Raw genomic sequence first — 55,906 nt, 5'->3', positions numbered from 1 at the left:
GCCGGCATGCTCACCGCGCTGGGCGCGACCCCGCTCGACGCCACGGGTGCGGCGCTGCCGTACGGCGGGGCGGCGTTGGCCCTGGTCGACGCCCTCGACGGCGCTCCCCGGCTGCGCGGCGCCCGGCTCGTCGCCGCCACCGACGTGGACAACCCGCTGCTCGGCCTGCACGGCGCGAGCAACGTGTTCGGCCCGCAGAAGGGCGCCGACCGCGCCGACGTCCTGCTGCTCGACGCGGCCCTGGAGCGTTTCGCTGCGGTGCTGGAGCGGGACCTTCCCGGCTGCCCGCCGGGGCTCGGCGCGCTGCCCGGCGGTGGGGCCGCCGGCGGCCTCGGCGCGGCCATCCTCGCGCTCGGCGGCGCCTGCGAGTCTGGCATCGGCCTGGTCACCCGGGCCACCCGGCTGGACGCCGCGCTCGACACCGCCGACCTGGTGATCACCGGGGAGGGGTCCTTCGACCACCAGTCGTTGCGCGGCAAGGTCGTCGCCGGGGTGGCCGGGGCCGCCCGGGACCGTGGGGTGCCCTGCGTGGTGGTGGCCGGCCAGGTCAGCACCGGCCGGCGGGAGGCCGCCTCGGCGGGGGTGACCGACGCGTACAGCCTGGTCGAGCACTTCGGTGGGGAGCAGGCCGGCGGGCTCGACGCCGCGCTGAGCCGTCCCGCCGACGGGCTGCGCGAGCTGGGCGCCCGACTGGCCCGGCAGTGGAGCCGCTGAGCGCTCGGCCCACCCGGTCCAGGCCGTCTCGTCCGGGCCGACCTGGGGCGCTGGTCCCGCCACGCGGGTACGTCCGGCCGGGGCGGCGTACGATCGGAACTGGACCACAACCGGGAATCACTGGACGGCGCGCGGCGTTGGCCAGTGCGTCCGGACCCAAAACCGCGCAGGGAGACTTCCACGTGACCACGCCAGCGCAGACCGAGTCGACCGAGGCCCAGGCCCCTACTTCCGTCGTCCTCACCGACGTCGCGGCGCAGAAGGTCAAGGCCCTGATCGAGCAGGAGGGCCGCGACGACCTGCGGCTCCGCGTCGCGGTGCAGCCGGGTGGCTGCTCCGGCCTGCGGTACCAGCTCTTCTTCGACGAGCGTTCGCTCGACGGTGACGTCGTCAGCGACTTCGGTGGCGTCGAGGTCGTCGTCGACCGGATGAGCGCCCCCTACCTGTCCGGCGCGACGATCGACTTCGCCGACCGGATCGACGCCCAGGGCTTCACCATCGACAACCCCAACGCGGGCAACTCCTGCGCCTGCGGCGACTCGTTCAACTAAGTCGCGCACCACGCACCACCGACGACGGGGCCGTCCTGCGGGACGGCCCCGTCGTCGTGTCGGGGTGACGGTGGGAGCGGTCCCGGGTGACCCCCGGCGGACGGGTGGACGGGCGGTTGCCGTTGCCCGACCGACCGGACACGTCCGGGTTGCCGGGCCGGTAGGCTGACCGCGCCCTGCTCCCGACCCTGAGGGTTGACATGAAGATCGCCGTGACCGGCTCGATCGCCACCGATCACCTGATGAGCTTCCCGGGTCGCTTCGCCGACCAGCTCATCGCCGATCAGCTGCACAAGATTTCCCTCTCCTTCCTGGTGGACGACCTGGTTCTCCGCCGTGGCGGGGTCGCGGCGAACATCTCCTTCGGCATGGGGCAGCTCGGGATGCGCCCGGTGCTGCTCGGGGCGGTGGGCGCGGACTTCGCCGACTACCGCTCCTGGCTGGAGCGGCACGGCGTGGACTGTGACTCCGTGCACATCAGTGAGGTGGCGCACACGGCGCGGTTCGTCTGCACCACCGACACCGACATGTGCCAGATCGCGTCGTTCTACGCGGGTGCGATGAGCGAGGCGCGCAACATCGAACTGGCCCCCGTCGCCGACCGGCTCGGCGGGCTGGACCTGGTGCTGGTCAGCGCGAACGACCCGGAGGCGATGCTGCGGCACTCGGCCGAGTGCCGCAGCCGTGGGTACGCCTTCGCCGCCGACCCCTCGCAGCAGCTCGCCCGGATGCCCGGCGAGGACGTGGTGGCGCTGATCGAGGGCGCCGAGTTCCTGATGACCAACGACTACGAGAAGTCGCTGCTGCAGAGCAAGGCTCAGCTGACCGACGACCAACTGCTGGACCTGGTCAAGGTGCGGGTCACCACGCTGGGCAAGGACGGCGTGGAGATCGCCGGCCGCGGCATCGACCCGATCCACGTGCCCATCGCCCGGGAGATCCGGGCGGTCGACCCGACCGGGGTGGGCGACGGCTTCCGGGCCGGCTTCTTCACCGCGCTCTCCTGGGGCCTCGGCCTTGAGCGGGCCGCCCAGGTCGGCTCGCTGCTGGCCACGCTGGTCCTGGAGACGGTGGGCACCCAGGAGTACGACGTCCGCCGCGACCTGTTCGTCAAGCGCCTCGCCGAGTCCTATGGCGACACCGCCGCCGACGAGATCCGCCCCCACCTCCTCCCGTAACCCGACCCACCCCGCCTCACCCCCGGCGATCTTGCACTTTCTGTCGCTGTTTCGCGGCTTCTGCGCGGTCTTGTCCGCGCAGAAACTGCAAGATCGCGGGGGTGAGGGATGGGTCAGTGGGTGCGGCGGATGTCGTAGGCGGGGCCGTCCGCGCCGGTCACCGCGCCGAGGAACTCCTGGCCGCGCATCCGACACCAGGCGGGGATGTCCACCGCCGCGGCCGGGTCGTCGGCGAGCACCCGGACCACCGTGCCGACCGGCACCTGCGGCATCCGGCGGGCCGCCGCGATCACCGGCAGCGGGCAGCGTTGACCCCGGCAGTCGATCACCTCGTCCGGCATCGTCACAGTCCTACCACCCCGGCGTCGGCGCGCAGCCCGGCGACGATCCCGGGCAGCTCGGCGAGGAACCGCTCGACGTCGGACTCGGTCGTGTCCCGGTGCAGGCTGACCCGGACGTTGCCGTGCGAGAGCACCCCCATCGCCTCCAACACGTGCGACGGCCGCAGCGTGGACGACGTGCAGGACGAGCCGGACGACACCGCGAACCCCCGCCGGTCCAGCGCGTGCAGCAGCGTCTCGCCGTCGACGTACAGGCAGGAGAAGGTCACCAGGTGGGGCAGGCGCAGCACCGGGTCGCCGACCACCTCGACGTCGGGCACCTCCGCCGACACCCGCGCCCGGATCCGGTCCACCAGCGGCGCCAGCCGGGCCCGCTCGGCCGCGGCGTCGGCCGCCGCCGCGCGCAGGCTCGCCGCCGCCGCCACCACCGCGGGCAGGTTCACCGACCCGGGGGTACGCCCACCCTCCCGCTCGTCGGCCGGCCAGGGCGACTCCCAGCGGGTGCCCTTGCGGACCGCCAGCAGCCCCACCCCGGGCGGCCCGCCCCACTTGTGGGCGCTGGCGCTGAGCATCGACCAGCCGGCCGGCAGGGGCACCCGCCCGACCGACTGCGCCGCGTCGACGTAGAGCGGCACCCCGACGTCGGCGCAGACGGCCGCCGCCTCGGCGACCGGCTGCACGGTGCCCACCTCGTGACTCGCGGTGATCAGCGCGGCCAGCGCGACCCCGGGCGCCTGGACGGCCGTCGACCAGGCGGCCAGATCCAGCCGGCCCACCCGGTCGACCGGCACCGAGTGGGCGACGCCGCCGGCCGCGACGTGCCGCTCGGCGGCGTGCAGGACGGCGGAATGCTCGATCGCGGAGTGCACCAGCGCCGCCCCGGCCCGGTGCCGTCCCGCCAGGCCGCCGAGCACCGCGCCGTGGGCTGCCGTCGTACCGCTGCTGGTGAAGGACAGCTCGTCGGCGCGGACGCCGAGCGTCTGCGCGGACGCCTCGCGGGCGGCGTCGAGCAGTTGCCGTGCGCGGCGTGCCTGGCTGTAGAGCTTTCCCGGGTCGGCCCAGCCGTCTTCCAGAGCGGCCAGCAGCGCCTGCCGGGCGACCGGATGCAGCGGCGCGGCGGTCGCCGCGTCCAGGTAGACCGAAGAGGCGCTCACGGATCAGTACGCTATCGCGACGGTATGCCCAGGATCCCCCCGATGGGGGCGGACAGTGACCCCACCACGGCCGAGTCCGTCATGGTCGAGTAATCTGCGACCGTCGGTGACGCCTTTGCCGCCGGTGCTGAGGAAAGACGCACCGCGGCGCGCTAGGGAGGCAGGACCAGGTGGTCGCAAGGAGTTCGGAGGTACGGCCGTCGGCCGTACGGCACGGTGCTGCCCCAGGGGTCGGTGGACGCCGGGGACGCGGTGCTGGTCGGCTGGCCGGGCTCGGTCTCGGGGGCGTGGCTCTGCTGGTTCTGCTCACGGGCTGTGACGTGGGTCAGACGTTCGGCGGCTTCGGTTGGCCGCAGGGCGGCATCTCGGCCGAGTCGCACCGGATGTACGACCTGTGGATCGCCTCCTGCGTCGCCGCGCTCGCGGTCGGCGTCTTCGTGTGGGGCCTGATCTTCTGGTGTGTCGTGCGCTACCGCAAGCGCGGCAACGCGCTGCCGGTGCAGACCCGTTACAACCTGCCGATGGAGTTCCTCTACACCATCGCGCCGATCCTGATCGTCTCCGTGCTCTTCTACTACACGGCGATCGTGCAGACCGACGTCGACAAGCTGTCGAAGAACCCGGACGTCACGGTCGAGGTCGTCGCCTTCAAGTGGAACTGGCAGTTCAACTACCGCGACGGTCAGGGCACGGAGGCCCGCACCACCGCGTCGACGCTCGGCACCAGTGAGGTCATCCCGGTGCTCGTGCTGCCGACCAACCGGTCCATCCGGTTCGAGGAGACCAGCCGCGACGTCATCCACTCCTTCTGGGTGCCGGAGCTGCTGTTCAAGCGGGACGTCATGCCGGGCAAGATCCGCAACGTCTTCGAGGTCTCCAGCCTGGATGCCGAGGGCGCGTACGTCGGCCGCTGCGCCGAGCTGTGCGGCAGCTACCACGCGTTCATGAACTTCGAGCTGCGGGTGGTCTCGCCGGAGAAGTACGACCAGTTCCTCGCGGCCAAGCAGAGTGGCAAGTCGACTCAGGACGCGCTGGCCGCGATCGGCGAGCAGCCGTACGCGGAGACCACGCAGCCGTTCGACACCCGACGGACGCAGAGCAACTTCAACCCGGACGACGCTCCGGCCGGCACGGGAAGCTGAGGCAGCCGCATGAAGACCGAGTGGCGTATCTTCCTGATCATCGCCCTGTTCCTCTTCGGCGCAACCGTCCTCTACGGCGCCTGGACGCACGGTGAGTCCGGCAACATCGAGTGGGTGGGCACCGTCGCCCTGCTGCTGTCGTTCCTGCTCTGCTCGATGTGCGGCGGCTTCTTCTGGTTCGTCTCCCGCCGTATCGATCTGCGCCCGGAGGACCGGCCGGACGCTGAGATCTCCGACGGCGCCGGCGAGGTCGGCTTCTTCAGCCCGGGCAGCTACTGGCCGTTCGGTCTGGCGCTGGCCGCCGCGACCGCCGCGCTGGGCATGGTGTTCTGGCAGTTCTGGCTGATCGGCGCCGGCCTGTTGGCGGTCATCTTCGCCGCCTGCGGCCTGCTGTTCGAGTACTACACCGGCACCCGGCGCACCGCCGAGCACTGATCCACCCGGTCGCCGCGGCGCGACCGACCCCGTACCACCGCGAAGGCCCGCACCCCGTCGGGGGAGCGGGCCTTCGTCGTGGCGCACCGGGGTGCCGCCACGTCGGCGTTGTGGGGCCGATCGGGGCGGTGCGGGTCAGGCGGCGTGGCGGCGGGTGGGCTGGCGACGTCGGCGATCGGCCAGCCGGGTGACGGGGGCGGCGAATGTGGCGATCACCACGGCCGCGCCGCAACCGGTGCAGATCAGCTCGGGACAGTCGCTGCCGTGGCCGTCGACGCAGGGCGGCGCCCCGAACGGTGCCACGCCCTCGCAGACATCGCAGTAGAGATCGCGGTGCGACACGGGCGTCTCCTCTCACTCCAGGCGAACCGCCCCCGAAATGCGACAGCGACGCACAACGGAAGCGGAGAACTACTCGCCTGTAGTTTCCCACGCGGGTCCGACAAATCCCCGCGCCCGCCGGTCGGGCGCCGTTCCGCAGGCCCCGACGCCACCGGACGTGATCCACCCGACAGCAGTGAAGTCGGGGTATCCGGGCCGGCCGAACACCCCGGATTCCAGCAACCCGAGTCGATCACGCAGCACGCGCCTCCCGGGCCGGGGATCAGGCGGTGGTGGCGGTCTCGATCCAGCGGTCCAGAGTGGCCGCCGCAGCGCCCGAGTCGATGGAGTCGGCGGCGCGGTCCAGGCCGGCGCGCAGCGCCTCGGTCAGGTCGCCGTCCAGCGGACCCTGGGTCGCGAGCGCCGCCGCCGCGTTGACCAGCACCGCGTCGCGGACCGGGCCCGTCTCACCGGCCAGCAGGCGACGGGCCACGCCGGCGTTGTACGCGGCGTCACCGCCACGCAGGTCGCCGAGGGTGGACCGGGGGACACCCAGGTCGGTCGCGTCCAGCACAGCCTCGCGTACGGTGCCGCCCTGCGCCGCCCACACCCGGGTCGGCGCGGCGGTGGTGAACTCGTCCAGCCCGTCCTCGCCGCGCATCACCAGCACCGAGTCGCCACGGGCGGCGAACACGCCGGCCATCACCGACGCCATCCGTGCGTCGAAGCAGCCGACGGCGCCGGCGCGGGGGCGGGCCGGGTTGGTCAGCGGGCCGAGGAAATTGAACACGGTGGGCACGCCCAGCTCCCGGCGGACCGGCCCGGTGTGCCGCATCCCCGGGTGGAACCGGGCGGCGAAGCAGAACCCGATGCCGGCCTCGGTGACGCAGCGCACGATGGCGTCCGGGTCGAGGTCGAGCGGGACACCGAGGAACTCCAGCAGGTCGGCGGTGCCGCAGGAGGACGACGCGGCCCGGTTGCCGTGCTTGACCACCCGGACGCCGGCACCCGCCACGACCAGCGCGGCCATGGTGGAGATGTTGACCGTGTGGGCGAGGTCACCGCCGGTGCCCACCACGTCCAGCGCCGTCGAGCGCAGGTCGTCGGGAAGGTCGACCGGGACGGCCCGGCTCAGCATGGTCTCCACCAGGCCGGCCAACTCGGCCGAGGTCTCGCCCTTGGCCCGTAGCGCCACGGCGAAGCCGGCGACCTGCGCGGCGCCCGCCGAGCCGGCCATGATCTCGCCCATGGCCCAGGCGGTGTCGGCGGTGGACAGCTCCTCGCCGCGCAGCAGCGAGTTGAGCAGGTGCGGCCAGGTCCGATCGCCCATGGCGGGCCTCCCGAGCGTACGAAGTGCGGGTGGGCTGGAATCGGCGCCGGCTGGTCCGGCGCCGTGTCGGTGCCGGAGAGCGGGGGACGTCAGGCGGGTGCGTGCGTCCGCAGCAGCTCGGCCACCGTGCTGCCGGTGGTCACCGGGTCGAGCGGGTGCACAAGCGTCGCGTCGACCTCGGCGTACGCGGCGAGCCATCGGTCCGCGGCGCGGGCGATCACCAGGCAGGTGGGCGGGGCGGCGTCGTCCCGATCGTCCTTGATCTGGCGGGCGATGCCGATGCCGCCGCCGGGGCTCGCCTCACCGTCGAGCACCAGCAGGTCGATCTCGTAGTCGTCGACCAGCCGGATGGTCTCGGCGTACGTCGACGCGTCGACGAACTCGATCTGCAGCCCGGGGGCGGGCCGGGTGCCGACAGCGAGCCGCATCCGGTCACGGACCTGCGGGTCGTCGCTGTAGAGCAGGACGGTGCACAGACGATCGCTCATGGCTGACAGGCTCCCACCTCGTAGCTGCCCGCCGATCGTACCGGTCGACGTGACGTAGCCGACATCCCGCCCGACGCTCGGCCGCTGGCGTACCGTCTGCGCAGCTCAGGTCGTCGCGGCGTCGGCGGCGCGCTCGCGGGCCTCCTGGCGGTCCAGCTCGCGGTCCACCCGGCGGGCCTCCCGCTCGGACTGCTTCACCCACTGCACGACCAGCACCGCGAGCATGGTCACACTGACGAACTCACCGCCGGCCCAGAGGATGCCGCCGGCGACCACCTGGTCGGCCTTGGGGTCGGACCAGCTCAGGTTGAGCGACGGGTACCAGTCGCCGCCGAACAGGGTGGTGCTCTGCATGATGGTGAGCCCGAGCACGGTGTGGAACGGCACGGAGAGCAGCATCAGCAGGGCCCGCGCCGGGTACGGCCAGCGGCCCGGGAGCGGGTCGAGGCCGAGCAGCGGCCAGAAGAACACGCAGCCGGTCATGATGAAGTGCGCGTGCACCAGCTCGTGTGCCCAGGCGTGTTCCAGGGTGAAGCGGTACAGGTCGCTGAAGTACAGCGCGAACGGGTTGACCACGAAGATGGCGAACGCCACCAGCGGGAAGCTGTAGACCCGGGCGACGCGGCTGTGCACGATCGCCAGGAGGCGCTTGCGCGGCCCGACGGGCAGGGTCCGCAGGGCCAGCGTCATCGGTGCGCCCAGCGCCAGGAAGATCGGCGACACCATGGAGAGCACCATGTGCTGGACCATGTGCACCGACAGCAGCGCGGTGTCGTAGGCGTGCAGCCCGCTGACCGTGACCAGCGCGATACCGCCGAGGCCGGGGCCGAGGAAGAACACCGTACGGGCGATCGGCCAGCGGTCCCCGCGGACGCGCAGCCGGTGCACCCCGTAGAGGTAGAGGCCGGCGGCGAGTACCAGGCCGAGGGCCAGCCAGCTGTCCAACCGGGTCTCGGTCAGCACCGCGCCGACGGTGAACGGTGGCGGGGTCGCCTCGGCCCCGGCGGCGAGCACCGACGGGCCAGCCGGAGTGGCCGCGAGCACATCGGCCGGGACGGCCGAGGTGGCGGCGAGGATCGGATCGACGTGCAGCACGCTTTTCAGGCTAGGCCAGGCGAACCGGACCCTGACGCCCGGGCCACGGAAGGCGCAGGTTTGCCACCCCGCTGATCGCCGGCCCCGGTCAGGGGCAATAATGACGGCGTGACTGCGGCCCCAGCCATTGACAAGAGCCGGATCCACTCTTTGACGCGACCCAACATGGTCAGCGTCGGGACGATCGTGTGGCTCTCCAGCGAACTCATGTTCTTCGCGGCGCTCTTCGCGATGTACTTCTCGATCCGCGCGGCTGCGCCGGAGCAGTGGGAGAAGCACACCGAGTCGCTGAACATCCCGTACGCGACCACCTTCACGGTGATCCTCGTGCTGTCCTCGGTGACCTGCCAGCTCGGCGTCTTCGCGGCGGAGAAGGGTGACGTGCACGCGCTGCGCCGCTGGTTCACCGTCACCTTCGTGATGGGCCTGATCTTCGTGCTCGGCCAGGTGAACGAGTACCGCCACCTGGTGGCGGACGGCGTCAAGATCAACGTTGACGGCTACGGCTCGATGTTCTACCTGACGACCGGCTTCCACGGCCTGCACGTGACCGGCGGTCTGATCGCCTTCATCATCTTCATGGTCCGCACGACCATGGGCCGGTTCACCCCGGCGCAGGCGACCTCGGCGATCGTCGTGTCGTACTACTGGCACTTCGTCGACGTCGTGTGGATCGGCCTGTACGCCATGATCTACTGGCTTCAGTGATCTTGGCGCGTCACGAACCGCGCCGCTGCTCCGTCCCCTGAGACAAGGTCCAACCGGTTAAGGACACAGCTCATGACTTCTGACAACGACCGCCGACGCGGCCTGCTCGCGCGGTTGCGCGGGCGGCCCGCCGCGCGCAGCAGGGGCCGCCGCCGGCTGGGCGCCGCGGTCCGGCTGTTCGCCGCGCTGATGCTCGCCGGCGGCGCCTACACCGTCTTCGCCCCCGGTGCCCAGGCGCAGGACAATCCGCCGCTGACCGGCGCCGCGGCCGAGGGCAAGGCGCTGTTCGACGTTAGCTGTGTGACCTGCCACGGACGCAACGCCCAGGGCGTCGAGGGCCGCGGGCCGAGCCTGATCGGCGTCGGCGCGGCCTCGGTCGAGTTCCAGGTCAGCTCGGGCCGTATGCCGCTGGCCCGCCAGGAGGCCCAGGCGCACCGCAAGCCGCCGGTCTTCACCGACGAGCAGACCCGTCAGCTCGGCCAGTACATCCAGGAGCTGGGTGGCGGCCCGATCGTCCCGGAGGGTGACGACCTCCGCGAGAACGGCAACGTCGCGGCCGGCGGGGAGCTCTTCCGGATCAACTGCTCGCAGTGCCACGCCTTCGGCGGTGGCGGTGGCGCGCTCTCGTCCGGCAAGTTCGCCCCGAGCCTGCACCCGGCGACCGACCGGCAGATCTACGCGGCGATGCTGAGCGGCCCGCAGAACATGCCGGTGTTCGGTGACAACCAGATCACGCCGGAGCAGAAGGCCGACATCATCGCCTACATCCAGGAGACGCTGAAGACCGACCAGGACCCGGGCGGGTTCAACCTCGGCCGGTACGGGCCGTCCACCGAGGGCCTGGCGATCTTCCTGGTTGGCATTGTGGCGCTCGTGTTCGCTAGCCTGTGGATTGCGGGTAAGTCGTGACCGAGCGGATCTTCAGATTCAGTGCCGTGGTGCCGCTCGGCGCCACCCGTAGCGAGGTGACGGCATGAGCACGCACACCGAGCACCAGGCCCCGCAGGGCCAGGAGCCGCTCGACGTGAACGACCCCCGGCTGACCCGGTTCGACATCGTCCGTGAGGGCGCGCGTCGGGACGACATCGAGATCGTGCACTACGAGCCGCAGGTGCTGCCCGGCACGAAGGCCGAGCGTCGGCTGACCCGGGTGGTGGCCGGCTTCTTCCTGATCACCGGCCTGGCGGCGACCGCGTTCCTGGCCATCTACATCTGGTGGCCGTGGCAGTACGCGCCGGGCCGCGGCGGCGACAAGTTCTACACCCCGCTGCTGGGCGCCACCCTCGGCATCGCGCTGCTCGCCGTCGGCTTCGGCATCCTGACCTGGGGCAAGAAGTTGCTGCCCAAGGAGGTCTCGATCCAGGACCGGCACGAGGGCGCGGTGGACGCCGACGGTCGCACCATCACCGGCCAGACCATGCTCTACATGGCCGACGAGCTGGGTGTGAAGCGTCGTCCCCTGCTCGGCATCTCGCTGCTGGCCGGTCTCGCGCCGGTCGCCGCGGTCGCGGCGGCGCCGCTGGTCGGCGGTCTGATCTCGCAGCCGCACAAGAACAACCAGATGTTCACCACCGGGTTCGCCACCGCCGAGGGCGGCGAGCGGATCCGCCTCGTCCGCGAGGACGGCCGCCCGGTTCGCCCGGCGGACATCAGCACCGGTGGTCAGCTGACGGTCTTCCCGGGCATCGAGCACGGTGTGAGCAACCGGCACGCCGACTCGCCGACGCTGCTGATCCACCTGCGTGACTCGGACGCGCAGGAGTCGCGCCGGGCCAACGAGCGGGTCGGCCACGGCGACTACATGTGGGGCAACTACGCGGCGTTCTCCAAGATCTGCACGCACGCCGGCTGCCCCGCGAGTCTGTTCGAGCAGCAGACCAACCGGCTGCTCTGCCCGTGCCACCAGTCCCAGTTCCTGATCACCGACAACGCCCGGCCCGTCTTCGGCCCCGCCAGCCGGCGGCTGCCGCAGCTGCCGATCGAGGTGGACTCCGAGGGCTTCTTCGTGGCGAAGTCCGACTACACCGAGACCGTCGGGCCTGATTTCTGGGAGCGGCCATGAAGCGTCGAAAGTTTGACCTGGCAGCCACGCCGGGCAAGGCCGCGGTGGGGGTGGACGACCGCTTCCAGGTGGCGACCCCGCTCCGTCGGCTGCTGAACAAGGTCTTCCCGGACCACTGGTCGTTCCTGCTGGGCGAGATCGCGCTGTTCTCGTTCATCGTGCTGCTCCTGACCGGTGTGTTCCTCACCTTCTTCTACGAGCCGGCGATGACCGAGGTGGTCTACGACGGCAGTTACGCGCCGTTGCAGGGCACGCCGATGTCCGCCGCGTACGCCTCCAGCCTGGACCTGTCGTTCGACGTCCGCGGCGGCCTGGTGATGCGGCAGATGCACCACTGGGCGGCGCTGCTGTTCATGGCCGCGATCGTCGTGCACATGCTGCGGGTGTTCTTCACCGGCGCATTCCGCAAGCCGCGCGAGACCAACTGGATCATCGGCTCGCTGCTGTTCTGGGTCGGCTTCCTGGCCGGCTTCACCGGCTACTCGCTGCCGGACGACGGTCTGTCCGGCACCGGCCTGCGGATCGCCTCGGCGATCATGCTGTCCATCCCGGTGATCGGCTCCTGGCTCACGTCGTCGATCTTCGGTGGCGAGTTCCCCGGCACGATCATCATCAGCCGGTTCTTCATCGCCCACGTCCTGCTGATCCCGGGTCTGCTGCTCGCGCTGATCAGCGCCCACCTGGGCCTGGTCTTCAAGCAGAAGCACACCCAGTGGCCCGGCCCCGGCCGGACCAACGGCAACGTGGTCGGCGAGCGGATGTTCCCCCGCTACGCGCTGAAGCAGGGCGGCTTCTTCATGGTCGTCTTCGGCGTCATCGCGCTGCTGGGCGGTCTGTTCCAGATCAACCCGATCTGGCTGTTCGGCCCGTACGAGGCCTGGGTGGTCTCGGCCGCCAGCCAGCCCGACTGGTACGTCATGTTCCTCGACGGCTCGACCCGACTCATGCCGGCCTGGGAAATCAACATCCCGATCGGCGACCACTACGTCATCCCGCCGTTGTTCTGGCCGACGGTCGTGCTGCCCGGCATCCTGGTCGGCCTGTCGACGATGTACCCGTTCCTGGAGGCCCGGCACCTCAAGGACCGCAAGAGCCACAACCTGCTCCAGCGGCCCCGCGACGTTCCGGCCCGTACGGCCGTCGGCGCCATGGCCGTCTCCTTCTACGTCGTCTTGACGCTCTCGGGCGCCAACGACGTGATCGCCGACAAGTTCCAGATCAGCCTGAACGCGATGACCTGGGCGGGCCGGGTCGGCCTGCTGGTGGTCCCGCCGCTGGCGTACTACGTCACCTACCGGCTCTGCCTGGGTCTGCAGCAGCACGACCGGGAGGTGCTCGCGCACGGCGTGGAGACCGGCATCATCCGGCGCCTGCCGGACGGCCGGTTCGTCGAGGTGCACCAGCCGCTCAGCGCGGCGAACGGGCACGCGGACGGCCACGGTGAGCTGGACTACGTCGGCTGGGTGGTGCCGAAGAAGATGAACCGGCTCGGGGCCCTCGGCCCGGCGGTCCGGGGCTTCTTCTACCCGATCGAGAAGCCGGTCGAGGCGCCGGTCTCGCCTGGTCACCCGCCGGTCGAGCCCCGGCCCGAGCGCGCGGAGATCGGCAGCGGCGAGAGCCGCCACTGACCTCCCGACAGCACCGTCACGTGGCGCCCGCCGGACTTCCGGCGGGCGCCACGTCGTTGTCGGTGTCCCGTCGCCCATCCGAGCAGGAGTCGGACGGCCACGGCGGGACCGGTCGACCCCGCGCGTCGGGCGATCGCAGGAATAACCCCCGTGAGCCGGGTATCCGTGCGGTCCAACGTCTCAAGGGGGGGAAGCATGTTGGGTCTCAAACGCCTCGGCCTGTTGGCCGCGCTGGTGCTGGTAGGCGTCGCGCCGGCTGCGGCCGCGCAGGCCGCGGCACAGCCGTCGACGCAGGACACCCAGTATCTGCAGGCGCTGCACCAGGTGAACCTGTTCGAGATCACCGCCGGTGACCTGGCTCAGCAGAAGGGCCAGAACCAGGGGGTCAAGGACCTGGGCGCGATGTTCAAGACCGACCACACCCAGCTGGACCAGACGGTGCAGCAGACCGCGTCCCAGCTCAAGGTCGAACTGCCGAACGAGCCCACGACCGACCAGCAGGCGGTCATCGACAAGCTGAACAACGTCAGCGGCGCGGAGTTCGACCGGCTCTGGGTGACCAGTGAGCTGGCCGGTCACGTCCAGGCCATCCAGGCCACCCAGACGGAGATCTCGCAGGGCTCCGAGCAGTCGGTGGTCCAGTTGGCTCAGACCGCCCTGCCGACGCTGCAGACGCACTACGACGAGCTGGTCCAGCTCGCCAACCAGTTGGGCATCCCGGTCCCGCAGGCCAGCGCCAGCGGTACGCCCAGCCCGGGTACCTCGTCGCAGGCTCCGGGTGGCACCACCGAGTCGCCCGCTCCGGGTGGCATCACCGAGTCCCCGGAACCGGGCCTCGGCACCACCGAGCGGCCCGCGCCCAGCGAAAGCTGACGTAGCGGCAGCAGACGGCCGGTCCACCCGCACGGGTGGACCGGCCGCGCCGCGTCCGGCGTCGGCCGTCCACGCGGCCCGGCGGGTCAGTCGGCGTCGGCGAGGCCGATCGCGAACGTCTCCTCAAGGTCGAGCTGGGAGTACGCCCGGAACGCGATGTGCGACTCCGTGTTCAGCACACCCGGCACCTTGGAGATGCTGCCCGCGATGACCTGTGCGATCTGGTCGAACTCGCGGACCCGGACGATGGCGATGAGGTCGACGTGCCCGGCCACCGAGTAGACCTCGCTGACGCCTGTGACATTGGCGAGGGCCTCCGCCACCTCGGGGATCGCGTCGGTGGCGCAGTCGATCAGCACGATCGCGGTGATCACGGGGCAATTCTCCGTTCGTCGGCGTCGTTGCCCATGCTAGATGTTCCCGACGGGACCGGGGTCGGGTGCACCCGGCACCCGTCCTCGCGAGGCCGTCCTCCCGCGCCCGTCCTCCCGCGCCCGTCGCCGTTGCCCGGTGTCGGGTGCCCGGCGCTGTCGCCATCAGCCGTCGCTTCAGGTATGCCCACGGCTTGGGCAGGCGTGTCGCCAACGAGCGGTATACCTGTGAGTCATATTTATGACCCACAGGTATACCGCTAACACGAATCATCCCGCCGACGCGCCGACGCGGGTCAGCCGTGCTGGGCGGCTTGGACCGTGCCGGCGTCCCCGAACCGGATCGCGTCGTGCAGCCGTTCGCCGCTGCGCACGAGGGCGCCGGGCCAGACCACGGTGCGGCGCACGTCGCCGTCGACCCGTGCGCCCGCGCCGACCACCGACTCCACGCAGCGCCCGGTCACCGTGGCGGCCGGGTCGACCAGTACGTCGCCGCTCGCGGCGTGCAGGTTGGCCGCCAGGTAGTCGGCGGGGGTGCCGGTGTCGTAGAAGGTGCCCGGGTAGGGCACCACCTCCAGCGCGCCGGCCGCCTCGGCCGGCCGCCACACCGCGCGTACCAGGTCGGAGAAGACCACCGGCAGGTCGCGGACCAGCCGCCACGGCAGCAGCGAGAACCCCGTGAAGCAGTGCCCGGCGAAGGTGCCGGGCGCCCTCGGGTCGGTGGCGGGCTGCCCGAGCAGGCGTACGGACTTCCCGTCCCAGCCGTCCAGCAGCGCGGCCACGTCGGGGCCCGGGGGAGTGGCCGGGTCGGCCAGGTACGCGTCGGCGTTGCCGACCAGCACCGGCCGGCCGCCGATCCAGTCCCGCAGGTTGGCCACCCCACCGGCGGTGCCGAGCGGGTCACCGGGCTCCACCGACAGGTGGGCGCGATCGCCGACGTGCGCGACCACCTGGTCGGCGAGGTAGCAGGCGTTCACCGCGACGCGTGCGGGGCCGCTCAGGCCGAGGCCGGCCAGGCGGGCCAGCGCCCGGTCCAGCAGTGCCACGTTGCCGACCGGGCAGAGCGCCTTGGGCACCCGTGCGGTGAGCGGGCGCAGCCGGGTGCCCTCACCCGCGGCGAGCACGACCGCGCAGAGGTCCGCCGGCCCGCCCGCTTCGCTCACGGCGCGGTGTCGGGCACCGGAGGCGGGAACTGCCCGGCCAGCGGCCCGATGTCGTAGTAGGCGAGCAGCCGGGCCGTCGGCCAGGTCAGCTTGGGCAGGTCGTCCAGCGGATGCCAGGCGGCCTCGAAGACCTCCGCGCCGTCGACCGCCAGTTCGGTGCTGGACGCCGGCACCTCCGTCTCGAAGACCATGTCCACCCAGCCCTTGGCGTGCACGATCGCGTTCGGCACCGCCGGGCGCAGCCGGGACGGTGGCAGCCGGATGCCGGACTCCTCGAACAGTTCGCGGACCGCGCCCACGACCGGAGGCTCGGCCCGGTTGAGCAGGCCGGCGGGCAGCGACCAGCCCTTGCCGGGGGGCTGGCGCAGCATCAGCAGTCGGCCCGCGCCCGTCGCCTCGGAGTCACGGACCAGGGTGACCGCCCCGACGATGTACTTGGGCACGGCCAGCTTGACCAGGCGACGGCGCACCGGCAGCGGCAATCGGTAGAAGGCCTGGTAGAAGATGGCCCGACCGGTGGCGCGGGAACGGGGGATCATGACCCCAGGCTAGTGGTCACGAATGTCCTTCGGACGCGCTGGGGCCGGGCGGGTCACTGTCGATGGTCGACCAGGTCGATGAGCTGGCGTACCACGGTGTCCGGTTCGATCACCCGGTCGAAGACCGCGACCAGCAGGGTCTCCAGGTCGGGATAGCCCAGCTCCTCGGAGAGCCGCAGCAGCGGCAGGTCACTGGCGAGGCCGCGGTTGTGCTGGCGCAGGGCGAGCCCGATGGTGGCCCGACCGAGGCGGACCTTGTCGCTGATCGTGATGCCCGGCTCGGTGTGCTCGGCGAACCACCTGTTGATCTGCATCTGCGCGTGCGGCGACTTGACGAAGCCCAGCCACTCCTTGCGCGGGCCGCGTGGCGCCACGCCGGCCTCGAAGCCGTTGTCGCCGTCGTTCTCGGTGAAGATCTCCACCACGTCGCCCTCGTCCAGCTCCGAGCTCAGCGGCGCGAGCCGGCCGTTGATCCGGGCGGCGAGGCAGTGGTCGCCCCGCTGGCTGCCCAGCTCGTACGCCAGGTCGACAGGTGTGGCGCCGGCCGGCAGCACCACCTGACGCCCGTCGGCGAAGACCTGGATCTGGCCCTCGGCGAGGTCGCAGCGCAGCGACTCGTAGAACTGTGCCGGGTCGGCGGCGTCCGGCTCCCAGTCGAGCACGCGGCGCAGCCAGTCCAACTGCTCGGCCCGGGCCGCCGCGCTGCCGCTGCCCGAGCGCGGGAAGCGGAAGTCGGCGGCGATGCCGTACTCGGCCGAGCGGTGCATCTCCTCGGTGCGGATCAGCACCTCCACCGTGCGGTCCTGCGGGCCGCAGACGCTTGTGTGCAGCGAGCGGTAGAGGTTGTTCTTCGGTGAGGCGATGAAGTCCTTGAAACGGCCCGGGATCGGCCGCCACGTCCCGTGGATCGCGCCCAGCGCGGCGTAACAGTCGGTGGCCGGGCCGTCGACCACCACCGAGATGCGGGGCAGGTCGTACGGGGCGGTGTGGCCGCCGGCGATGGTGTCCTTCCAGATCGAGTAGAGGTGCCGGGGGCGCGGGCTCACCTCGGCGTCGACCCGGCTGCGGCGCAGCGCCACCCGGGCCCGTGTGACCACCGCGTCGAGGTAGGAGTCCCAGCCGGGCCGATCGTGCACGTGCCGGGCCAGCCGGGCGTGCTCCTCGGGCTCCAGGTGCAGCAGCACCACGTCGTCCAGCTCGCGCTTGAGGGTCTGGATGCCCAGCCGGTCGCAGAGCGGGACCAGCACCTCCTGGGTCTTGCGGGCGATCCGTTCCCGGGACGCCGCGGAGCGCACTCCGAGCGTGCGCATGTTGTGCAGCCGGTCGGCCAGCTTGATGATCAGCACCCGGACGTCCTTGGCGGCCGCGACGATCATCTTGCGGATCGTCTCCGCCTCGGCGGCCTTGCCGTAGAACGCCTTGTCGAACTTCGTCACCCCGTCGACCAGGTGGGCCACCTCGCCGCCGAAGTCCTCCGACAGCGCCTGGAGCGTGTAGCGGGTGTCCTCGACCGTGTCGTGCAGCAGCGCCGCCACCAGGGTCGTGGTGTCCATGCCCAGCTCGGCGCAGATCTGCGCCACCGCGAGGGGATGGGTGATGTACGGTTCCCCGCTCTTGCGGAACTGGCCGCGGTGCATGTTCTCCGCGATCGTGTACGCCCGGCGCAGCACGGCGGGGTCGGTGCCCGCGTGGATGCCCCGATGAGTGCGGACCAGGTGCGTGACCGGGTCGGAGTCGGTGGTCGGCCAGGTCAGCAACGACCGCAGTCGGCGGGTCAGGGGCAGCTCACCAGACCGGGTCGGCAGGGCGCCCCCCAGGGCGGCGCCGTGTCCGGCGTCGACGTCCACGAGGGACACCTCCTCACCCCGGCTCCGCGACCGCCGGACCGGGCGATCGGGAGCAGGCCCACGAAACGGGCAGGACTGCACTTCTCTAACAGCCTAAGGGAGTCGACGTAGTCCGATCGGTCAGTTGGTCATGAGCGTTCGGTCGAGAGTTGGTGCGACGCCCCGCTCTCGGCCTTCGCCAGCAGGTCACGGAAGCGGCCCGCCCCGCCCGCCGGCGAGGACCAACCGGACGACATCTCGACCAGCCGGGTCTCCGGCCGCTCCAACCAGGACAGGATGCGCTCGGATTCCTCCGCCGTGGCCGCCGGCACCGGGCCGTGCCCGCCCGACACCGTCTCGGCGGTGGCGCGGATGGCGTTCAGCGTGGGTCGCGGGTGGACGCCGGGCGGGGACACCCCGGCTCCGGCCAGACGACCGTGCCGGACCAGGGCCAGCTCCCAGCCGCCCCGGGCGGCCGGTCGGGCGGCGGCCAGCTCCACGATCCCGGTCAGCGCCGCCAGCCGCTGCATCCGCACGGTGGCGCGCAGCACCGCGGCCAGCCGGGACCGCACCACGGCGGCCTCCTCGTAGCGCTGGTCGGCCGCGAGCACGTCGATCCGGGCCAGCAGCGCGTCCACCACCGGTTGCGGGTCGCTGGCGGTCGCGGTGCGGAACGGCCCGGCTGCTCTGTCGTCGTACTCCTCTGGAGTGATCTTGTGTTCGCAGGGCGCCGGGCAGCGACCCAGCTCGGCCAGCGCGCAGGCCGGCGTGACGGTGCGCAGCGAGAGCCGGTGCGTGCACTGGCGCAGCGGCACCGCGTCGTGGAAGCCGGCGGCGGCCAGCTCGGCGGCCCGCCGGGAGGTGAAGGGCCCGAGGTAGGCGGTGTCCGTGGGGGACAGATCCCGGACGATCGACAACCGGGGGTACGGCCCGTCGGTCAGCTTGAGCCAGACCATCCGCTCCGGGTATTTCGACCGCCGGTTGTACGGCGGGGCGTGCGCGGCGATCAACCGCAGCTCGCGGACCTCCGCCTCCAGCGAGTGGGCGCACTCCACCGCCTCGACCCGCTCGGCCGCGCCCAACATCTCGGAGATCCGGGCGCGCTTCTCACCGGCGGTGAAGTAGCTGCGCACCCGGGTGGCGATGTCGCCCGAGGTGCCGACGTAGAGCGGCCGGTCGTCGGCGGCCCGGAAGATGTAGACCCCCGGCACCTTGGGCAGCCCTTCGGCCAGGTGGCGCTTGCGGCGCTGCGTCGGGGTGACCGCGCGGGCGAACTCGATGGCGTCGCCGACGGTGTCCACCCGGTGCCCACCGAGCCGGCCGATCAGCCCGTGCAGCACGTCGACGGTGGCCTTCGCGTCGTCGAGCGCCCGGTGGGTGGGCTGGGTGGCGGTGCGGAAGTAGGCGGCAAGGGTGCCCAGCTTGCGGTTGGGCACCTCGTCGCGGGTCAGCACCCGCCGGGCCAACGCCGCCGTGTCCAGTACGCGCGGATTGGGCCAGCGGTACCCGTGCTTCGCGCAGGCGGCCTTGAGGAACCCCACGTCGTACGGGGCGTTGTGGGCGACCAGCACCGCGTCGGCGATGAACTCCAGGAAGCTGGGCAGCACCTGCTCGATCGGCGGCGCCGGCACCAGCATGGCCTGGGTGATCCCGGTCAGCACGGTGATGAACGGCGGGATCGGCTGCCCCGGGTTGACCAGGGTGGCCAGCTCGCCCAGGTGCTCGCCACCGCGCACCTTGACCGCGCCGATCTCGGTGATGCCGCCGCCGTCGGGTGCGCCGCCGGTGGTCTCCAGGTCGACCACCACGAAGGTCGTCGCGTACAGCGGCAGGGCCGGGTCCACCCCGCCCACCGCCGGGTCGAGACCGGCCAGTGACTCCTGGACGTACTCCGCCTGTGCCATCGGCGGCACGCTAGCGCCCCGGTCCGACACTCCCGTCGCAGCCGTCCCAGCAGTCACCATGGGGCTAGGATGAGAGATCGGCTCACTCACCGGGCGGTGGGCCCGGTCGCGGTGGGAGACTTGCCACATGCCCCTCACCGAGCCGTACGACGACCACCTCCCGCAGGAGGATCCGGTCGGGGGCGGCGGTGCCGTGGGCGACCCGGACAGCAGTGACACACCTGCCGATTCGGGTGCCGATCCGGCGGTCGAGCCGGAGCCGACGTTGCCCGAGCCGGTCCGGCAGCGGATCGTGGCGCTGACCGCCACCGTGCTGCCCACCCTGCCCGCCGACGAGGTGCCGGTGCCGCTGCGCCGGGTGGCCAAGTTCGCCCCCAACCGACGGGCCCGGCTCGGCACCCCGGCCATCGCCGCCCAGCTCACCGCCGACCCGCTGTTTCGGCAAAGGGTCACCGCCCGGGTGCTTGCCGACGCCGGCGACCTCGGCGCGGCCGTGGTCGAGGGCACCGCGCCGGCCGCCGCCGACCCGGTCGAGGTGGCCGCGCTGGCCTACCTGGCCCGACCCCGCGGCTGGCGGGAGCTGATCGACGCCAGCGGCGCCGCGGTCCGCGCCGAGGCGGACAGCGCCGTCGTCGCCGAGCTGGTCCGTGAGGCCGAGCAGCGGGCCACCCGCGCCGAACACGACCGGGCGGTGGCCCGGGTCGAGGCCGAGAAGCTCCGCGACGAGCTGGCGCGGGTCCGCGAGGAGCTGGGCCAGCTCCGCGAGGAGTCCCGTCAACTGGCCCGTACCCTGCGCGAGACGCAGGCCCGTGAGCGCAAGGCCAGCGAACTCCTGGCCACCGAACGCGGCCGGGCCGCACGCGCCAGCGCCGACGTGGACGCCGAACTGCGCCGCGCCCGCGCCCGGCTCGCCGAGGCCGAGGCCGCCGCCGGGGTGGCCCGGGCCAGCGCCAAGGAGGCGCGTTCGGTCGACGACGCCCGCCTCTGGCTGCTGCTGGAGACCATCGGTCAGGCCGCCGTCGGGCTGCGCCGGGAGCTGGCGCTCGACCCGGTGGACAAGCTCCCCGCCGACTTCGTCGCCGACGCGTTCGCCGAGCAGCCGGGCACCGCCCCGGCCGGCCCGGCCGCCCGTGCCCGCGACACCGACGACCCGGCCCGACTGGACCAGCTGCTCGCCCTGCCCCGGGCGCACCTCGTGGTGGACGGCTACAACGTCACCAAGCGCGGCTTCGGCGAGATGTCGTTGGAGCAGCAGCGCAAGCGCCTCATCACCGGGCTGGGCGGGATCGCCGCGCAGACCGGAGACGAGGTCACCGTCGTGTTCGACGGCGCCGAACGGATGCACGGGCTGCCGCCCGCGCCCCGCGGCGTCCGGGTGCTCTTCTCCCGCAAGGGCGAGACCGCCGACGAGCTGATCCGCCGCCTGGTCCGCGCCGAGCCGGCGGGCCGCCCGGTCGTCGTGATCTCGTCCGACCGCGAGGTCGCCGACGGCGTACGCCGGCACGGCGCGTACCCGCTGGGCGCCGACTCGCTGCTGCGCCGCCTCGCCCGCTCCTGACCACGCGCCCGGGCCGAGCTGTCGGGGCGGGCAAGAATACGGCGAGGTTCCTGCAGGTTCGGTCGGCGACGGTGTCCGCATCCGCCCGGCACCGTCGGGCACCGGACAAAGGCAGGCGAACGGTATGAGAAAAAGACTGCTGGGCACCATCCTCGGCACGGTTGTCACACTGGCGGCGCTCCTCGTCGCCCCGGGACCGGCCCTGGCGGCCTCGGGTGGCGGCTGCACCGGGGCCTACCCGATCAGCTCGTGCATCTCGTACCAGGGTTCCAACCAGACCGTGGTGGGTGACTTCTACATGAACGCCACACCGGACCAGTCCCGGTGCACGGCGTACCTGCAGTTGCGGACCACGAACAACGGCAACACCTCCTGGATCTACTACGACCTCAACCGGACCGGCCGATTCGGGCCGATCAGCCGCAACGTCAACGTGATGAACAACTTCAAGGGCTCCGCCGTGGCGGTGGTCGAGGTCTACACGTGCAGCGGAACGTTGCACGGCATCTTCACCAGCCCTCGGGTGTACTACCCGTGACGTACGGATCCGGCCGCTGGTGCGTCAGCGCCAGCGGCCGGATCGCGTGTCAGCCGCAGCGGGAGACGGCGGGGTTCGGGTCGTGGCCGGTGTACATGTAGTCACCGGCGAGCATGCCGTTCGCGCTGCCGTAGAACGCGTTGTACCAGACGGTGTCGCCGTTGACCGACGATCCGGTCGCCCAGCAGTTCAGGTAGACCGACTGGCCCTTGGGGATCGTGAGGATGACCGAGCACTGCGAGTTGTTCAGCCACTGGCAGTAGCGCAGGTTCAGGTCCGTCTTCGTCTGGAAGTAGCCGCCGGCGAACGCCGGTGTGGCGACCAGGCCGACCGCTGCGGTCACCGTGACGGCGCACGCGGCCAGGAGACGTCGTGGATTCATGTCTTCAACCTCCGGCGAGCGGTCAGTAGGAGCAGTACGGGGAGTCCATGATGTCGAGGGCCACCGCGTAGCCGTACGGCTCGAGGTAGGCCAGCTCGCCCGGGGAGACGCACACCCAGTCGCCGTTGGAGTAGAAGATCTTCGCGCCGTCGTCGTTGCGGCTGTTGTAGACCCAGTCCGCGCCCCTGCTCCGGGACCCGAGGGTCTGGTAGTAGTTGTCCTGGAACGACGCGGTCGGCGGGGCGCCGTCGTACGGGTTCCCGGTCACCCAGAAGCAGACGCGGGGGTAGTTGCAGCCGAGCGCCGAGGTGGCCTGCGCCGGCGTGGCGACGAGCCCGCCCGCGGCCGTCGCGGTGGCCGCGAGGAGCGCGACGGCCGAGAGCCGGGAGCGTGTGGTCGAGGATGGTCCGCGCATTCGAATCCTCCGATGGATCAACGTGGACGGCCGGTTGCACCCGGCCCGGCAGGTGCGTCGGTGGACCCTCGTCGGGCGGTGGATCGGCCGTACCGCAACGATCGCAGCGGCCCCGGTCGAGGGAACAGGCGCTTGACCGGCAGTTGACCGGCGATTGGATCGACGACGATCGGGGGCCCGTGGGCTACCGCGCCACCTTGATCGACAAGAGGTCGGCGATGTCGTGGTGTCCGGCCGGCCGGGATACCCCGATTTCGCTGATCTGGAGTCGATCTAGCCCTCAACGGGGCGGTGCGGGCGGTTCTGTCGTACCCGGTGGATAGCGTCGATGTGACCGACGGTGCTCGGGCGACGACGACAGGGCGTCGACCGCGCATCGCCAGCGATCAGGAGGCGTGATGCTCATCGACTGCGACGGGTGCGCGAAACGGGCCGACGGCTGTTCCGGCTGCCCGCTGACCGCCCTGTTCGACGAGACGTCCCCGGCGGCCGGGCTGGTCGCCGCCGAGGTCGAGGCCATCGAGGTGCTCGCCCGGGCCGGCTTCGACGTCGAGGTGCTGGCCGCGCCCGCGCGGCCCGACGTCGCCGCACGCCGGGTCCGCCGGGTGGCCTGAGTTCCCGCACGGCCGTCAAGCGTCGCCGGAGCGCGACACCGCGGGCGAAGCGGGCTTTTCGCGGGCCATAGGATGGGCGGTCACGGCGGGAGGAGCGGCGGGATGAACGGGGTACGACGCGAGCACGGCGGGCCCCGGTGACCCCGCGCGGTTGGGCGTTGTTGACGCTGGCCGGATTGACGGTGGCCCTGCTGGTGACCGCCGCGCTGTTCATTCCCTGGCACCGGCCACCGGCGCCCCGCGCCGACCAGCTCGCCGCGCTGCGCGATCTCCCGGCGGAGCAGGTGGCCAAGGGGCGTGCGTTCCGTGCCGCGCTGCGCCCCGGGAGCTACGCCGCGCTCGCCGTCGGGCTGCTGATCGCCGTCGCGCTCGGCCTCACCCCGCTGGGCAGCCGCCTGGTCGAGCTGGTGGGCCGGCCGTTCGGCGGGCACTGGATCGCGCGGGCGGTGCTCGGCGGTCTCGCCGTGGTGCTCGTCGCCGACCTGCTCACCCTCCCGTTCTCCGCGTGGCGCCAGAGCGTGCTGACCCGCTACGGGCTGAGCACCAACGGATGGAGTGGCTGGGCCGTCGACCTGCTCAAGTCGTACGCGGTCAGCGCCGTGATCGGCGCGGTGGCGCTGTTCGGCTTCTACGCGGTCATCCGGTTCGCGCCGCGCTGGTGGTGGGCGTTCGGCGCGGCGGGCGCGGCCCTGCTGGTGGTGCTGCTCTCGTTCGTGCTGCCGGTGCTGGTGGAGCCGGTGTTCAACAAGTTCACCCCCATGGAGCAGGGTCCGCTGCGCACCGAGCTGATGAGCATGGCCGCCCGCGACGGGGTGCCGGTGCGCGACGTGCTGGTCGCCGACGCCTCGCGGCGCACCAGGGCGGTCAACGCGTACGTCTCCGGCCTCGGGCCGACCCGCCGGGTGGTCGTCTACGACACGCTGCTGAGCGAGGCCACCCCCGCCGAGGTGACCGCCGTGGTGGCGCACGAGTTGGGGCACGCGAAGGACTCCGACGTGGCGGTGGGCACGCTGACCGGGGCGCTGGGCGCCGCTGCCGCCGTGGTGGCGCTCTACCTGCTCGGCTCGTGGGGGCTGCTGCTGCGGTTGGCCGGCGTCGACTCGGTGGCCGATCCACGCGCGTTCCCGCTGCTGATCGCCCTGGTCACGGTGGCCGGCCTGGTCGCCACCCCGGTGCAGGCGCTGATGTCGCGGCGGGTGGAGGCGCGAGCCGACGCGCACGCGCTCGCGCTCACCCGCGACCCGGTGGCCTTCGAGTCGATGCAGCGCCGCCTCGGCTCGGTCAACCTCGGCGACCCCGATCCGCCGCGCTGGGAATACCTCTACTCGGCCTCGCATCCGTCCACCGTGGAGCGGATGGCCGCCGCCCGCGCGTACGCCCGGGAGGCTGGCCGATGAGCCGCACGCTGCTGATCACCAACGACTTTCCGCCCCGTCCGGGCGGCATCCAGTCCTTCGTGCACAACCTCGCCGTGCGTCAGCCGGCCGGGTCGGTGGTCGTGTACGCGTCGAGCTGGCGCGGCGCCGCGAAGTTCGACGCCGACCAGCCGTTCGAGGTGATCCGCGAGCGCACCCGGGTGCTGCTGCCCACCCCGCTGATCGCCCGCCGGGCGGCCCGCCTCGCCCGCGCGTACGACTGCGACACGGTGTGGTTCGGCGCGGCGGCCCCGCTGGGGTTGCTCGCCGGCGGCCTGCGCCGCCGGGCGGGCGTACGCCGGGTGGTGGCGCAGACCCACGGCCACGAGGTCGGCTGGGCGGCGCTGGCGGCTGCCCGGCCGGCGCTGCGGCGCATCGGTCGGGGTGTCGACGTGACCACCTACCTCGGCGAGTACACCCGCGTCCGGCTGGCCCGTGTGCTGGACGGGGTGACCGACCTGCGCCGGCTGGCGCCCGGGGTGGACGTGGACACCTACCACCCGACGGTGGACGGTGAGCCGGTCCGGGCCCGGTTGGGGCTGACCGACCGGCCGGTGGTGGTGTGCGTGTCCCGACTGGTGCCGCGCAAGGGTCAGGACATGCTGATCCGGGCGCTGCCGGAGATCCGCCGCCGGGTGCCCGACGCGGCGCTGCTGATCGTCGGTGGCGGTCCGTACCGGGCGACCCTGGAGAAGCTGGCCCGGCAGATGGGCGTCGAGCGGGACGTGGTGTTCACCGGTTCGGTGCCGGCGGCCGCGCTGCCGGCGCACTACGCGGCCGGCGACGTCTACGCGATGCCCTGCCGCACCCGCAACCGCGGCCTGGACGTGGAGGGGCTGGGCATCGTCTACCTGGAGGCGTCCGCGACCGGTCTGCCGGTGGTGGCCGGGGACTCCGGCGGCGCCCCGGACGCCGTCCGTGAGGGCGAGACCGGGTACGTGGTCCGCGGTCGGGACGTCGCCCAGCTCGCCGACCGGGTGGCCCGGTTGCTCGCCGACCGGGATCTGGCCCGCCAGCTCGGCGCGGCCGGCCGGGCGTGGGTGGAGCGGGAGTGGCGCTGGGAGGCGCAGGCACAGCGGATGGCGGCTCTGCTCGCCGGCTGACCGCCGCCCGTGTTCAGCTGCGGGCCGGCCGGGGCGGGGCGTAGCGGGGCACGTACTCCTGGTCGGTGAGCCGTTGGATCGCGGCCATCACCTCGTCGGTGATCGTTCGGATGTCGCGGGGCCCGGTGATGCGCCCGGCGACCGGGATCGGCGGACCGAACCGCAGGGTGACCGGGTGTCGGCGGGGCAGCCGCGCGTCGACCGGCAGGACCTCGGCGGTGCCGAGCACACCGACCGGGATGATCGGCACCTCGGCGTCGCGGGCGAGCCGGGTCATGCCGACCCGACCCCGGTAGAGCCGCCCGTCCGGGGACCGGGTGCCCTCCGGGTAGATGGCGACGAGACCGCCGGCGCGCAGCACCGGCACGGCCGCGTCGAGGGCCGTGAGGGCGGCCCGGCCGCCGGCGCGCTCGACCCGGATGGCGCCCATGCCGGAGACGATCCGCCGGCTGAGCCAGCCGCTCGGGCCTCGGCCGGTGAAGTACTCGGCCTTTGCCCAGAAGGTGACGTGGCGCGGCGTCAGGCAGCCGAGGAACACCTCGTCGGCGACGGACAGGTGGTTGCCGGCGAGGATGGCGCCGCCGTGGCGGGGCAGATGCTCCAGCCCCTCCACGCGGGGCCGCCAGCCCAGCCGCAGGGTGGTGCCGACGGTCAGTTTGCCGATGTCGTACAGCAGGGGCACGTCTTCTCCCGGTTCAGTGCGGCGCGGGGCCGAGGTGCGCGTCGAGCGCGGCCCGCAGGAGGGTGTCGTCGTCGGTGACGCCGGTGGCCAGCGGCAGGCTGCCCCAGGCCCAGAGCTGAGCGATGCCGTGCAGGTTGGCCCAGAGCGCGCCGGCCAGCACCGGGGCGGGCGCGTCGGTCGGCTGGCGTGCCTGGGCGACAAGGTCGACCAGGAGGGTGAACAGCGGCAGGCTCGTCTCGCGCAGCCGCAGACGACCGCTGGCCAGCAGGTCGTGGCGGAACATCAGCTCGAACATGCCGTGGTGCGCCGCGGCGAAGTCCAGGTACGTCCGGGCCAGCGCGACCAGGCGGGTACGCGGGTCCGGGCCGGCCGCGCGCAGCGTCTCCTCGACGCGGGCGGTGAGGTCGGCGAAGCCCTCCCGGGCGATGGCGGAGAGCAGGTCGACGTGGGTGGGGAAGTAGCGGCGCGGCGCGCCGTGCGAGACGCCCGCCCGGCGGGCGATCTCCCGCAGTGACACCGCCGACTGGCCCTCGCGCAGCACGAGGTCCACCCCGGCGGCCACCAGTCGGGCCCGCAGGCCCGCCTCCCCCTCGCGCATAGACAGTGTCTACCAGGCGGGCGTAGACGCTGTCTACTGGTGGTGCGGGGGTTCAACGGATGCGGGCCAGGATGCGGTCGGCGGGGGCCGGCCGGCCGAAATGCCAGCCCTGGGCGGCGTCGCAGCCGATCGCCCGCAGCCGCTCGGCCTGCCCGGCGGTCTCCACCCCCTCGGCGGTCACCGTCAGGTCCAGCGCGTGTGCCAGCGACACCAGCGAGGCGAGGATCCGCTCGTCGGTACGCCCCACCGCCGGCGAGCGCAGGCCGGCCACGAACTCCCCGGCCACCTTCAGCTCGGTGACGGGCAGGTCCCGCAGGTACGCCAGGTTGCTGTAGCCGGTGCCGAAGTCGTCGATGGCGATGCGTACCCCGAGATCGGCCAGCACCCGCAGCGCGCGCACGGGCTCCTTGGCGCTGCTCATCATCGTGCTCTCGGTGATCTCCAACTGGAGTCGCTCGGGCGGCAGACCGGTCTGGCGCAGCAGCGCCCGGACCTCCTGCACCAGGCCGGGCCGGTGCACCTGCCGGACCGCCAGGTTGACGCTCACGAACGGCGCCTGGACGCCCTCCGCCGACCACGCCTCCGCCTCCCGGCACGCCTCGGCCAGCACCCACCCACCCAGTTGCACGATCAGGCCGGTCTCCTCGGCCAGCGCGATGAAGCTGTCCGGCCGCAGGACGCCCAGCTCCGGATGACGCCAGCGGACCAGCGCCTCCACGCCGAGCAGCCGGCCGTCGCGCAGCGAGGTCAGGGGTTGGTAGTCGAGGTAGAACTCGCCCCGCTCCAGCGCGGCCGGGATGGCCGCCGAGAGGGCGTAGCGGGCCAGCTCACGGCGGTTGCGCTCGGCGTCGTAGAGCGCCCAGCGCGCCCCGCCGGCCGACTTCGCCCAGTGCAGGGTGCTGTCGGCCGCCCGCATCAGGTCGCTGGGGGTGGCCCCGGCCACCTGCCGCTCGACGATGCCGATGCTCGCCGTGACCTGGAGTTCGTGCCCGTCGACCACCGCCGGTGTGCGGACCGCGGCCAGGGCGCTCTCGGCCACCTCCACCACGGCGTCGGTGCCGCTGGCGCCCTCCACCAGGATGACGAACTCGTCGCCGCCGAGGCGGGCCACCAGGTGTTCACCGAGGGCCTGGCGCAGCCGCTCGGCCACCGTGGTCAGCAGCCGGTCGCCCACCTGGTGCCCCAGGCTGTCGTTGACGACCTTGAAGCGGTCCAGGTCGAGGAAGCACACCCCCATGCGCTGGGCGCCCCGGCCCGGCTCGTTGAGCGCGGCGGTGAGTCGTTCGGTGAACAGCGTCCGGTTGGGCAGGCCGGTGAGCGGGTCGTGGGTGGCCTGGTGGCGGAACCGGGCCTCGCTGGCCCGCAGCGCCCGCTCGGCCTGCGTCCGGGCCATCATGGCGGCCCGGCGGATCGACTCCTGCTCGTCGAGCGTCCGGTCGCGCAGCGCGCGGGCGTAGCCGGTCGCCACGGCGGCCAGCAGCCGCGCCATCCGGTCCTCGACGTCCTCGGCCACCAGTCCCAGGTCCCGCACGAGCCGGAGCTGGATGACCTCGACCGTACGACCCAGCCCCTCCGCGGACGCGATGTGCGCGGCGACCAACTCGGCGCCGACCCGGTGCCCGGCCCGCAGGTCGAACGGCTCGGCGAGCAGCGCGCCGGCCAACTGCCCGGTGAGCCGGTGCAGCAGGGCCTCGAGCTGAGCCTGGGTCATCGGCAGGTAGCTCGTGCCGGAGACCGCCTTGGCCCACGCGCGGGCGAAGGTGCCCGGGCGGGTGGCCTTCCCGGGCGACTCAGTCACCGAGTCGTCCGACGCCGCCCATGAAGACCGCGCGCTCGGCGTCCTCCGCGCTCTCCGGGGTGTCCGGTCGCCACTGTGGCACCCAGACGACGCCCGGGTCGACCAGCTCGAACCCGTCGAAGAGCGCGGTCAGCTCGGCCCGGTTACGAATCCAGAGCGGGCTGTCGGTACGCCGGTAGACCCGCTCGGCCTCGGCGCGCTCGTCCTCGCTGCGCCCGTCGTCGCTGGCCTGCGACAGCACCAGGTAGCTGCCGGGCGCCAACGCGTCGCGCAGCGTCGCCAGCAGCTCCGCCGGACGGTCGTCGTCGGAGACGAAGTGCAGAACGGCCACGATCATCACGGCCACCGGCTGGCTCAGGTCGAGCAGCTTGCGGACGTCGGGGTGCGCCAGGATCCGCTCCGGGTGCCGCAGATCCTCCTGTACGACCACCGCGCGGTCGTTGCCAGCCAGGATCTCCCGGCTGTGCGCCACCGCGACCGGATCGACGTCCACATAGACCACCCGCGACTCCGGGTCGATGCGCTGGGCGATCTCGTGCACGTTGCCGACTGTGGGAATGCCCGAGCCGATGTCGAGGAACTGTCGGACGCCGGCCTCGGCGAGGTGGTGGACCGCTCGGCGCAGGAACGCCCGGTTGGCCTGCGCCATCAGCGGCGCCTCCGGGACGGCGGCCACCATCGCCTGCGCGGCGGCCCGGTCGGCGGCGAAGTTGTGCGATCCGCCGAGGTAGTAGTCGTACATCCGCGCGACGCTCGGGCGCTCGATGTCGATGGTGTCGGGTGCCCAGTCCGGCCGCTGCATGCGCTCAACCCCTTGAGTCCGCGACGCGGGCGTCGTCGCCCGCGCGGGTATTCTGCCCCCGACGTACCCGCCAGACCATAGCGTGCCGCCGAATTCCCGCCGACGTCGGTCGATACACGAAGGTCCGCGCCGGCGACGAGCCGGCACGGACCTTCGATCGCGGTGTCCCGCTCGACGAGCGGGCGCGGGTCAGAACTTCGGGGCGTCCGGCGCTTCGAGCAGGCCGAGCCGCAGCGCGGTCATCAGCGCCTGTGCCCGGTTGGCGGCGCCGAGCTTCTCGTAGAGCTTCGAGATGTGCGTCTTGGCGGTGGACTCGCTCACGAACAGCTGCTTCGCGATGCCCGCCACGCTCATCCCGTCGGCGAGCAGCCGCAGCACCTGCCCCTCCCGGGGGGAGAGCTGCGGGCCGGACGGGGCGAGCCGACGCTTCATCGCCTCGGCCAGGTCGGCGGCGGTGAACGCGCTGGGCGAGGAGGCGGCGTGCCGCGCGGCGGCCACCACCTCGTCGGCCGGGGCGGTCTTCGGCACGAAGGCGCTCGCGCCGGCCTCCAGGGCGCCGAAGAGCTGGTCGTCGCCCGCGTACATGGTCAGCACCACGATGCCCATCGACGCGCTGGACTTGCGCAGCGCGCGGGTGGCCTCCAGGCCGCTGCCGTCGGGCAGCCGCAGATCCATGATCACCACGTCCGGCTGCAGGGCGCCGGCCTGGCGTACCCCCTCAGCCGCGGTCGCGGCCTCGCCGACGACCTCGAACTGACGGTCGCGCTCGAAGGCGTGCCGCAGGCCCTTGCGAATCAGGTCATGATCGTCGACAAGGAGAACCTTGGTGCGGGTGGCCGGTGTCGGACTTGTGGTCATCCTCGGGTTACTCCCCTTCTGGTGCTGCGCTGTCGCGCACGTTGTCGCGCCGGGACGAGGTGCCGAGAACCACCGCCACGGTCGTGCCGCTGGGTTGCCGCGGCCTGATCTCCAACCGGCCCCGGATACGTTCCGCCCTCTCGGCCATGATCGCAAGACCGTACCGTCCGTCGGGGCGCTGGTCAGCCATCCCCTGACCGTCATCCGACACTTCAATTTGAGCGTACGGGGGGTCCACCTCACACGTGACCCAGAGATTCGAGGCTCCGGCGTGCTTGCGGGCGTTGGTCACCGCCTCCTGCGCGATGCGCAGCAACTCGGCCTCGGTGGCCGCCGGCAGGCGCGCGGTGGACTCGTCCAGCGACAGGTGCACCCGCAAGCCGCCCGAGGCGCCCACCGTCCGGGCGTACTCGGCGATCGCCGCGGCCAGGCCGCCCTGCCGGTCCACCTCGCTGCGCAGCTCGAACAGGCTCAGCCGCAGCTCGGTGATCACCCGGGTCACCTCGCCGCGCAGCGTACGCAGCGCCTCGGCGGTCTCGTCCGCGTCGTCGAAGACGGTGGCCAGGGCGTTGTCGATGCCGTAGCCGACCATCACCAGCTCCTGCGCCACCCCGTCGTGGATCTCCCGGGCCAGCCGCTGACGCTCCTCGTTGGTGGCCAGCGAACGGACCTCGTCGAACAGCAGAGCCGCCTCCAGCCGCAGCGCGGCCGGCTGGGTCAGCCCGGTGACCCGGGACACCACCGGCGGCGGGTACGCCTGCGCGACGTCCGCCTCCAGCACCACCAGCCCCACCGTGCGCACCCCGGCGACCAGCGGGACGATCAGCGCCGACACGTCCCCACCCCGGTGGGAGCGCGACTGCGAGCGGGCGGCCGTGGTGGCCTGCTGGCTGGCCCAGGCGTCGGCGATCGCCGAGTCCGCGTCCAGGGTCGTCTCCCAGTCCACCCGGTCCACCCCGGCCTGGGCGAGCACCACGAGCCGGCCCCCGCCGCTGGCCGACAGCACCGCGCCCCGGTCCGCCCGGGCCACCGTGCGCAGCTCCTCCAGCAGGTGCTCGGAGATGCCGCCCGGGTCCAGGGTCGCCCCCGGCAGTTGCCGGGCCACCGTCCGCAGCTGGGTCAACAGCCGGGTCGCCTCGGCGTACGGCTGGGGCTTGCCGTCGGCGCGGACGGCCATCACCCGGTGCAGGGTGCCGGCGGCGTAGAGCCCGAGCGCGGCGAGGATCAGCCACTGCGCGCAGACCGCGAGGTAGCCGACCTGGCCGAGTTGACGCCCGCCGTCGACCTGGGTCAAGGCGCCGCTGACCAGCAGCGTGCCGGCGGTCACCGCGAGCAGCGCCGCGCCCTCGCGGAAGCGGCGGCGCAGGGCGGTGACGGTCACCGGCACCGCCAGGTAGGGCAGTACCGCCGAGGCGCCGAGCCCGTCGACCGTGCCGCCGATCGACGCGACAGCGGCGACCTGGCTCGCGGCCAGCCCCAGCACCACCACCTCGGCCACCCGGCTCAGCGGCCCGATCAGCCGGTGCTGCGGGGCGAGCAGGGAGGGCGCTCCGGCGACCGCCAGCAGCGCGATCCACCACAGCTGGGTGACGTCGCGAGTGGCGAACAGGGTCAGGATCGCGACCAGCGCCAGCATCACCAGGCGGGCGGCCGCGGCGAGGGGATGCGGATGTGGTGGGGCGGATGCGGATGCGGGCACGTGACGGATGGTAGTCAGCTGCGGTAGATGTCGGCGATCTCCGCCGCGTACGTCTTGTGGACGACCTGTCGCTTGACCTTCAGCGACGGGGTCAGCTCACCGGTCGCCTCGGTGAAGTCGCGGGGCAGGATCCGGAAGACCTTGATCGCCTCGGCCTTCGACACGGACTGGTTCGCGGTGTCGATCGCGGACTGGACCTCGGCGCGCAGGCCCTCGTTCTCGCGCAGCTTCTCGACCGGGGTGTCCGGGGGCAGTCCGGCGCTCGCGAGGAACGTCGGCAACGCCTCCTCGTCGATGGTGACCAGCGCGCCGATGAACGGCTTCGCGTCCCCGACGACGACGCACTGGCTGATCAGCGGGTGGGCGCGGACCTGGTCCTCCAGCACCGCGGGGGCGACGTTCTTGCCGCCCGCGGTCACGATCAGCTCCTTCTTGCGGCCGGTGATGCTCAGGTAGCCGTCGGCGTCGAGCTGGCCCAGGTCGCCGGTGCGGAACCAGCCGTCGGCGCTGAGAGCCTCCGCGGTCGCCGCCTCGTTGTGCCAGTAGCCCTGGAAGACCAGGTCGCCGGAGATCAGGATCTCGCCGTCGTCCTCGATCCGGACGGTCACGCCGGGCAGCGGCCGGCCGACGGTGCCGATCCGGGTGCCGGTGGGCAGGTTCGCGGCGGCGGCGGGCGAGGTCTCGGTCAGCCCGTACCCCTCCAGGATCGTCACGCCGACGCCCCGGAAGAAGTGTCCGAGCCGGGGGCCCAGCGGCGCGCCGCCGGAGATGGCGTCGCGGCACCGCCCGCCGAGCGCGGCGCGCAGCTTGCGGTAGACGAGCCGGTCGAAGACCGCGTGCTGGGCGCGCAGCGCCAGGCCGGGCCCGCGCGGGGTCTCCAAAGCCTCGCTGTACGCGATGGCGACCTGCTCGGCGCGGGCGAAGATGCCGCCCTTGCCGTCGGCCTCGGCCTTCTGCTTCGCCGCGTTGTAGACCTTCTCGAACACCCGTGGCACGGAGAGCACGAAGGTGGGGCGGAACTCCTGCAGCTCGCCGACCAGGTTCTTGGTGTCGGCGCAGTGCGCCAGGGTGGCCCGGGCCTGCACCACGCCGATCTGGATGAGCCGGGCGAACGCGTGCGCCAGCGGCAGGAAGAGCAGGGTGGCCGCGCCAGCGTTGAACAGGTTCGGCAGCACCGGCACCGCGTTGGCGATGTCGGCGTACATGTTGCGGTGGGTGAGCACGCAACCCTTGGGGCGGCCGGTGGTGCCGCTGGTGTAGATGATCGTGGCCAGGTCGCTGGCCCGGACGGCCTTGCGGCGCTGCTCGACCTCGGCCAGCTCGACGGCGGCGCCGGCGGTGACCAGCTCGTCGACCCCGCCGCTGTCGATCTGCCAGAGGTGGACCAGCTCGGGCAGGCGGTCGCGGACGCCGGCGACCAGGTCGGCGTGCGCGTCGGTCTCCACCACGGCGGCGACCGCGCCGGAGTCGGCCAGGATCCAGGCGGCCTGCTCGGCGCTGGAGGTCTCGTAGATCGGCACGGTGACCGCGCCGACCGTCCAGATGGCGTAGTCGAGCAGCGTCCACTCGTAGCGGGTCCGGCTCATCAGCGCGACCCGGGCGCCCGGGGAGACGCCGGCGGCGATCAGCCCCCGGGCCACCGCCACCACCTCGTCGCGGAACGCCAGGCAGGTCACCTCGGCCCACGTCGTGCCGCTGCCGTCGGCCGAGCGGGTGGCGCGGGCGAACTGGACGGTGTCCGGCGCGGCCTCGGCGTTTTCCCAGACCGGATCGGTGAGGTTGGCCGCGTCGCCAACGGTGACGATCGGCGGAACGGAGAACTCGCGCACCTGCACTCCTTCGTGCTCGCACTGGCCGGCCGCTGCCCATCCACGGTCTTCGGCTCTGTCGAAACCTACCCGGCGGGGGCGGCGCGGCGTGCAGGCGGGACCCGCCGGGTAGCCTCCCCCCATGGCGGACTCCTCCACCCAGTCGATCATCATCGGCGCGTCACCGGACCGGGTGGCGGCGGTCATCTGCGACTTTCCGAGCTACCCGGAGTGGACCGAGGCGGTGCGCCACGCCGAGGTGATCGAGGAGTACGAGGACGGCTACGCCAGCCAGGTGCGGTTCGCCATCGACGCCGGGGTGATGGCCGACGAGTACGTGCTCGCCTACGAGTACGCCGAGGACCTGTCCCGCGTCGAATGGCACCTGCTCGCCCCCTCGAAGATGCAGAAGAGCCAGCGCGGCTCGTACGACCTGGTGGCGAACCCGGACGGGAGCACCACTGTGACGTACACGCTGGAGGTCGAGCTGTCGGTGGGGATGCTCGGCATGTTTCGGCGCAAGGCCGAGAAGATGATCATGGACACCGCGTTGAAGCAGCTCAAGCGCCGGGTAGAAGCACCCGGTGCGGCGCAGTGACGCGTCCGGCGGCAGGGTAGAGGAGCCGAGGGTGGGCGGAACGGATCCGGGTTCGGCCCGGGAAGAGGCGGAGCGACTGGTCGCCACCCTGCTCGCGGGGGCACGACTGGCCTCCGGCGGGTCGGTGGGCGGCGCGTTCGGCCCGCTGGGCGGGATGCTGGCCGGTGTCCTCGGTCACAGTGCCGCTGCGGGCGGCGGCGCCCACGGCGGTGGTGGTTTCGCCACCGGTTCGGCCGAATGCTGTGTCTGCCCGGTCTGTCGTGGCATCGCCGCGTTGCGTGACCCGAGTCCGGAATTCGCCGAACGCCTGGCCACCGGTGCCGGAGACCTCGCGGCCGGCGTGGCCAGCCTGCTCCGCGCGTTCGCGCCGCCGGAGCCACCCCCGGCGACCGCACCGCAGCCGTCCGCGCCGGCGCAGCCGACGTCCGCCGCGAGCAGCGACGACGAGGCCGCACCCTTCGCCCCGGCCGAGCGGTCCGCCGAGACCGACGACGAGCACGTGTGGCGCGATGCCACCCGCACCGGGCATGATTCTCAGCCGGCGCCGGAGCGGGATGTCTGGTCGGTCGCCACCCGGACGGCGGACCCACCCGCCCCGGCCACCGCAGCACCCGTCGACGACGCCGGGTCGGTGGTCGCGCCGGCGCCGACCAGCCGACCCGTGGTGCCCGCGTCGCGGGCGTCCGACGACACCGGCGCGGACGCGCCGGGCGGCGGCGCCTGAGCGCGGGACATCGCGATCCGGACCGGCGCGTCATCGGCGCGCGCGGACCGGACAGCACAGCAGAGGGGAGCGGCAGCGGTGACGCTGACCATCGGAGTCGACGTCGGTGGCACGAAGGTGGCCGGCGGTGTCGTGGACGACACCGGCACGGTTCTCGTGCAGAGCCGACGGGACACTCCCGCCGATGACGTCGCCAAGACCCGCGACGTCATCATCGAGCTGGTCGGCGAGCTGGCAGCCGGGCGGACGATCGAGGCCGTCGGGATCGGCGCGGCCGGCTGGATCGACGCCACCCGTTCGACAGTGCTCTTCGCTCCGAACCTGGCCTGGCGTGACGAGCCGCTGCGCGAGTACGTCAGCACCGCCGTCGGCCTGCCGGTGATCGTGGAGAACGACGCCAACGTGGCCGCCTGGGCCGAGTTCCGCTACGGCGCGGCCCGGGACGCCGACGACTCCATGATCATGTTCACCATCGGCACCGGCGTCGGCGGCGGCATCGTGCTCGGCGGCGAGCTGATGCGCGGCGCGCACGGCGTCGCCGCGGAGCTGGGCCACATGCTGGCCGTGCCGGACGGGCACCAGTGCGGCTGCGGGCGGCTGGGCTGCATCGAGCAGTACGCCAGCGGCAGCGCCCTGGTCCGCTTCGCCCGCGCGGGCGCCCGGCAGGAACCGCAGCGGGCCGCGGCCCTCCTGGACCTGGCCGGCGGCGAGGCCGAGGCGATCACCGGCCACATGGTGACCGCCGCCGCGCAGGGCGGCGACCCGGTCTCCGCCGAGGCGTTCGCGCAGATCGGCCGGTGGCTGGGCACCAGCCTCGCCGACATGGCGCAGATCCTCGACCCGCAGACCCTGGTCGTCGGCGGCGGCGTGATCGACGCCGGTGACCTGCTGCTCGGCCCGACGCGCCGCTCGTACCTCGACGCGCTCGCCCAGCGGGGGCGCCTGCCGGTGGCCGAGGTGCTCCCCGCCGAGCTGGGCAACAGCGCCGGGGTGATCGGTGCGGCCGACCTGGCCCGCCGGATCTGAGGCCCTCGGCGATGGGTGAGGCTGCCGGCGTACCGCTGCGCGTGGTGTCGTACAACATCCACGGCCAGCGCGACGACACCGCCGCGCTGGCGGCGGTGGTCCGGGCCGCGAGGCCGGACGTGGTGATCGTGCAGGAGGGCCCGCGCCGGTTCCGGTGGCGGCAGAAGTCCGCCACCCTGGCCGAGTCGTTCGGCCTGGTGGTGGCCGCCGGGGGTCTGCCCGCCCTGGGCAACCTGCTGCTGACCAGCCTGCGGGTGCAGGTGCGCGGCACCCGTTGCCAGCGCTTTCCGCTGACCCCGGGCCGACACCTGCGCGGCGCCGCGTACGCCGACTGCCGGGTCGGCGACGCCCGGTTCACCCTCGCCGGATCGCACCTGTCCACCGACCCGACCGAGCGGCCCGCGCAGGCCGCCGAGTTCCGGCGCGGGCTGGACGCGGCGAGCAGCCCGGTGGTGGCCGGGGCCGACCTGAACGAGGGTCCGGACGGGCCGGCGTGGACCACTGTGGCGCGTGGCCTGACCGACGCGGCGATCGCGGCCGACCGGGCGGACCGGCTCACCTACTCGTGCGCCGACCCGCGCCGCCGCATCGACGCGCTCTTCGTCGATCCCCGGATCAGCGTGGTCGACTACGACGTGGTGGACACCCCGCAGACCCGCCGGGCCAGCGACCACTTCCCGGTCCTCGTCGACCTGCTGCTGCCCACCGCCGGCTGACCCCCACCGGCCGGTACCCGCCGATCGGTCCGCGCCAGGGCTGGACATCCGGCTCCGATGTGGAGAGGATTTCGCGGCGACCGGCACCCGTGCCGCACAAAAGGAGATGTCCCGGTGTCCACCTCCACCGACCACGGCCGGCCCGACCCGGATGCGACCCCGTCCGCGCAGAGCCCCGACGGCCGTCCGCTCTCCGACCGGGGCGACACGGTCTGCGTCATCGGGGCCGGGGCCAGCGGCCTGACGGCCATCAAGAACCTGCGCGAGCACGGGTTCGGGGTGGACTGCTACGAACGGGAGACCGGCGTCGGCGGCGCCTGGAACTGGCGACACGACCGCAGCCCGGTGTACGCGAGCACCCATCTGCTGTCGTCGAAGCCGTTCACCCAGTTCCCCGACTTCCCGATGCCGGACTCGTGGCCGGACTACCCGCACCACAGCCAGCTCCTGGCGTACTTCGAACGGTACGCCGACCACTTCGACCTGCGGTCGCACGTCTGGTTCGGCACCGAGGTGATCCGGGTGGAGCCCGCCGAGGGGGACCGCTGGGACGTGACCACCCGCTCCACCGGCGGGTACGGGCCGGAGCGCACCTCCCGATACGCCGCCGTGGTGATCGCCAACGGGCACAACTGGTCGCCGAAACTGCCCCGCTACGAGGGGCTGGAGGAGTTCCGCGGCGAGATCATGCACGCGTCGTCCTACAAGGACCCGGCGCAGCTGCGCGGCAAGCGGGTGCTGGTGGTCGGCGCCGGCAACACCGGCTGTGACATCGCCGTCGAGGCCGCCCAGCAGGCGTCGCGGTGCTGGCACTCCACCCGGCGCGGCTACTGGTACGCCCCGAAGTACGTCCTCGGGCGCCCGGCCGACCAGGTCAACGACGCCCTGCTGGCGCTGCGGGTGCCGCTGCGGGTCCGCCAGTGGCTCTACCACTGGACGCTGCGCCTGACCGTCGGCGACCTGACCCGTTTCGGCCTGCCCAAGCCCGACCACCGGGTGTACGAGACGCACCCGATCGCCAACAGCCAGCTCGTCTACTACGTGGGCCACGGCGGGATCGGCCCGGTGCCCGACCTGGCCCGCTTCCGCCCGTACGCCGTGGAGCTGGCCGACGGCCGCGAGATCGACCCGGACCTGGTCATCTTCGCCACCGGCTACCTGCCGCGGTTCGAGTTCCTCGACGCGTCGGTGTTCGGCGACAGCGCCGGCACGGGCCGGCCCACGCTCTGGCTCAACGCCTTCACGCCGGGGCACCCCACGCTGGCGGTCGCCGGCCTCGTGCAACCGGACTCCGGGATGTTCACCCTGGCGCATTGGCAGACGGTGCTCTTCGCCCGGCTGTTGCGGGCCCGCCGGGACCGGCCCGAGCGGGCCGCGGCGTTCGCGCAGCGGGTGCGCGACCGGGCCGGGGAGCGCTACTCGGGGCAGGTCAAGGACAGCAGCCGGCACTGGTTCGAGGTCGGGCACGCCGACTACCTGCGCGCCGTCCAGCGCGCCCTGCACGACCTGGAGGCCAAGTGAGCGCGACGAGTGAGCTTGCGAGCCCCGCAGTCGCGAACGGAAGGCGAGTTCAGTGACCGAGCTGCGGATCATGCGGGGCCGGGAGTGGTCCCGGCCGGTCCGGCCGGCGCGACGCGAGGTGCTCAGCGCCGTTCCCGAGGTGGAAGAGGGGCGTCCTCCGCTGCTGTTCGTTCCCGGGTTCGGGCACGGCGCGTGGGCGTTCGCCGAGCACTGGCTCGGTCACGCCGCGTCGCGGGGCTTTCCGGCGTACGCGCTGAGCCTGCGGGGGCACGGCGGCAGCGAGCCGGCGCCGGAGGCGACGCTGCGCGCGTACGCCCACGATGTGGTCCAGGTGGCCGCGAGCCTGCCGCGCCAGGCGGTGCTGGTGGGGCACGGCGCCGGGGCGCTCGTGGTGGCGCACGCGTTGGCGCGCTACCCGGCGCGCGGCGCGGTGCTGGTGGCGCCGGTCTTCGGCGGCTGGGGGGTGCTCTCCGCGGCGGTGCGCCGCAACCCGGCCGGGACGCTGCCGGCGGTGTTCGGCGGGCCGCTGCGGCTCAGCCGCACGCAGTTGTTCAGCCGCGAGTTGCCCGACGAGGAGGCTCGGCGGTACGTGGCGCGGCTGGGTCGGGCCGGTCGGCGGGCGCAGTGGGCGCTGCTGGGCGAGCCGGAGGCCGAGCCGGCCGTGGGCACGCCGCCGGTCCTGGTGCTGGGCAGCCCGGACGACCGGGTGGTGCCGGCGTCGACGTTGACGCGGATCGCCCGCCGGTACGGTTCGGCTCCGCTGCTCTTTCCGGGCATGGGGCACGATCTGATGCTCGACGCGCGCTGGGCCGAGCCGATCGACGCGATTCTGGACTGGCTGGAGAAGGAGCCCGCCTCGCGGTGAGCGGTCGCGCCGGTCAGCCGCCGGCGTGCTGCGTCGCGGAGGTGGCCCGGGTCGCCGGGCGCGGCACCAGGGGGGCGCCGTCGGCGCTGGTGAGGCGGCCGACCAGAGCGCCGTGCTCGTCCAGCGCGCTCAGGTAGGAGCGCGCCCAGGCCCGGATGTCGTGCTGGTGCAGGTGGGCGCGCATGGCCCGCATGCGTTCGGTGACGTCGGCGGGGCTGGCGCGCAGCGCCGTTTGCAGCGCCTGCTTGAGCCCCTCCAGGTCGTGCGGGTTCACCAGGTACGCCTGGGACAGCTCGGCGGCCGTGCCGGCGAACTCGCTGAGCAGCAGCGCGCCCGTGTCGTCCACCCGGGCGGCGACGTACTCCTTGGCGACCAGGTTCATCCCGTCGCGCAGCGGGGTCACCGCCATCACGTCGGCGACCCGGTAGAGCGCGGCCAGCTCGGCCCGGTCGAACGGCTGGGTGAGGTAGTGGATGGCGGGCTCACCGACCCGGCCGAACTCGCCGTTGATCCGGCCCACCTCGCGCTCGATCCGTTCGCGCAGGATCTGGTACTGCCCGACACGTTCCCGGCTCGGCATGGCGACCTGCACCAGCACCGTGTCGCGGACCTTGACGTCGCCGCTGGCGAGCAGCTCGCTGTACGCCTTGAGGCGCTGCTCGATGCCCTTGGTGTAGTCCATCCGGTCGACGCTGAGGATGACCTGGCGGGGGTCGCCGAGATCCTGGCGCAGGCGGCGGGCCCGCGCGGCAACGTCGGGGCGGGCGGCGAGGGCGGCCATCTCGGCCGTGTCGATGGACACCGGGAAGGCGCCGATGCGCACCACCCGGTCGTCGATCCCGATCCGGCGGTCGGTGGCCGGCAGCTCCAGCACCCGGGTGACCAGTTGGGCGAAGTTGTGCGCCGCCTGGGCGCGCTGGAAGCCGACCAGGTCGGCGCCGAGCATGCCGCGCAGCAGTTCGGCCCGACGGGGCAACTGCATGAACAGCTCCGGTGGCGGGAACGGCACGTGCAGGAAGAACCCGATGCGCAGGTCGGGGCGGAGCGCGCGCAGTTGCCCGGGAACGAGCTGCAGGTGGTAGTCCTGCACCCAGACCACGCCGCCCGGCTCGGCCACCTCGGCGGTCGCCTCGGCGAAGCGCTGGTTGACCCGCTGGTACGCCTCCCACCAGCGACGGTGGTGCTCGGGTTGCTCGACGGCGTCGTGGTAGAGCGGCCAGAGGGTGGCGTTGGAGAAACCCTCGTAGTGGTCGCGCAGATCCTCCTGGCTGAGGGCGACGGTGTGCATGTGGACGCCGTCCACGTCCGGCAGGGCGGGCGCGGCCCCGGTGCCTCCGGCCCAGCCGACCCAGGTCGCCGGGGTGTGCCGGAGCAGGGGGTGCAGCGCGCTGACCAGCCCACCCGGGCTGCGGCGCCACTCGCAGGCGCCGTCGGGCGCTTGGCTGTCGTCGATGGGGAGGCGGTTGGCCACCACCACGAGGGAACTCTGTCGCATCTCGGGCATTCCGATCAGCAGAGGACTGACCGCCACGAGCAAGGAAAAACCGGTCAGTCAGCGGGGGAAGTGACGTACAGCGGTATTCCTACTGACAGTAAGTTACACCATTGTTACGCCCCGGACGGGGGCGTCGTCGTCCCGGAATGCGGTCGGCGGGCGCGGGAGTCAGACGACGGCGCCGTTGTCCGGGTCGTCGTCGTTCTCGTCGCCGGGGCGCAGGCGCCAGATCAGCGTGACGAAGCCGGCCAGGATGCCGGTGAACCCGAACAGGATGACCGCCGAGCGGTCCACCGGGAGCAGCGACGGGAAGAGGAAGAGCACGAACCCGACGACCACCGCGAGCGCGCCGACCACCGCGTACTTGGAGATCCGGGGCAGTGGCGGGGGTGGCGGCGGGTGGTAACCCTCGTCCTCGTCGTCGTCGGGTAGGTCGGCGCCGAAGGTGTCCAGACCGTCCAGCAGCGAGGGCTCGTCACCGCGGGTGCCCCGGCCGACCGAGATCCCGGAGAAGTCGGTGGCCGACGGCAGCCGGCGGACGTCGGTGGCGGTCGGCCCGGCCTCGTCGGCGCCGGAGCGGGCGAGCGGACCAGCCGTCGGCTCGTCCCGGGTTTCCCGGTCGTCGCGTTCGTCCACGTCCTCCGCTGCCGGCCACGGGCGCTCGTCGGCGGTCGAGGTGGCGTGGAAGCCGGCCACGATCCGGGCCCACTCGGCGTCGATGTCCGGCTCGTCGCGGGCCGGCGGCTGCTCCGGGGCGCTCTCGTCGGCGAGCTGGGTGAGGTAGTCGCGGGCCGTGGTCAGATGCGAGCGGTCGACGTAGAGCCGGTCGACCGGGCGGGCCGGAACCGTGGTGGTGCGGGTGACGGGGTTGAGGTCGGCGGAGGGTTGCAGGTAGGCGGCGATGCCGCCAGCGGCCAGCACGTCGAGCAGGTGCTCGCCGACGCGCGGATCGACGTCGCCGACGACGGCGTACTCGCTCGCGTCGAGCCCGTTGTCCCGCCGTCCCCGGCGGGCCCCACCCGCTGACACCCGGACATCCTCCTCAACGCGCCTTCCGACGCGGCCACCCTGCCCCCTCGACGCCCGTACGCACGCCGTGCTCTGAATCGTGACACGTCGGAGGCCGGTTCCGGGAGTGCGTTGTGTCGCGTCTTCCAAAGTCACGGCTGCTGTCGCAGGTCGCGGCGGGCCACCTATGTCCGTTCTTGCGCGACACGTGCGATCTCGGTGATCGTTGACGGCGGCGACTCCACGCCGGGGACGGAGGGGGCATACGTGACCGCTGAGGAGTACGAGGAGCCGGACGTCCCGCCGAGGTTCCAGACGTTCGCCGACCGTCACCATCTCGAATACCGGCAGACACCGCCCGGGATCGCGCTCTACCTGGGTCTGGGCTCGACCCTGCTGGGGTTGCTGTTCAGCACGGCACCGAAGATCCCCGACGACCGGATCCTCGGCTACCTGATGCTGGGCGGCGGCGGCATGCTTCTCGTGGCCTCCCGGGTGCTGCACCGGCGCATGCGCAGGCGCGAAGAGGAGCTGTACCGCGAGTTCCTACGGTGGAAGAGCGAGCGGGGCGAATAGGGGTGGGTATGGATCCGGCGCTGGCGGTGACACGCTGGCTGGCCGGTCCCGTCGCGAAGTTCCTCGACGCCGACGGTAAGACGCCCGAGGAGCGCCGCGCCGAGGTGATCGAGGAAGCGGGCCTGGCGGGTGAGGAGATCGAGGACGTCGCCCTGCGGCACATCGCCCGGGGTGCGGCCTGGTCCATCCTGTTCGGGATGGTGTTCGCCGCCGGCGTGCTGGTCCTCGTCCCGGTGTCCGCGTTCGCCGGCGAGCGGACGAAGGATCTGGTCTTCGACATCGTCGGCTGGGTGATCTTCTTCCCGTTCTGGATGGCGGCGGTGCACGGGGTGCGGATGTTGGTGAGCTGTTACCTGCCGGAGCGCTGGTGGGATCCGGGCAACCGTCTGTGGCGGGTGGCGCTGCTGGCCCAGACACCGGAGTACATCCTCGGCGTGCTGGCGACCGCGGCCGGCGCGCGGTGGTGGTGAGCGTCCGTCCGTTGTGGTCCGAGCGCCCGCTTCGTAGGCTCGTCGGCGACGACGGCGCTCCCGGGTTCCGGCGCGGTCGCGGGCCCACCACGGAAAGGACACCGGTGCTCTACTGGCTGCTGAAGTACGTTCTCCTCGGTCCGCTGCTCAAGCTGATCTTCCGCCCGCAGGTGGAGGGCCTCGCTTCTGGCGCGATCGCACCCACGACTGAGCGGTGAAGCCCTGGAACACGTTCTGCGGGGTGCTGGACAAGTGGACCAGAGGCATGTCGCGAACCTCATGCAGGCAGACGTCCTACAGGCGGAGCTGGCAATGGTGAACTCGGGCGACTCGGGGCGAAGTCTGTCGGTGTTGGGGCTCATGCTCCTTTTCACCGTGATCCTGTTGCCCGGCATCGTGAGCGAGGGAGGTTGGCGTGCCTGGATCGCGGTGCCCTCCAGCGTCGGACTCGTCGTTGTCTTCCTGCGTGAACTCGCTGCTGTGATCCAACGACGACGGCATCGTCCTAAACCGGAGCGGCCGGACGCCTGACGGCGGACCGTGCTCAGCGGATGTCGGATTTGGTCGTGAGGCCGGGCACGTGTCTGGCCTCAGGACTAGGTCCGTCGTTTGCGGTGGCCAGCGTGGCTTCGCCGGGTGCCTTCCCGCCCTGCGGAATCTGACTGCGTCACGAACCGGGCCTGTCGAGTCCGGCACGGGCGGACCTTGATCGAGGCCCCGAGCACCTGACGAGATCGAAGCGGTCGTTCGTCCGTTGTGGGTAGAGCTGAGGCTTCGTAGGCTCGTCAGCGACGGCGGCGCTCCCGGGCATGGTGTTGTCGCGGGCACACCACGGAAAGGACACCGGTGCTCTACTGGCTGTTGAAATACGTGCTCCTCGGTCCGCTGCTCAAGCTGATCTTCCGCCCGCAGGTGGAGGGCCTGCGCAATGTGCCGGCGACCGGCCCGGTGATCCTGGCGAGCAACCACCTCTCCTTCTTCGACTCGATCTTCATCCCGTTGATCGTTGCGCGGAGGGTCACCTTCGTGGCCAAGGCGGAGTACTTCACCGGCAAGGGGATCAAGGGCTGGTTCATGAAGATGTTCTTCGTCGGCACCGGGACCATCCCGGTGGACCGCTCCGGCGGTCAGGCCGCCCGCGCCGCCCTGGACACCCAGTTGCGGGTGCTGCGCGCTCAAGGAGTGGCCGGCATCTACCCGGAGGGCACCCGCTCCCCGGACGGGCGGCTCTACCGGGGCAAGACCGGTGTGGCGCGGCTGGCCCTGGAGAGCGGCGCGGTGGTGGTGCCGGTGGCGATGCTCAACGCCGACGAACTCCAGCCGCCCGGCAGGCTCCTCCCACGGGTCGGCCAGGTGCGGGTCCGCTTCGGCGCGCCCCTGAACTTCTCCCGCTACGCGGGGTTGGCCGGCGACCGGTTCGTCGAGCGCGCGGTCACCGACGAGGTCATGTACGAGTTGATGGAGCTCTCCGGCCGGGAGTACGTCGACATCTACGCGCAGAAACTCAAGACGCCAGTCGCCGCCTGAGTCGGGTCAGCGGCTGAGGCTCCCTAGCCGCCGAGCCGGGTGAGCCTGCTCAACACGCGACCGCCGGCCCGGTCGGGCTGATCGGCCGGCCGGCCAGCGCCAGCAGGCCCGGGGCGTCGTTGCGCAGCGCGAAGGTGCGGACCTCGGCTCGCGGCTCCCGGGCGCCCGCCGGGTCGCCGGCGCGGGTCAGCTCCGCCGCCGCCAGCGCCAACGCCAGCACCCGGTCGCTGACGTCCGGGATCCGCCCGTACGTCTCGGCGGCGGCCAGGTGCAGCTCGGCCGCCCGCCGGTGGTCGCCGTCGGCCGCCGCCACCGCCGCCGTCACCGTCCGCAGCGCCGCCTCCGACCACGGCGTGCGATGCCCGACCCGGTCCAGCATCGCCCGGACCCGCACGGCGGTGTCCCGCCCGGCCAGGGCGGCGGCGTACGCGGCGGCGGCGATCCACTCCCCGCTGGCCAGCGCCGGCACCGCCGACCAGGACCGGTCCAGCTCGTCGATCAGCTCCGCCGCCTCGGCGTCGCGGCCCTGCAGTGCCCGGCACAGCGCCGCCATGCTCAGCATCGTCCACCGCAGGCGGTGGAAGCCGCTGCGCCGCGCGGTGGTCAGCGCGTCGGCCAGGTCGGCCGGATCCTCGTCGTCGCGGAGCACCAGCAGACAGCAGCGCAACCCCCGTACCTGCATGTCCCAGCTGCCGGTCGGCGTGTCCACGAACGCCTCCGCCGCGGCGAGCAACCGGCCGAAGTCACCCTCGAACCAGGCCCGCATCGCCTCCGCCGAATAGCTGGTGGTCAGCGTCTGGCCGCTGGCCGTACGCGCCGGCGCGGCCGAGAGCAGGGCGTTCGAGCGCAGCCAGTCGCCCTCCTCGCGGATGGCCCAGGCCAGGTTCTGGGTGGCCCGGGGCAGCGCGAGCAGCTGACCGGCGCGGCCGAACTCGACGATCGCGTGCAGCTCGTCCAGGCCGACCCGGTCACCGGCCTGGTAGCGGGCGGTGGCCGCGGTGATCCGCGCGTTGGTGCGCGTCTCGGTCAGGCCCAGCCGCTCCGCGATCTCCGCCGCGGTGTCCGCCGCCGACACGGCCGGGTCGCGCTCGTAGTTGAGCATGTGCAGGCGGCCCAGCTCGGCGTACGCGTCGGCCTTCTGCGGGCTGTCCGGCAACGGCTCGAACAACTGGACCGCGCGATCCAGGCAGGCCAGCGCGTCGCCCCGGTCGGCGCGCAACCAGGCGGCCTGACCGAGCAGCGTCCACGCCCGTGCGGCGCACGCGTCGTCGCCGTGCGCCGACAGCCGGTCCGCCAGCGCGTGCACCTGCTCCGGTCCGCCGCCGGAGAGGAACGCGTTGCCGTCGCGGTAGAACGAGATCTCCGTGCTGAGCAGTTCCAGTTGGAGCCGCCCCACCGGGTCGCTGTCGTCGGCCAGGCCCAGCGCCCGACCCGCGTGGCTCGCCGCCGCGTCCAGCCCGTGCAGGGCGTACGCCCGGCGGGCCGCCCGGTGCAGCGCCTGCCGCGCCGGCCCCGCGTACCGGCGGACCTGCATACCGAGCGAGCGGGCGATCTCGTGGGCCGCCCAGCGGTGGTGGGCGAGCACCTCCGCCAGGTCGGTGTCGCGGCTGTGCGACAGCGCGTCGAGCCAGTCCGCGGCCCGCTCGTGCCGGGCCACCCGCTCGGTGCGCGGCAGCCGCTGGTAGCAGACGTCGCGCACCAGCACGTGCCGGAACCGGAACTCCGCCTGCCCCGCCATCGTTGACGCGGCCTGCTCGTGCACGAAGTCGCGCTGCTCCAGCCGGCGCAGCGCACGCTCGACCGACTCGACCGGCTGCCCCAGCGCGGCGGCCACCGCGCCCGGCCAGAACTGCACCCCGACCACCGAGGCCGCCAGCAGCACCGAGCGGTCCTTGGCGTCCAGCAGGTCCACCCGGTTGGCGATCACCGCGTGCACGCTCTCCGGCATGGTCAGTTCGAGCTGCTTGTCCAGCGACCAGCCCCGCCCGGACTGGCGCAGCGCGCCCTGTTCGATGAGCATCCGGACGTACTCGTGCGCGTAGAGCGGATTGCCGCCGGCCACCTCGATGAGCGGGGTCAGCATGTCGGCGGAGAACGCCGCCTGGCCGAACAGGTGCGCGTACAGGGCGGCGATGCCGGTGTCGCGCAGCGGCGGCAGGGTGATGGTCACCGAGCCGGTGATGGTCCCGGCCCAGCTCGGGTCCCGGTCGACCAGTTCCGGGCGGGCGGTGCAGAGCAGCAGCAGCGGCGCCTCGCGGGCCGCCGCCCCGAGCAGTTCCACGAAGCGCAGCATCGCGTCGTCGGCCCAGTGCAGGTCCTCGAAGACCAGCACGGTGGGGCGGCGGGCGGCCAACGCCAGCAGGAACCGTCGCCACGACGACTCGGCCTCCTCCGCCGGCAGCGGCGTGCCGGGCAGCCCGACCAGCGGGCGCAGGGCGTCCACCACCCGGTCCCGCTCGCCCGGACCGATCAGCTCGCTCACGGCGGCGGCCAGCCGCTGCGCCGCGCTGGCGGCCGGGTCGGTGTCCAGGATGCCGGCCTCGGTCTTGACGATGTCGGCCAGCGCGGCGAACGTGACGTTCTCCCCGAACGGCGGGCAGCGCCCCGTCCGCCACGTCAGCGGCTCGTCGACCAGCCGGCCCGTGTGCCGGTACAGCTCGCGCAGCAGCCGGCTCTTGCCGATGCCGGCCCGGCCGAAAATCGTCACCACCTGCGGCAGCCGGTCGCGCAGCGACCGGTGCAGCGCGTTGACCAGCATGCCCAGCTCGTGCTCGCGGTCGACCAGCGGCGTGGTGTCCGGCTCCCGGTCGGTCGGCAGGCGACGCAGCGGCGACAGCGCGAGCCACACCTCGGTCGGCGACGACCGGCCGCGCAGGGTGACCGGGGGCTGCTCCTCGTAGCGGATCGTGTCCCTGGTCAGCGCGTGCGTGGTGCCGCACACCAGCACCCCGCCCGGTGGTGCGACCGACTGCATCCGGGAGGCGGTGTTCACCACGTCGCCGGCCACGATCGCCTGCCCGCCGTCGCGGGCGGCCGCCACGTCGACAAGGGCCTCCCCGGTGGCCACCCCCACCCGGAACCGCATCTCGGTGCTGCCGGTCGGCGCGAACCGGGTGAGCACCCGTTGCAGCTCCAGCCCGGCCCGGACGCAGCGCAGCGCGTCGGTCTCGGTGGCGATCGGGGCGCCGAACAGTGCCATCACCGCGTCGCCGATGTACTTCTCCACCACCCCGCCGTACTGGCCGACGACCCGGCGGGCCGCGGAGAAGAAGCCGGTCTGCATGCCGCGGACCTGCTCCGGGTCGGCCCGCTCGACGTACGGGGTGAAGTCGATGAGGTCGACGAAGAGCACGCTCACCCGGCGGCGATCCTCCTGCGGCGCGACGGCGACCGGCCGGTCCGCGCCCGGCCGGGGCGACCCGCACGACGTGCAGAACGTGACGTCCGAGGCGAGGGGGCGCAGGCAGTGCGGGCAGACGGCACCGAGCTCGGCACCGCAGCCACCGCAGAAGCGGTCACCGTCGGCGGCCGTGCGTCCACAGCGCCCACACTGCGCGGCGATGACACACCCTCCATGGCGATCCGGGCCGACGCCCCCCGTCGTCCCGTCACAGGGAGTATCACCGCCCGCGCGGCTGTCAGGTACCGGCCTGTTGGCTTGTGGACAGTCCACCAAGGGTCCGACGGACTACATTCAGTCCGCCACATCTTCGATCAGCGACCAGAGGGGGACAGGTCAATGGTGTACGTCAAGCTGGAGAGCGACTGGACCGACGGCAACGGGGTCAACCACTCCGCGGGCGAGTCGGTGGACGTCGACGCCGCCACGCTCGCCACGCTCCAGGCCGAGGGCATCGTCAGCGAGCAGTCCCACGGCCCGGGCGGCGACGGCAAGGGCCCGGACAAGTGGGCCGGCCCGGGCAGCTCCGGAGTCTGAACCACGCGTCGGTGACGCGACGACACGGCCGGGCCGCCCACGGGTGACCCGGCCGTGTCGTGTCGAGGTGCGCGGCCCGTCGACGCGGCTCAGCGGTCGTTCAGGCCGGTGCGGCGGAGGTGCGGCTCAGCGGTCGTTCATGCCGGCACCGCGGCGGCGCACTCAGCGGTCGTTCATGCCGGCGCGGCGGCGCAGCGCGGCCACGTCGGTGACCACGATCCGGCGCCCCTCGGTCCGCAGCCAGCCCCGGCTGGCGAAGGAGCCGATGGCCTGGTTGACGCTCTGCCGGGAACCGCCGGCCATCTCGGCGAGCTGGCTCTGGTTGAGCTCGATCGTGATCATCGGGGCCTGGCTCTCGCCGGCCAGCCGGACCAGTGTCTTGGCGACCCGGCCGGGCAGGTCGAGGAAGACGTGGTCGGCGTTCTGCTCGGTGAGCCGACGGATCAGGCCGCCCAGCGAGCGCATCACCGCGTCCAGGATGCGCGGGTTGGAGTGCACCAGTTCCATGAACGCGCCCCGGGAGAGCGCGAGCGCCGCGCAGTCCTCGATGGCCTCGGCCGACGCGGACCGGGTGGAGGCGTCGAGCAGGGAGACCTCGCCGAGCACGTCCGGCGGACGGATCACCGACAGCACCGCCCGCTCGCCGGTCGGCGCGGTGCGGAAGACGGCGACCGCGCCGCGGCGCAGCACGATCAGCGACTCGCCCGGGTCGTTCTCCACGAAGAGCAACTGACCCTTGCGGTAGGTGCGCGGGACGGCGGCCGCGATGACGCGCTGGCGCACCTCGGGCTCCAACCCGGCGAACATCTCGACACCCGTGAGCGCGTCACCCGGCTCCGGCAGGCGCATCTCCACGGCCCAACCCCTCCCGGTCATGGACCACACAATCGCTCACCGGGTGAACCTGATGGCCCTGACAAGGTGAACTGACACCGATTCGGCGTCCGGTAGCGGTACACATCAGATCATGACGGTCCGGTCGCTTGCTGTACACCCCTCGAAGCACTTCCGTGACCGTCGCGAGCTGCGGCGTACTCCCTGCGCCGGCTCCCGGTCGCAGGTCGGCGCTGGTCCGCGACGGACCGGCCGTGGGTCGCACCCGGGCCCCGCCGGGCGCCGCCGGCCGGCCGTGGGCGAGGATGGCCGGAATGGTCTACCGCTATTTCTACGACTGCGAGTTCATCGAGGACGGCCGGATCGTCGACCTCGTGTCGATCGGCGTCGTCGACGAGTACGGCCGCGAGTTCTACGCGGTCTCCACCGAGTTCGACGACTCCCGTGCCGTGCCCTGGGTCCGGCGCAACGTGCTGGACCGGCTGCCGTCTCCGGCGGACCGGGCCTGGCGTTCCCGGGAGCGCATCCGTGACGACCTGTACGACTTCCTCATGGAGCCGGTTCGGGACCGGCCGGGGGAGCAGCTGGAGCTGTGGGCCTGGTACGCGGCGTACGACCATGTGGTCCTCGCCCAGCTCTGGGGGGCGATGCCCGCGCTGCCCCGGGAGATCCCCCGGTTCACCAAGGACCTGCGGCAGCTCTGGGACGACCGGGGCCGGCCGACCCTGCCGGACGCGGACGCGGCCCGGCACGACGCCCTGGTCGACGCCCGGCACAACCTGGCCCGCTGGCGGGCGATGACGGCACGCTGACCGGTCGTCGTACCTTTGCAGGTTTGACCGGTTCTGTCCCGGGCAACGGTTCGACCAGTCGAGCCGAGGGAGACTGCCATGAGCAACGATCCGACCAGCGTCGCCGAGGCCCGGACGCGGGTCACCGAGCTGGTCCGCGCCGCACGGATCTGCATGCTCACCACGATCGCGCTGGACGGGCGGCAGGTGAGCCGGCCGATGGGGCTGCAGGAAGCCGAGTTCGACGGCGACCTGTGGTTCTTCGCCTACGCAGACTCCGCCAAGGTGCGCCAGATCCGGGTGAACCCGGAGGTCAACGTCGCCTTCTCGGACCAGAAGCACAACGCCTGGGTGTCGGTCTCGGGCACCGCCAATGAGGGCTTCGACGCCGAGCGCGCCCGGCGGCTGTGGAACCCGGTGCTCAGGACCTGGTTCCCGGACGGGCTGGACACGCCCGGCCTGACCCTGATCAAGGTGCACGCCAGCTCCGCCGAGTACTGGGACTCGCCGAGCAGCACCGTGGTCAATCTGCTCGGGTTCGCGAAGGCCGCCGTCACCGGCCACCCGCCGGCGACCGGCGAGAACCGCGAGGTGACCTACTGACCCGCCGCCCCCGGGGCGCGCTGTCGTCGCGCAGGTAGGCCGACTACAGTTCGCAGTGACGGCCCGCCCCGGGCCGGCAATGGCGCCGATGGTCTGACTTGACACATACCTGGGGCATATCGGGCTTTACCTGATGCTCCAGGAGGATGAGCGGATCATGCGTATCGGCGTGCTCACCGGCGGCGGCGACTGCCCAGGTCTCAACGCGGTCATCCGGGCGGTGGTCCGCAAGGGCGTCGCCACCTACGGTCACGAGTTCGTGGGCTTCCGGGACGGTTGGAAGGGCCCGCTGGAGGGTCTGTCCCGTCCCCTGGGCATCGCGGACGTCCGCGGCATCCTGCCCCGTGGCGGCACCATCCTCGGTTCGTCCCGGACCAACCCGTTCAAGATCGAGAACGGCGTCGAGCGGATCAAGGACAACCTCGCCAGCCAGGGCGTGGACGCGCTGATCGCGATCGGCGGCGAGGACACCCTCGGCGTGGCCACCAAGCTCTACGAGCTGGGCGTGCACGTCGTCGGCGTGCCGAAGACGATCGACAACGACCTCGGCGCCACCGACTACACCTTCGGCTTCGACACCGCGGTCAACATCGCGATGGAGGCCATCGACCGGCTGCACACCACCGCGGAGAGCCACCACCGCACCCTGGTCGTCGAGGTGATGGGCCGGCACGCCGGCTGGATCGCCCTGCACGCCGGCCTGGCCGGCGGCGCCAACGTGATCCTGCTGCCCGAGCGGCAGTTCGACGTCGACCAGGTGGCCGGCTACGTCGAGAAGCGCTTCCAGCACCAGTACGCCCCGATCGTCGTGGTCGCCGAGGGCGCCCAGCCGCTCGACGGTCAGATGGTGCTCGCCAACCAGGAGCTGGACTCGTTCGGCCACGTCCGCCTCGGCGGCATCGGCCAGTGGCTGGCCGAGCAGCTGGAGGCCAAGACCGGCAAGGAGGCCCGCACCGTGGTGCTGGGCCACATCCAGCGCGGTGGCACCCCGACCGCCTTCGACCGGGTGCTCGCCACCCGCCTGGGCCTGCAGGCCATCGACGCGGTCAACGACGGCGACTGGGGCAAGATGGTCGCGATGCAGAGCACCGACATCGTCCGGGTGCCCCTCGCGGAGGCCACCCGCGAGCTGAAGACCGTGCCGCTGGAGCGGTACGCCGAGGCCGAGGTCTTCTTCGGCAGCTGATCGACGGTAGGCGGCGCGGCGGGCCACGGGGCCGGCCGCGCCGCGACCCGACGTTCGGCGGCGTATCGGGCCCACCGCCCGCCACGCCGCGACCCGACGCGAGGGGGTACGGCCGAGATGTCAGCCGAGGTGCACACGGTCGCGGTGATCGGCGCGGGCAAGATCGGTGAGCTGATGCTCTCCGGGCTGCTGCGCTCCGGATGGCCGGTGGAGCGGCTGCTCGCCACCGCCCGCCGACCGGCCCGCGCCGAGGAGTTGACCGCCCGCTACGGCGTCCGGGTGGTCGACAACCTGGCCGCCGTCGACGAGGCGGCCGTGCTCGCGGTCTCGGTCAAGCCACAGGACGCCGCCGCGCTGCTGGACGAGATCGGCCCCAAGGTGCCCGCCGACAAGCTGGTCATCTCGCTCTGCGCCGGCCTGCCCACCAGCTTCTTCAACCGCCGACTGCCCGACGGCACCCCGGTGGTCCGCGTCATGACCAACACCCCGGCGCTGGTCGACCAGGCGATGACGGCCATCTCGGCGGGCGCGTACGCCACCGGGGAACACCTCGCCCTGGCCGAGGAGATGTTCAAGCCCCTCGGCCAGACGATCCGGGTGCCCGAGTCCCAGCAGGACGCGGTCACGGCGCTCTCCGGCTCCGGCCCGGCCTACTTCTACCTGCTGGTCGAAGCCATGATCGACGCCGGGATCCTGCTCGGACTGCCCCGGCAGGTGGCGCACGAGCTGATCGTGCAGACCGCGATCGGCTCCGCCGTGATGCTGCGCGACTCCGGTGAGCACCCGGTCAAGCTGCGCGAGGCGGTCACGTCGCCGGCCGGCACCACCATCTCCGCGATCCGCGAGCTGGAGAAGCACGGCGTACGCGCGGCGCTGCTCGCCGCGCTGGAGGCCGCCCGGGACCGCGCCCGCGAACTGGCCGCCCAGGCCGACTGACTTCCGCCCGTCACCGGAGCGGTGTTTGCTCTTGAGCGCCGTGCCCTGGCGGTGCAGGCTGTCGGTATGCGGCGAGAGTGTCCTTCGATTCTCGATCTGACGTTTGTACGCGGCTCTCGCCGTTTGCCGCGGTCGGAGGAGTCGTGGTAACCGGCAACGGCCACGTCCGTGAAGTACATCGTGTCCCCCGCCGAGACATGACTATCCGGCCGTTCCCTGTCCTGGCCGCGGAGCAGCAGCCGGAGGTTGTCCTGCAACGCCTGCGTGAGTGGGCGGAGGGTCAGGCTGAGGATTGGGTCGCCTGGTACCTGCGTGACAAGGCGATCCGCCGCACAGCTTCCCGCATTCTGCGCGGTTGTGTCATCCTGCTGGGAATCGCCGGAGGTGTCGTACCACTCGTCAGCGCGGCCAGCGCCGGCCGGGGCGCCAGCTGGGGATACGTCCTCCTCGCCATGGCGGGCGGCTGTCTGGCATTCGATCACTTCTTTGGGCTGTCGTCCGCCTGGATGCGGGATATCGCCACCGTGCAGGCGCTTCAGCGGGCACTCACCGAGTTTAGGTTGGACTGGGCAACCGCAGACTTGAGTACCGCACGTGATGACGACGAGGTGGATCTGGCGGTACGACGCCGTGAGAAACTGATCCGCACGCTTGTGCTGCGCACAGCCGAGCTGGTCGAGGCGGAGACTGGCGAGTGGCTCAGCGAGTTTCGTAGCAACATTGGTGATCTGAACCGGCGAAGCGCGTGGTCCCCGTCAGCGACCCAGCCCGGCGCCGGGTTCGCTCATTCGGCGGACCCGGCTGCCCGGCAATTAGACGCCAACTGAGATCGCCGAGATCCTGGGTCAGCCGCGAATGTGTAGTGCCCAGGTAATTCGTGGAAGGCGTCCAACGTGACGTCAGGCCCAAAGCGGGTCAGGTCGTTACTCGTGTTTTCTGCGGCGGTGACGGCTGCGGGGTCCCAGTGGGACAGCGCGACCAGGTCACGCCAGAGCTCGGGGTCGTGGTGGGTGCCATAACGCGCCCACGCTGCGAGCATTCCCGCTCGTTTGGCCATTACGACGTCCTTGCTCAGGTTGTCACCCACATACAGGCAGCGGTTGGGCGGTACGCCGAGTTGCTCGGCGATCCGACGGGCGATGTCGGGGTTGGGCTTGCGCGCTGTCGGCGGAAGTACACGAACCTCGATCGCGGTAGGGGTCGATGGTCGATCGACGCCTAGAGGGTGCGGTGGTCCGATGAACCGAGGCGCGTAGATCGCTTCCAACATCGCTTCCAGCCCGAGCGCGCGTGCTCGGCTGCTGATGTTCACATCCTTGGCCTCCGTGTGGCCCACGATGCGGCAACCTGTCGACTTGATGGCCTGGAGGGTCCGTTCAACGTCCGCGTAGAGGCGAAGGTGGTGTCGTCGGACTTCGTTGAATGCGGCGAAGGCGGGCAGCAGGTACTCGTGTCGTGCCCGCTGGCTCATGCCGGGAAGGTGGCGCTCGACGGCGGTGGTCTCAAGCAGCGCGAACGGGTGCTCCGTGTTGCCGTGTTTGCGGTGTACGGCCTGGAGGTCGCCACGTAGCTCATCCTCGGACACGTCGAGGAGCTTTGCGGCCTCGGACACCATTGCTCGGACCGCAGGCACGAAGTAAGCGACCCAGTCGTACAACGTGTTGTCCATGTCGAGGATGAGAGCGTTCACCCGCGGGCGTCGGGCGGTCATGGAGAGACGACCTGCCAGGGAGCGATCTCCAGCCGGCCGTCTGTGCCAGTGGCCAAGGGTGCCCTCCAGGTCATGAAGCGTTCGAACGCGCCTTCGTGTTGACTCCGGTACATCTCCAACTCCACGACCGGGCCGGCCATCCTGATCAGGTTGAAGAAGTTACGCCGCCCGTCTGACGATTTCGAGCCGCTGCTTCCGCCGCCCACGATGTTGAAGCGCCCCAACTCCCAGCGCTCGTTGCTGTATTCCGGGAGATGGTACGCCTCGGCTCGCCAGACGAACGCGCGATGCTTGTGGCCGTGCACGACGAGATGTACCCCGTCGCGAGCGCCCATGCGCTGGATCCGGGGCGCATCGATGGCGATCCCAAAACCGGTGGCGTATTCATCGGACGACTCCAGGTCCTCGGTCAGCGCGAGATGGTGGTGCAGCGCGAGTACTCGTAGGGCTGAGCCGGGACTCGACCAGGTCAGGGCGCTCGTCACCTCTCGATATGCGGATTCCTGCACACGGCCCATGCCTGCCAGGAACGACTGGCCCTGTTCCAGAGAGCTGGAGTTGACCGCAGCGACATCCACGAGGTTGCCGCCGGGGAAGACGAAGCGGCGGGCCATTGAGAGGTGGGGTGAAGCCGGGTAGCCATAGAGTGCTTTGAAGAAGTTCCGGTAGTTGGCGGTGGCCTCGGATGGCGCCACCTCAACCGGTGCTCCGTAGTCGTAGGAGTCACTGCGGGTCCACGCGATGTCATGGTTGCCGGGAATGACCACGAGATGCTCCATGCCCAGGCCGAGGAGTCCGTTGGTCAACTTGAAGAGGCCGGCTCGAGCCGCGTCGAACTCCTCACGGGCGGCGACGTAGGTGAGATCGCCCGTTACGAGAACCGCTCCGACTGATCGCTGGTGATGAGCGAGCGCGTTCGAAATTGCGTCAACCATGGTGGGGCGTGTCGCCCCGTCCTCGGTTTCCAGCCGCCACTGATGTTCGGGACGGAACCGGCCGGTCGCGTAGTGCGGATCGGTGAGGTGTAGCAGCCACGGCCCCGGACAGGCGATCGGCTCTGCGGACAGCGCGCCGTCCTCACGCTGCGACGCGGTCAGGAACCGTTCACTGGAATCGCCCGGCTGGGCCGACCGGATTTCCCAAATGGTGGTGTCCATCGCGCGCAGCTCGTCGGCGTCCAGAATCCGCTTGCCCACAAGCCGCTCCAACTGGCTCGCGGGGTGGTGCGGCAACGGCGGCGCCGAGGCGAACGAGAATTTCCCAAAGAACTCGATCGGCTCCTCAGCCAA

56 protein-coding genes and 1 pseudogene (2 of these 57 running past the window's edge) are annotated in these 55,906 nt (G+C 72.2%); 31 read left to right on the top strand and 26 right to left on the bottom strand.

The window, feature by feature from the left end; all coding sequences use genetic code 11:
• The 3 genes from ABZU53_RS19340 to ABZU53_RS19330 all read left to right on the top strand — a co-directional run.
• Positions 1-714, top strand: the 3' portion of a protein-coding gene (locus ABZU53_RS19340) for a glycerate kinase (RefSeq protein WP_355066912.1). Its footprint begins 426 nt before the window's first position; 714 of the gene's 1,140 nt are visible here — the last part of the coding sequence; the start codon falls outside the window, past its left edge; the stop codon is at positions 712-714.
• A 182-nt stretch (positions 715-896) separates the two neighbouring features.
• A complete protein-coding gene (gene erpA / locus ABZU53_RS19335; RefSeq protein WP_234587006.1) occupies positions 897-1,265 on the top strand; it encodes an iron-sulfur cluster insertion protein ErpA in 369 nt (122 codons plus the stop codon).
• 200 nt (positions 1,266-1,465) lie between these two features.
• Entirely contained in the window at positions 1,466-2,443 is a 978-nt protein-coding gene (locus ABZU53_RS19330) for a carbohydrate kinase family protein (RefSeq protein ID WP_355066911.1), read from the top strand.
• Between the two features lie 113 nt (positions 2,444-2,556).
• Here ABZU53_RS19330 and ABZU53_RS19325 read toward each other — a convergent pair whose 3' ends face one another.
• Positions 2,557-2,790 carry a sulfurtransferase TusA family protein gene (locus ABZU53_RS19325; RefSeq protein ID WP_354861572.1) on the bottom strand — a complete coding sequence of 78 codons (234 nt, stop codon included), beginning with the start codon at positions 2,788-2,790 and terminating at the stop codon, positions 2,557-2,559.
• Positions 2,787-3,938 carry an aminotransferase class V-fold PLP-dependent enzyme gene (locus ABZU53_RS19320; protein WP_355066910.1) on the bottom strand — a complete coding sequence of 384 codons (1,152 nt, stop codon included), beginning with the start codon at positions 3,936-3,938 and terminating at the stop codon, positions 2,787-2,789. Before ABZU53_RS19320 ends, ABZU53_RS19325 begins: the two co-directional genes overlap by 4 nt.
• Before the next feature lie 170 nt (positions 3,939-4,108).
• Here ABZU53_RS19320 and coxB point away from each other — a divergent pair, with 170 nt between their 5' ends.
• Complete coding sequence (gene coxB / locus ABZU53_RS19315; protein ID WP_354861569.1) at positions 4,109-5,080, top strand: cytochrome c oxidase subunit II; 972 nt, start codon at positions 4,109-4,111, stop codon at positions 5,078-5,080.
• Between the two features lie 9 nt (positions 5,081-5,089).
• Positions 5,090-5,515, top strand: a complete 426-nt coding sequence (locus ABZU53_RS19310; RefSeq protein ID WP_354861567.1) for a cytochrome c oxidase subunit 4 — start codon at positions 5,090-5,092, stop codon at positions 5,513-5,515.
• 135 nt (positions 5,516-5,650) lie between these two features.
• Here the strand turns inward: ABZU53_RS19310 and ABZU53_RS19305 are convergent, their stop codons facing one another.
• The 4 genes from ABZU53_RS19305 to ABZU53_RS19290 all read right to left on the bottom strand — a co-directional run bounded on the left by ABZU53_RS19305 (position 5,651) and on the right by ABZU53_RS19290 (position 8,749).
• The gene (locus ABZU53_RS19305) at positions 5,651-5,857 is read right to left on the bottom strand and encodes a hypothetical protein (RefSeq protein WP_355066909.1); all 207 of its coding nucleotides are present in this window, start codon (positions 5,855-5,857) and stop codon (positions 5,651-5,653) included.
• Between the two features lie 262 nt (positions 5,858-6,119).
• Positions 6,120-7,166, bottom strand: coding sequence for an anthranilate phosphoribosyltransferase (gene trpD, locus ABZU53_RS19300; RefSeq protein WP_354861565.1), 1,047 nt, complete (start codon positions 7,164-7,166; stop codon positions 6,120-6,122).
• A gap of 89 nt (positions 7,167-7,255) precedes the next feature.
• Entirely contained in the window at positions 7,256-7,654 is a 399-nt protein-coding gene (locus ABZU53_RS19295; protein WP_354861563.1) for a hypothetical protein, read from the bottom strand.
• 105 nt (positions 7,655-7,759) lie between these two features.
• A complete protein-coding gene (locus ABZU53_RS19290; protein WP_354861561.1) occupies positions 7,760-8,749 on the bottom strand; it encodes a cytochrome c oxidase assembly protein in 990 nt (329 codons plus the stop codon).
• Between the two features lie 108 nt (positions 8,750-8,857).
• Between ABZU53_RS19290 and ABZU53_RS19285 the strand changes: the two genes are divergently transcribed.
• The 5 genes from ABZU53_RS19285 (at position 8,858) to ABZU53_RS19265 (ending at position 14,020) form a co-directional block, all read left to right on the top strand.
• Positions 8,858-9,457 carry a heme-copper oxidase subunit III gene (locus ABZU53_RS19285; RefSeq protein WP_354861560.1) on the top strand — a complete coding sequence of 200 codons (600 nt, stop codon included), beginning with the start codon at positions 8,858-8,860 and terminating at the stop codon, positions 9,455-9,457.
• A 72-nt stretch (positions 9,458-9,529) separates the two neighbouring features.
• Positions 9,530-10,366 (top strand): cytochrome c, encoded by an 837-nt coding sequence (locus tag ABZU53_RS19280; protein ID WP_354861559.1) that lies wholly within the window; start codon positions 9,530-9,532, stop codon positions 10,364-10,366.
• Positions 10,367-10,430: 64 nt separating this feature from the next.
• A complete protein-coding gene (locus ABZU53_RS19275; protein ID WP_354861557.1) occupies positions 10,431-11,519 on the top strand; it encodes a Rieske 2Fe-2S domain-containing protein in 1,089 nt (362 codons plus the stop codon).
• The gene (locus ABZU53_RS19270) at positions 11,516-13,147 is read left to right on the top strand and encodes a cytochrome b N-terminal domain-containing protein (RefSeq protein WP_354861555.1); all 1,632 of its coding nucleotides are present in this window, start codon (positions 11,516-11,518) and stop codon (positions 13,145-13,147) included. Before ABZU53_RS19275 ends, ABZU53_RS19270 begins: the two co-directional genes overlap by 4 nt.
• Before the next feature lie 195 nt (positions 13,148-13,342).
• Entirely contained in the window at positions 13,343-14,020 is a 678-nt protein-coding gene (locus ABZU53_RS19265) for a DUF4142 domain-containing protein (RefSeq protein WP_354861553.1), read from the top strand.
• 86 nt (positions 14,021-14,106) lie between these two features.
• On the opposite strand, the gene ABZU53_RS19260 is transcribed toward ABZU53_RS19265, so the two are convergent.
• From ABZU53_RS19260 to ABZU53_RS19240, 5 genes are all read right to left on the bottom strand, one after another.
• Positions 14,107-14,394: an Lrp/AsnC ligand binding domain-containing protein gene (locus ABZU53_RS19260; protein ID WP_354861552.1), complete on the bottom strand. Its 288-nt coding sequence runs from the start codon at positions 14,392-14,394 to the stop codon at positions 14,107-14,109.
• A 293-nt stretch (positions 14,395-14,687) separates the two neighbouring features.
• Positions 14,688-15,554 (bottom strand): sugar phosphate nucleotidyltransferase, encoded by an 867-nt coding sequence (locus tag ABZU53_RS19255; RefSeq protein WP_354861550.1) that lies wholly within the window; start codon positions 15,552-15,554, stop codon positions 14,688-14,690.
• Entirely contained in the window at positions 15,551-16,093 is a 543-nt protein-coding gene (locus ABZU53_RS19250; RefSeq protein ID WP_354861549.1) for an NUDIX domain-containing protein, read from the bottom strand. The genes ABZU53_RS19255 and ABZU53_RS19250 overlap by 4 nt, the downstream gene beginning before the upstream one ends.
• A gap of 53 nt (positions 16,094-16,146) precedes the next feature.
• Positions 16,147-17,940, bottom strand: coding sequence for an HD domain-containing protein (locus ABZU53_RS19245; protein WP_354861576.1), 1,794 nt, complete (start codon positions 17,938-17,940; stop codon positions 16,147-16,149).
• 128 nt (positions 17,941-18,068) lie between these two features.
• A complete protein-coding gene (locus ABZU53_RS19240) occupies positions 18,069-19,823 on the bottom strand; it encodes a DEDD exonuclease domain-containing protein (protein ID WP_355066908.1) in 1,755 nt (584 codons plus the stop codon).
• Positions 19,824-19,950: 127 nt separating this feature from the next.
• Here ABZU53_RS19240 and ABZU53_RS19235 point away from each other — a divergent pair, with 127 nt between their 5' ends.
• Together ABZU53_RS19235 and ABZU53_RS19230 are read left to right on the top strand one after the other, a co-directional pair.
• Positions 19,951-21,381, top strand: coding sequence for an NYN domain-containing protein (locus ABZU53_RS19235; RefSeq protein ID WP_355066907.1), 1,431 nt, complete (start codon positions 19,951-19,953; stop codon positions 21,379-21,381).
• 124 nt (positions 21,382-21,505) lie between these two features.
• Entirely contained in the window at positions 21,506-21,919 is a 414-nt protein-coding gene (locus ABZU53_RS19230; RefSeq protein WP_354858179.1) for a hypothetical protein, read from the top strand.
• A gap of 49 nt (positions 21,920-21,968) precedes the next feature.
• Here ABZU53_RS19230 and ABZU53_RS19225 read toward each other — a convergent pair whose 3' ends face one another.
• Positions 21,969-22,301, bottom strand: a complete 333-nt coding sequence (locus ABZU53_RS19225) for a hypothetical protein (protein ID WP_355066906.1) — start codon at positions 22,299-22,301, stop codon at positions 21,969-21,971.
• A 22-nt stretch (positions 22,302-22,323) separates the two neighbouring features.
• The gene (locus tag ABZU53_RS19220; protein ID WP_354858182.1) at positions 22,324-22,716 is read right to left on the bottom strand and encodes a hypothetical protein; all 393 of its coding nucleotides are present in this window, start codon (positions 22,714-22,716) and stop codon (positions 22,324-22,326) included.
• Positions 22,717-23,114: 398 nt separating this feature from the next.
• Between ABZU53_RS19220 and ABZU53_RS19215 the strand changes: the two genes are divergently transcribed.
• The 3 genes from ABZU53_RS19215 to ABZU53_RS19205 all read left to right on the top strand — a co-directional run bounded on the left by ABZU53_RS19215 (position 23,115) and on the right by ABZU53_RS19205 (position 25,848).
• A complete protein-coding gene (locus ABZU53_RS19215; protein WP_354858183.1) occupies positions 23,115-23,330 on the top strand; it encodes a hypothetical protein in 216 nt (71 codons plus the stop codon).
• Between the two features lie 137 nt (positions 23,331-23,467).
• Positions 23,468-24,727, top strand: a complete 1,260-nt coding sequence (locus ABZU53_RS19210; RefSeq protein WP_355066905.1) for a M48 family metallopeptidase — start codon at positions 23,468-23,470, stop codon at positions 24,725-24,727.
• Positions 24,724-25,848, top strand: coding sequence for a glycosyltransferase family 4 protein (locus tag ABZU53_RS19205; protein ID WP_354858187.1), 1,125 nt, complete (start codon positions 24,724-24,726; stop codon positions 25,846-25,848). Before ABZU53_RS19210 ends, ABZU53_RS19205 begins: the two co-directional genes overlap by 4 nt.
• A gap of 13 nt (positions 25,849-25,861) precedes the next feature.
• Here ABZU53_RS19205 and ABZU53_RS19200 read toward each other — a convergent pair whose 3' ends face one another.
• The 7 genes from ABZU53_RS19200 to ABZU53_RS19170 all read right to left on the bottom strand — a co-directional run bounded on the left by ABZU53_RS19200 (position 25,862) and on the right by ABZU53_RS19170 (position 34,114).
• Positions 25,862-26,530, bottom strand: a complete 669-nt coding sequence (locus ABZU53_RS19200; RefSeq protein WP_355066904.1) for a lysophospholipid acyltransferase family protein — start codon at positions 26,528-26,530, stop codon at positions 25,862-25,864.
• 13 nt (positions 26,531-26,543) lie between these two features.
• Positions 26,544-27,128 carry a TetR/AcrR family transcriptional regulator gene (locus ABZU53_RS19195; RefSeq protein ID WP_355066903.1) on the bottom strand — a complete coding sequence of 195 codons (585 nt, stop codon included), beginning with the start codon at positions 27,126-27,128 and terminating at the stop codon, positions 26,544-26,546.
• A 52-nt stretch (positions 27,129-27,180) separates the two neighbouring features.
• Positions 27,181-28,839 (bottom strand): EAL domain-containing protein, encoded by a 1,659-nt coding sequence (locus ABZU53_RS19190; protein WP_354858261.1) that lies wholly within the window; start codon positions 28,837-28,839, stop codon positions 27,181-27,183.
• A 79-nt stretch (positions 28,840-28,918) separates the two neighbouring features.
• On the bottom strand, positions 28,919-29,728 hold the full coding sequence (locus tag ABZU53_RS19185; protein ID WP_354858194.1) for an SAM-dependent methyltransferase: 810 nt from the start codon (positions 29,726-29,728) through the stop codon (positions 28,919-28,921).
• Between the two features lie 189 nt (positions 29,729-29,917).
• Entirely contained in the window at positions 29,918-30,586 is a 669-nt protein-coding gene (locus ABZU53_RS19180; RefSeq protein WP_007072219.1) for a response regulator transcription factor, read from the bottom strand.
• A gap of 7 nt (positions 30,587-30,593) precedes the next feature.
• Complete coding sequence (locus ABZU53_RS19175; protein WP_354858196.1) at positions 30,594-32,285, bottom strand: GAF domain-containing sensor histidine kinase; 1,692 nt, start codon at positions 32,283-32,285, stop codon at positions 30,594-30,596.
• Between the two features lie 14 nt (positions 32,286-32,299).
• Entirely contained in the window at positions 32,300-34,114 is a 1,815-nt protein-coding gene (locus ABZU53_RS19170; protein ID WP_355066902.1) for a long-chain fatty acid--CoA ligase, read from the bottom strand.
• A gap of 121 nt (positions 34,115-34,235) precedes the next feature.
• Here ABZU53_RS19170 and ABZU53_RS19165 point away from each other — a divergent pair, with 121 nt between their 5' ends.
• The 6 genes from ABZU53_RS19165 to ABZU53_RS19140 all read left to right on the top strand — a co-directional run bounded on the left by ABZU53_RS19165 (position 34,236) and on the right by ABZU53_RS19140 (position 39,543).
• Complete coding sequence (locus ABZU53_RS19165) at positions 34,236-34,691, top strand: SRPBCC family protein (protein WP_354858200.1); 456 nt, start codon at positions 34,236-34,238, stop codon at positions 34,689-34,691.
• A gap of 31 nt (positions 34,692-34,722) precedes the next feature.
• Positions 34,723-35,415 (top strand): hypothetical protein, encoded by a 693-nt coding sequence (locus ABZU53_RS19160; RefSeq protein ID WP_354858202.1) that lies wholly within the window; start codon positions 34,723-34,725, stop codon positions 35,413-35,415.
• Between the two features lie 78 nt (positions 35,416-35,493).
• Positions 35,494-36,441: an ROK family glucokinase gene (locus ABZU53_RS19155; protein ID WP_355066901.1), complete on the top strand. Its 948-nt coding sequence runs from the start codon at positions 35,494-35,496 to the stop codon at positions 36,439-36,441.
• Between the two features lie 11 nt (positions 36,442-36,452).
• Positions 36,453-37,157: an endonuclease/exonuclease/phosphatase family protein gene (locus tag ABZU53_RS19150; RefSeq protein ID WP_355066900.1), complete on the top strand. Its 705-nt coding sequence runs from the start codon at positions 36,453-36,455 to the stop codon at positions 37,155-37,157.
• A gap of 114 nt (positions 37,158-37,271) precedes the next feature.
• Positions 37,272-38,678 (top strand): NAD(P)-binding domain-containing protein, encoded by a 1,407-nt coding sequence (locus tag ABZU53_RS19145; protein WP_355066899.1) that lies wholly within the window; start codon positions 37,272-37,274, stop codon positions 38,676-38,678.
• 70 nt (positions 38,679-38,748) lie between these two features.
• On the top strand, positions 38,749-39,543 hold the full coding sequence (locus ABZU53_RS19140; protein ID WP_354858263.1) for an alpha/beta fold hydrolase: 795 nt from the start codon (positions 38,749-38,751) through the stop codon (positions 39,541-39,543).
• 13 nt (positions 39,544-39,556) lie between these two features.
• Here ABZU53_RS19140 and ABZU53_RS19135 read toward each other — a convergent pair whose 3' ends face one another.
• Both ABZU53_RS19135 and ABZU53_RS19130 read right to left on the bottom strand, forming a co-directional pair.
• Entirely contained in the window at positions 39,557-41,038 is a 1,482-nt protein-coding gene (locus tag ABZU53_RS19135) for a trehalose-6-phosphate synthase (RefSeq protein ID WP_354858210.1), read from the bottom strand.
• 168 nt (positions 41,039-41,206) lie between these two features.
• Positions 41,207-42,067 carry a DUF308 domain-containing protein gene (locus ABZU53_RS19130; RefSeq protein WP_354858213.1) on the bottom strand — a complete coding sequence of 287 codons (861 nt, stop codon included), beginning with the start codon at positions 42,065-42,067 and terminating at the stop codon, positions 41,207-41,209.
• 246 nt (positions 42,068-42,313) lie between these two features.
• Here ABZU53_RS19130 and ABZU53_RS19125 point away from each other — a divergent pair, with 246 nt between their 5' ends.
• From ABZU53_RS19125 to ABZU53_RS19110, 4 genes are all read left to right on the top strand, one after another.
• Positions 42,314-42,622, top strand: coding sequence for a hypothetical protein (locus ABZU53_RS19125; protein ID WP_354858215.1), 309 nt, complete (start codon positions 42,314-42,316; stop codon positions 42,620-42,622).
• Between the two features lie 8 nt (positions 42,623-42,630).
• Positions 42,631-43,092 (top strand): hypothetical protein, encoded by a 462-nt coding sequence (locus ABZU53_RS19120; RefSeq protein ID WP_354858217.1) that lies wholly within the window; start codon positions 42,631-42,633, stop codon positions 43,090-43,092.
• 252 nt (positions 43,093-43,344) lie between these two features.
• Positions 43,345-43,623 carry a hypothetical protein gene (locus ABZU53_RS19115; protein WP_354858218.1) on the top strand — a complete coding sequence of 93 codons (279 nt, stop codon included), beginning with the start codon at positions 43,345-43,347 and terminating at the stop codon, positions 43,621-43,623.
• 315 nt (positions 43,624-43,938) lie between these two features.
• Positions 43,939-44,619 (top strand): lysophospholipid acyltransferase family protein, encoded by a 681-nt coding sequence (locus ABZU53_RS19110; RefSeq protein WP_354858220.1) that lies wholly within the window; start codon positions 43,939-43,941, stop codon positions 44,617-44,619.
• 49 nt (positions 44,620-44,668) lie between these two features.
• Here the strand turns inward: ABZU53_RS19110 and ABZU53_RS19105 are convergent, their stop codons facing one another.
• Positions 44,669-48,292, bottom strand: a complete 3,624-nt coding sequence (locus ABZU53_RS19105; RefSeq protein ID WP_355066898.1) for an adenylate/guanylate cyclase domain-containing protein — start codon at positions 48,290-48,292, stop codon at positions 44,669-44,671.
• Between the two features lie 66 nt (positions 48,293-48,358).
• Here ABZU53_RS19105 and ABZU53_RS19100 point away from each other — a divergent pair, with 66 nt between their 5' ends.
• Positions 48,359-48,556, top strand: a complete 198-nt coding sequence (locus ABZU53_RS19100; protein ID WP_354858223.1) for a hypothetical protein — start codon at positions 48,359-48,361, stop codon at positions 48,554-48,556.
• A 162-nt stretch (positions 48,557-48,718) separates the two neighbouring features.
• On the opposite strand, the gene ABZU53_RS19095 is transcribed toward ABZU53_RS19100, so the two are convergent.
• Positions 48,719-49,411 (bottom strand): Crp/Fnr family transcriptional regulator, encoded by a 693-nt coding sequence (locus ABZU53_RS19095; RefSeq protein ID WP_007463121.1) that lies wholly within the window; start codon positions 49,409-49,411, stop codon positions 48,719-48,721.
• A 293-nt stretch (positions 49,412-49,704) separates the two neighbouring features.
• Here ABZU53_RS19095 and ABZU53_RS19090 point away from each other — a divergent pair.
• From ABZU53_RS19090 to ABZU53_RS19070, 5 genes and pseudogenes are all read left to right on the top strand, one after another.
• Positions 49,705-50,226: pseudogene (locus tag ABZU53_RS19090) on the top strand (polyadenylate-specific 3'-exoribonuclease AS); the annotation flags it as partial.
• 54 nt (positions 50,227-50,280) lie between these two features.
• A complete protein-coding gene (locus tag ABZU53_RS19085; protein ID WP_354858226.1) occupies positions 50,281-50,784 on the top strand; it encodes a pyridoxamine 5'-phosphate oxidase family protein in 504 nt (167 codons plus the stop codon).
• 157 nt (positions 50,785-50,941) lie between these two features.
• Positions 50,942-51,970, top strand: a complete 1,029-nt coding sequence (locus tag ABZU53_RS19080; RefSeq protein WP_354858266.1) for a 6-phosphofructokinase — start codon at positions 50,942-50,944, stop codon at positions 51,968-51,970.
• 117 nt (positions 51,971-52,087) lie between these two features.
• A complete protein-coding gene (gene proC / locus ABZU53_RS19075; RefSeq protein WP_354858227.1) occupies positions 52,088-52,906 on the top strand; it encodes a pyrroline-5-carboxylate reductase in 819 nt (272 codons plus the stop codon).
• Between the two features lie 143 nt (positions 52,907-53,049).
• Complete coding sequence (locus tag ABZU53_RS19070; RefSeq protein ID WP_355066897.1) at positions 53,050-53,733, top strand: SLATT domain-containing protein; 684 nt, start codon at positions 53,050-53,052, stop codon at positions 53,731-53,733.
• On the opposite strand, the gene ABZU53_RS19065 is transcribed toward ABZU53_RS19070, so the two are convergent.
• Both ABZU53_RS19065 and ABZU53_RS19060 read right to left on the bottom strand, forming a co-directional pair.
• The gene (locus tag ABZU53_RS19065; RefSeq protein WP_355066896.1) at positions 53,691-54,617 is read right to left on the bottom strand and encodes an HAD-IA family hydrolase; all 927 of its coding nucleotides are present in this window, start codon (positions 54,615-54,617) and stop codon (positions 53,691-53,693) included. The genes ABZU53_RS19070 and ABZU53_RS19065 overlap by 43 nt on opposite strands.
• A protein-coding gene (locus tag ABZU53_RS19060; protein WP_355066895.1) for a metallophosphoesterase crosses the window boundary here: on the bottom strand, positions 54,614-55,906 show its 3' portion. 396 nt of this gene lie beyond the right edge of the window; 1,293 of the gene's 1,689 nt are visible here — the last part of the coding sequence; the start codon falls outside the window, past its right edge; the stop codon is at positions 54,614-54,616. The genes ABZU53_RS19065 and ABZU53_RS19060 overlap by 4 nt, the downstream gene beginning before the upstream one ends.

Origin of the sequence: Micromonospora sp. NPDC005194 (genome assembly GCF_040608335.1) — a bacterium.
Lineage (GTDB): Bacteria > Actinomycetota > Actinomycetes > Mycobacteriales > Micromonosporaceae > Micromonospora.
The sequence above is the reverse complement of the archived record's forward strand: the minus strand, read 5'-3'. Positions and strand labels throughout refer to the sequence as shown.

What these genes read in the sequence shown, in the direction of transcription:
- ABZU53_RS19330 (WP_355066911.1), top strand. Translation starts at nt 1,466, where the DNA reads ATGAAGATCGCCGTGACCGGCTCGATCGCCACCGATCACCTGATGAGC.
- ABZU53_RS19310 (WP_354861567.1), top strand. Translation starts at nt 5,090, where the DNA reads ATGAAGACCGAGTGGCGTATCTTCCTGATCATCGCCCTGTTCCTCTTC.
- trpD (WP_354861565.1), bottom strand. Translation starts at nt 7,166, where the DNA reads ATGGGCGATCGGACCTGGCCGCACCTGCTCAACTCGCTGCTGCGCGGC.
- ABZU53_RS19295 (WP_354861563.1), bottom strand. Translation starts at nt 7,654, where the DNA reads ATGAGCGATCGTCTGTGCACCGTCCTGCTCTACAGCGACGACCCGCAG.
- ABZU53_RS19280 (WP_354861559.1), top strand. Translation starts at nt 9,530, where the DNA reads ATGACTTCTGACAACGACCGCCGACGCGGCCTGCTCGCGCGGTTGCGC.
- ABZU53_RS19275 (WP_354861557.1), top strand. Translation starts at nt 10,431, where the DNA reads ATGAGCACGCACACCGAGCACCAGGCCCCGCAGGGCCAGGAGCCGCTC.
- ABZU53_RS19270 (WP_354861555.1), top strand. Translation starts at nt 11,516, where the DNA reads ATGAAGCGTCGAAAGTTTGACCTGGCAGCCACGCCGGGCAAGGCCGCG.
- ABZU53_RS19265 (WP_354861553.1), top strand. Translation starts at nt 13,343, where the DNA reads ATGTTGGGTCTCAAACGCCTCGGCCTGTTGGCCGCGCTGGTGCTGGTA.
- ABZU53_RS19250 (WP_354861549.1), bottom strand. Translation starts at nt 16,093, where the DNA reads ATGATCCCCCGTTCCCGCGCCACCGGTCGGGCCATCTTCTACCAGGCC.
- ABZU53_RS19240 (WP_355066908.1), bottom strand. Translation starts at nt 19,823, where the DNA reads ATGGCACAGGCGGAGTACGTCCAGGAGTCACTGGCCGGTCTCGACCCG.
- ABZU53_RS19235 (WP_355066907.1), top strand. Translation starts at nt 19,951, where the DNA reads ATGCCCCTCACCGAGCCGTACGACGACCACCTCCCGCAGGAGGATCCG.
- ABZU53_RS19230 (WP_354858179.1), top strand. Translation starts at nt 21,506, where the DNA reads ATGAGAAAAAGACTGCTGGGCACCATCCTCGGCACGGTTGTCACACTG.
- ABZU53_RS19225 (WP_355066906.1), bottom strand. Translation starts at nt 22,301, where the DNA reads ATGAATCCACGACGTCTCCTGGCCGCGTGCGCCGTCACGGTGACCGCA.
- ABZU53_RS19220 (WP_354858182.1), bottom strand. Translation starts at nt 22,716, where the DNA reads ATGCGCGGACCATCCTCGACCACACGCTCCCGGCTCTCGGCCGTCGCG.
- ABZU53_RS19215 (WP_354858183.1), top strand. Translation starts at nt 23,115, where the DNA reads ATGCTCATCGACTGCGACGGGTGCGCGAAACGGGCCGACGGCTGTTCC.
- ABZU53_RS19205 (WP_354858187.1), top strand. Translation starts at nt 24,724, where the DNA reads ATGAGCCGCACGCTGCTGATCACCAACGACTTTCCGCCCCGTCCGGGC.
- ABZU53_RS19195 (WP_355066903.1), bottom strand. Translation starts at nt 27,128, where the DNA reads ATGCGCGAGGGGGAGGCGGGCCTGCGGGCCCGACTGGTGGCCGCCGGG.
- ABZU53_RS19190 (WP_354858261.1), bottom strand. Translation starts at nt 28,839, where the DNA reads ATGACCCAGGCTCAGCTCGAGGCCCTGCTGCACCGGCTCACCGGGCAG.
- ABZU53_RS19185 (WP_354858194.1), bottom strand. Translation starts at nt 29,728, where the DNA reads ATGCAGCGGCCGGACTGGGCACCCGACACCATCGACATCGAGCGCCCG.
- ABZU53_RS19180 (WP_007072219.1), bottom strand. Translation starts at nt 30,586, where the DNA reads ATGACCACAAGTCCGACACCGGCCACCCGCACCAAGGTTCTCCTTGTC.
- ABZU53_RS19165 (WP_354858200.1), top strand. Translation starts at nt 34,236, where the DNA reads ATGGCGGACTCCTCCACCCAGTCGATCATCATCGGCGCGTCACCGGAC.
- ABZU53_RS19150 (WP_355066900.1), top strand. Translation starts at nt 36,453, where the DNA reads ATGGGTGAGGCTGCCGGCGTACCGCTGCGCGTGGTGTCGTACAACATC.
- ABZU53_RS19140 (WP_354858263.1), top strand. Translation starts at nt 38,749, where the DNA reads ATGCGGGGCCGGGAGTGGTCCCGGCCGGTCCGGCCGGCGCGACGCGAG.
- ABZU53_RS19135 (WP_354858210.1), bottom strand. Translation starts at nt 41,038, where the DNA reads ATGCGACAGAGTTCCCTCGTGGTGGTGGCCAACCGCCTCCCCATCGAC.
- ABZU53_RS19120 (WP_354858217.1), top strand. Translation starts at nt 42,631, where the DNA reads ATGGATCCGGCGCTGGCGGTGACACGCTGGCTGGCCGGTCCCGTCGCG.
- ABZU53_RS19100 (WP_354858223.1), top strand. Translation starts at nt 48,359, where the DNA reads ATGGTGTACGTCAAGCTGGAGAGCGACTGGACCGACGGCAACGGGGTC.
- ABZU53_RS19085 (WP_354858226.1), top strand. Translation starts at nt 50,281, where the DNA reads ATGAGCAACGATCCGACCAGCGTCGCCGAGGCCCGGACGCGGGTCACC.
- ABZU53_RS19080 (WP_354858266.1), top strand. Translation starts at nt 50,942, where the DNA reads ATGCGTATCGGCGTGCTCACCGGCGGCGGCGACTGCCCAGGTCTCAAC.
- proC (WP_354858227.1), top strand. Translation starts at nt 52,088, where the DNA reads ATGTCAGCCGAGGTGCACACGGTCGCGGTGATCGGCGCGGGCAAGATC.
- ABZU53_RS19065 (WP_355066896.1), bottom strand. Translation starts at nt 54,617, where the DNA reads ATGACCGCCCGACGCCCGCGGGTGAACGCTCTCATCCTCGACATGGAC.